The organism is Vibrio sp. St2 (assembly GCF_947311885.1).
GTDB lineage: Bacteria > Pseudomonadota > Gammaproteobacteria > Enterobacterales > Vibrionaceae > Vibrio > Vibrio coralliilyticus.
In genome coordinates, this window is the sequence record NZ_CAMZNA010000002.1 from 979,420 (window position 1) to 1,035,345 (window position 55,926).

Annotated in this window: 57 protein-coding genes (2 of these 57 cut by a window edge); 25 read left to right on the forward strand and 32 right to left on the reverse strand. The window is 46.3% G+C overall.

All coding sequences use genetic code 11. The annotated features are described in order from the left end of the window. Window positions 1-390, forward strand: partial view of a hypothetical protein gene (locus tag QMA41_RS10920; RefSeq protein ID WP_281629641.1) — the final stretch only. 861 nt of this gene lie to the left of the window's left edge; the window shows 390 of its 1,251 coding nt (coding positions 862-1,251); its start codon lies beyond the left edge, outside the window; the stop codon is at window positions 388-390. Between the two features lie 52 nt (window positions 391-442). Here QMA41_RS10920 and QMA41_RS10925 read toward each other — a convergent pair whose 3' ends face one another. The 8 genes from QMA41_RS10925 to QMA41_RS10960 form a co-directional block, all read right to left on the reverse strand. Then, complete coding sequence (locus QMA41_RS10925; RefSeq protein WP_281629642.1) at window positions 443-1,777, reverse strand: glycosyltransferase family 4 protein; 1,335 nt, start codon at window positions 1,775-1,777, stop codon at window positions 443-445. A gap of 3 nt (window positions 1,778-1,780) precedes the next feature. Continuing rightward, window positions 1,781-3,382 carry a hypothetical protein gene (locus QMA41_RS10930; RefSeq protein WP_281629643.1) on the reverse strand — a complete coding sequence of 534 codons (1,602 nt, stop codon included), beginning with the start codon at window positions 3,380-3,382 and terminating at the stop codon, window positions 1,781-1,783. A gap of 66 nt (window positions 3,383-3,448) precedes the next feature. Beyond that, on the reverse strand, window positions 3,449-4,558 hold the full coding sequence (locus tag QMA41_RS10935; protein ID WP_281629644.1) for an ROK family transcriptional regulator: 1,110 nt from the start codon (window positions 4,556-4,558) through the stop codon (window positions 3,449-3,451). A 159-nt stretch (window positions 4,559-4,717) separates the two neighbouring features. Beyond that, window positions 4,718-5,833 (reverse strand): extracellular solute-binding protein, encoded by a 1,116-nt coding sequence (locus QMA41_RS10940; RefSeq protein ID WP_006960025.1) that lies wholly within the window; start codon window positions 5,831-5,833, stop codon window positions 4,718-4,720. Window positions 5,834-5,882: 49 nt separating this feature from the next. After that, the gene (locus tag QMA41_RS10945) at window positions 5,883-6,764 is read right to left on the reverse strand and encodes an ABC transporter permease (protein WP_006960026.1); all 882 of its coding nucleotides are present in this window, start codon (window positions 6,762-6,764) and stop codon (window positions 5,883-5,885) included. Further along, on the reverse strand, window positions 6,764-7,630 hold the full coding sequence (locus QMA41_RS10950) for an ABC transporter permease subunit (RefSeq protein ID WP_006960027.1): 867 nt from the start codon (window positions 7,628-7,630) through the stop codon (window positions 6,764-6,766). Before QMA41_RS10950 ends, QMA41_RS10945 begins: the two co-directional genes overlap by 1 nt. Further along, window positions 7,627-8,694 carry an ABC transporter ATP-binding protein gene (locus tag QMA41_RS10955; protein ID WP_040122219.1) on the reverse strand — a complete coding sequence of 356 codons (1,068 nt, stop codon included), beginning with the start codon at window positions 8,692-8,694 and terminating at the stop codon, window positions 7,627-7,629. Before QMA41_RS10955 ends, QMA41_RS10950 begins: the two co-directional genes overlap by 4 nt. Window positions 8,695-8,949: 255 nt before the next feature. Beyond that, a complete protein-coding gene (locus QMA41_RS10960; RefSeq protein ID WP_281629645.1) occupies window positions 8,950-10,317 on the reverse strand; it encodes a phosphomannomutase CpsG in 1,368 nt (455 codons plus the stop codon). 205 nt (window positions 10,318-10,522) lie between these two features. Between QMA41_RS10960 and QMA41_RS10965 the strand changes: the two genes are divergently transcribed. Both QMA41_RS10965 and QMA41_RS10970 read left to right on the forward strand, forming a co-directional pair. Beyond that, window positions 10,523-11,197 carry a DUF1868 domain-containing protein gene (locus QMA41_RS10965; protein WP_171747401.1) on the forward strand — a complete coding sequence of 225 codons (675 nt, stop codon included), beginning with the start codon at window positions 10,523-10,525 and terminating at the stop codon, window positions 11,195-11,197. A 156-nt stretch (window positions 11,198-11,353) separates the two neighbouring features. After that, window positions 11,354-12,313, forward strand: coding sequence for a sensor domain-containing diguanylate cyclase (locus tag QMA41_RS10970; protein WP_165579806.1), 960 nt, complete (start codon window positions 11,354-11,356; stop codon window positions 12,311-12,313). 22 nt (window positions 12,314-12,335) lie between these two features. On the opposite strand, the gene QMA41_RS10975 is transcribed toward QMA41_RS10970, so the two are convergent. Together QMA41_RS10975 and QMA41_RS10980 are read right to left on the reverse strand one after the other, a co-directional pair. Further along, complete coding sequence (locus QMA41_RS10975) at window positions 12,336-12,626, reverse strand: hypothetical protein (protein WP_045986287.1); 291 nt, start codon at window positions 12,624-12,626, stop codon at window positions 12,336-12,338. Window positions 12,627-12,731: 105 nt separating this feature from the next. Further along, window positions 12,732-13,598, reverse strand: a complete 867-nt coding sequence (locus QMA41_RS10980; protein WP_281629646.1) for a LysR family transcriptional regulator — start codon at window positions 13,596-13,598, stop codon at window positions 12,732-12,734. A gap of 100 nt (window positions 13,599-13,698) precedes the next feature. On the opposite strand from QMA41_RS10980, the gene QMA41_RS10985 reads away from it, so the two are divergent. Next, entirely contained in the window at window positions 13,699-14,070 is a 372-nt protein-coding gene (locus QMA41_RS10985; RefSeq protein ID WP_006960034.1) for a nuclear transport factor 2 family protein, read from the forward strand. A gap of 52 nt (window positions 14,071-14,122) precedes the next feature. On the opposite strand, the gene QMA41_RS10990 is transcribed toward QMA41_RS10985, so the two are convergent. Both QMA41_RS10990 and QMA41_RS10995 read right to left on the reverse strand, forming a co-directional pair. After that, window positions 14,123-15,202, reverse strand: coding sequence for a permease (locus QMA41_RS10990; RefSeq protein ID WP_281629647.1), 1,080 nt, complete (start codon window positions 15,200-15,202; stop codon window positions 14,123-14,125). Between the two features lie 168 nt (window positions 15,203-15,370). Next, entirely contained in the window at window positions 15,371-16,294 is a 924-nt protein-coding gene (locus QMA41_RS10995) for a LysR family transcriptional regulator (protein ID WP_281629648.1), read from the reverse strand. Between the two features lie 107 nt (window positions 16,295-16,401). Here QMA41_RS10995 and QMA41_RS11000 point away from each other — a divergent pair, with 107 nt between their 5' ends. The 4 genes from QMA41_RS11000 to QMA41_RS11015 all read left to right on the forward strand — a co-directional run bounded on the left by QMA41_RS11000 (window position 16,402) and on the right by QMA41_RS11015 (window position 20,317). Beyond that, window positions 16,402-17,346 (forward strand): NADP-dependent oxidoreductase, encoded by a 945-nt coding sequence (locus QMA41_RS11000; protein ID WP_281629649.1) that lies wholly within the window; start codon window positions 16,402-16,404, stop codon window positions 17,344-17,346. A gap of 185 nt (window positions 17,347-17,531) precedes the next feature. Further along, window positions 17,532-18,986: an FAD/NAD(P)-binding protein gene (locus QMA41_RS11005; protein ID WP_281629650.1), complete on the forward strand. Its 1,455-nt coding sequence runs from the start codon at window positions 17,532-17,534 to the stop codon at window positions 18,984-18,986. Between the two features lie 2 nt (window positions 18,987-18,988). Continuing rightward, window positions 18,989-19,852, forward strand: coding sequence for a permease (locus QMA41_RS11010; RefSeq protein WP_171346725.1), 864 nt, complete (start codon window positions 18,989-18,991; stop codon window positions 19,850-19,852). A gap of 111 nt (window positions 19,853-19,963) precedes the next feature. Next, window positions 19,964-20,317: a tRNA-binding protein gene (locus QMA41_RS11015; RefSeq protein ID WP_082314889.1), complete on the forward strand. Its 354-nt coding sequence runs from the start codon at window positions 19,964-19,966 to the stop codon at window positions 20,315-20,317. A gap of 96 nt (window positions 20,318-20,413) precedes the next feature. Here the strand turns inward: QMA41_RS11015 and QMA41_RS11020 are convergent, their stop codons facing one another. The 4 genes from QMA41_RS11020 to QMA41_RS11035 form a co-directional block, all read right to left on the reverse strand. Continuing rightward, window positions 20,414-20,914, reverse strand: coding sequence for an SRPBCC family protein (locus QMA41_RS11020; protein WP_065742336.1), 501 nt, complete (start codon window positions 20,912-20,914; stop codon window positions 20,414-20,416). A 197-nt stretch (window positions 20,915-21,111) separates the two neighbouring features. Further along, complete coding sequence (locus QMA41_RS11025; RefSeq protein WP_281629651.1) at window positions 21,112-22,377, reverse strand: RidA family protein; 1,266 nt, start codon at window positions 22,375-22,377, stop codon at window positions 21,112-21,114. 447 nt (window positions 22,378-22,824) lie between these two features. Then, window positions 22,825-23,580, reverse strand: a complete 756-nt coding sequence (locus tag QMA41_RS11030) for a hypothetical protein (RefSeq protein ID WP_281629652.1) — start codon at window positions 23,578-23,580, stop codon at window positions 22,825-22,827. A gap of 248 nt (window positions 23,581-23,828) precedes the next feature. Beyond that, window positions 23,829-23,969, reverse strand: a complete 141-nt coding sequence (locus tag QMA41_RS11035) for a hypothetical protein (RefSeq protein ID WP_006960052.1) — start codon at window positions 23,967-23,969, stop codon at window positions 23,829-23,831. A 236-nt stretch (window positions 23,970-24,205) separates the two neighbouring features. On the opposite strand from QMA41_RS11035, the gene QMA41_RS11040 reads away from it, so the two are divergent. The 3 genes from QMA41_RS11040 to QMA41_RS11050 all read left to right on the forward strand — a co-directional run bounded on the left by QMA41_RS11040 (window position 24,206) and on the right by QMA41_RS11050 (window position 25,871). Continuing rightward, window positions 24,206-24,499 carry a metalloregulator ArsR/SmtB family transcription factor gene (locus tag QMA41_RS11040; protein ID WP_019277332.1) on the forward strand — a complete coding sequence of 98 codons (294 nt, stop codon included), beginning with the start codon at window positions 24,206-24,208 and terminating at the stop codon, window positions 24,497-24,499. Beyond that, window positions 24,486-25,058, forward strand: coding sequence for an RNA polymerase sigma factor SigZ (gene sigZ, locus QMA41_RS11045; protein ID WP_281629743.1), 573 nt, complete (start codon window positions 24,486-24,488; stop codon window positions 25,056-25,058). The genes QMA41_RS11040 and sigZ overlap by 14 nt, the downstream gene beginning before the upstream one ends. A 123-nt stretch (window positions 25,059-25,181) precedes the next feature. Then, complete coding sequence (locus QMA41_RS11050; protein WP_171351723.1) at window positions 25,182-25,871, forward strand: glutathione S-transferase family protein; 690 nt, start codon at window positions 25,182-25,184, stop codon at window positions 25,869-25,871. Between the two features lie 65 nt (window positions 25,872-25,936). Here QMA41_RS11050 and QMA41_RS11055 read toward each other — a convergent pair whose 3' ends face one another. Next, the gene (locus QMA41_RS11055; RefSeq protein WP_281629653.1) at window positions 25,937-27,244 is read right to left on the reverse strand and encodes a YjiH family protein; all 1,308 of its coding nucleotides are present in this window, start codon (window positions 27,242-27,244) and stop codon (window positions 25,937-25,939) included. A 266-nt stretch (window positions 27,245-27,510) separates the two neighbouring features. Here QMA41_RS11055 and QMA41_RS11060 point away from each other — a divergent pair, with 266 nt between their 5' ends. Continuing rightward, window positions 27,511-27,897, forward strand: a complete 387-nt coding sequence (locus QMA41_RS11060) for an MAPEG family protein (protein ID WP_045986276.1) — start codon at window positions 27,511-27,513, stop codon at window positions 27,895-27,897. After that, window positions 27,897-28,421, forward strand: a complete 525-nt coding sequence (locus QMA41_RS11065; protein WP_019277329.1) for a hypothetical protein — start codon at window positions 27,897-27,899, stop codon at window positions 28,419-28,421. Before QMA41_RS11060 ends, QMA41_RS11065 begins: the two co-directional genes overlap by 1 nt. Before the next feature lie 36 nt (window positions 28,422-28,457). On the opposite strand, the gene QMA41_RS11070 is transcribed toward QMA41_RS11065, so the two are convergent. Continuing rightward, complete coding sequence (locus tag QMA41_RS11070; RefSeq protein WP_281629654.1) at window positions 28,458-29,480, reverse strand: acyltransferase family protein; 1,023 nt, start codon at window positions 29,478-29,480, stop codon at window positions 28,458-28,460. A 235-nt stretch (window positions 29,481-29,715) separates the two neighbouring features. Between QMA41_RS11070 and QMA41_RS11075 the strand changes: the two genes are divergently transcribed. From QMA41_RS11075 to QMA41_RS11085, 3 genes are all read left to right on the forward strand, one after another. Continuing rightward, complete coding sequence (locus QMA41_RS11075; protein WP_021458559.1) at window positions 29,716-30,306, forward strand: TetR/AcrR family transcriptional regulator; 591 nt, start codon at window positions 29,716-29,718, stop codon at window positions 30,304-30,306. A 115-nt stretch (window positions 30,307-30,421) separates the two neighbouring features. Beyond that, window positions 30,422-31,270 carry an alpha/beta hydrolase gene (locus QMA41_RS11080; protein ID WP_281629655.1) on the forward strand — a complete coding sequence of 283 codons (849 nt, stop codon included), beginning with the start codon at window positions 30,422-30,424 and terminating at the stop codon, window positions 31,268-31,270. 161 nt (window positions 31,271-31,431) lie between these two features. After that, window positions 31,432-32,820 carry a DASS family sodium-coupled anion symporter gene (locus QMA41_RS11085; RefSeq protein WP_006960071.1) on the forward strand — a complete coding sequence of 463 codons (1,389 nt, stop codon included), beginning with the start codon at window positions 31,432-31,434 and terminating at the stop codon, window positions 32,818-32,820. Window positions 32,821-32,861: 41 nt separating this feature from the next. On the opposite strand, the gene QMA41_RS11090 is transcribed toward QMA41_RS11085, so the two are convergent. The 3 genes from QMA41_RS11090 to QMA41_RS11100 form a co-directional block, all read right to left on the reverse strand. Beyond that, the gene (locus QMA41_RS11090; RefSeq protein WP_281629656.1) at window positions 32,862-34,361 is read right to left on the reverse strand and encodes a HAMP domain-containing sensor histidine kinase; all 1,500 of its coding nucleotides are present in this window, start codon (window positions 34,359-34,361) and stop codon (window positions 32,862-32,864) included. After that, window positions 34,348-35,046, reverse strand: coding sequence for a response regulator transcription factor (locus QMA41_RS11095; RefSeq protein ID WP_281629657.1), 699 nt, complete (start codon window positions 35,044-35,046; stop codon window positions 34,348-34,350). Before QMA41_RS11095 ends, QMA41_RS11090 begins: the two co-directional genes overlap by 14 nt. 90 nt (window positions 35,047-35,136) lie before the next feature. Continuing rightward, entirely contained in the window at window positions 35,137-35,667 is a 531-nt protein-coding gene (locus tag QMA41_RS11100) for a hypothetical protein (RefSeq protein ID WP_281629658.1), read from the reverse strand. 243 nt (window positions 35,668-35,910) lie between these two features. Here QMA41_RS11100 and QMA41_RS11105 point away from each other — a divergent pair, with 243 nt between their 5' ends. Then, window positions 35,911-36,162, forward strand: a complete 252-nt coding sequence (locus QMA41_RS11105; protein ID WP_019277322.1) for a DUF3081 domain-containing protein — start codon at window positions 35,911-35,913, stop codon at window positions 36,160-36,162. A gap of 48 nt (window positions 36,163-36,210) precedes the next feature. Here the strand turns inward: QMA41_RS11105 and QMA41_RS11110 are convergent, their stop codons facing one another. Beyond that, on the reverse strand, window positions 36,211-36,567 hold the full coding sequence (locus tag QMA41_RS11110; RefSeq protein ID WP_019277321.1) for a DUF413 domain-containing protein: 357 nt from the start codon (window positions 36,565-36,567) through the stop codon (window positions 36,211-36,213). Between the two features lie 192 nt (window positions 36,568-36,759). Between QMA41_RS11110 and QMA41_RS11115 the strand changes: the two genes are divergently transcribed. Continuing rightward, window positions 36,760-37,653, forward strand: coding sequence for a LysR family transcriptional regulator (locus QMA41_RS11115; protein ID WP_038157118.1), 894 nt, complete (start codon window positions 36,760-36,762; stop codon window positions 37,651-37,653). 41 nt (window positions 37,654-37,694) lie between these two features. On the opposite strand, the gene QMA41_RS11120 is transcribed toward QMA41_RS11115, so the two are convergent. From QMA41_RS11120 to QMA41_RS11130, 3 genes are all read right to left on the reverse strand, one after another. Beyond that, a complete protein-coding gene (locus tag QMA41_RS11120) occupies window positions 37,695-38,276 on the reverse strand; it encodes an FMN-dependent NADH-azoreductase (RefSeq protein ID WP_281629659.1) in 582 nt (193 codons plus the stop codon). A 250-nt stretch (window positions 38,277-38,526) separates the two neighbouring features. Continuing rightward, window positions 38,527-41,547: an efflux RND transporter permease subunit gene (locus QMA41_RS11125; RefSeq protein ID WP_281629660.1), complete on the reverse strand. Its 3,021-nt coding sequence runs from the start codon at window positions 41,545-41,547 to the stop codon at window positions 38,527-38,529. A 14-nt stretch (window positions 41,548-41,561) separates the two neighbouring features. After that, the gene (locus QMA41_RS11130) at window positions 41,562-42,356 is read right to left on the reverse strand and encodes an efflux RND transporter periplasmic adaptor subunit (protein ID WP_043010914.1); all 795 of its coding nucleotides are present in this window, start codon (window positions 42,354-42,356) and stop codon (window positions 41,562-41,564) included. A 132-nt stretch (window positions 42,357-42,488) separates the two neighbouring features. Between QMA41_RS11130 and QMA41_RS11135 the strand changes: the two genes are divergently transcribed. Then, window positions 42,489-43,202 carry a response regulator transcription factor gene (locus tag QMA41_RS11135; protein ID WP_281629661.1) on the forward strand — a complete coding sequence of 238 codons (714 nt, stop codon included), beginning with the start codon at window positions 42,489-42,491 and terminating at the stop codon, window positions 43,200-43,202. Further along, window positions 43,199-44,536: a HAMP domain-containing sensor histidine kinase gene (locus QMA41_RS11140; RefSeq protein ID WP_281629662.1), complete on the forward strand. Its 1,338-nt coding sequence runs from the start codon at window positions 43,199-43,201 to the stop codon at window positions 44,534-44,536. The genes QMA41_RS11135 and QMA41_RS11140 overlap by 4 nt, the downstream gene beginning before the upstream one ends. Here the strand turns inward: QMA41_RS11140 and QMA41_RS11145 are convergent. The 5 genes from QMA41_RS11145 to QMA41_RS11165 form a co-directional block, all read right to left on the reverse strand. Then, window positions 44,526-45,896 carry a DUF1501 domain-containing protein gene (locus QMA41_RS11145; protein WP_281629663.1) on the reverse strand — a complete coding sequence of 457 codons (1,371 nt, stop codon included), beginning with the start codon at window positions 45,894-45,896 and terminating at the stop codon, window positions 44,526-44,528. The two genes, QMA41_RS11140 and QMA41_RS11145, sit on opposite strands and share 11 nt — an antisense overlap. A 13-nt stretch (window positions 45,897-45,909) precedes the next feature. Further along, complete coding sequence (locus QMA41_RS11150) at window positions 45,910-47,703, reverse strand: DUF1800 family protein (protein WP_281629664.1); 1,794 nt, start codon at window positions 47,701-47,703, stop codon at window positions 45,910-45,912. 83 nt (window positions 47,704-47,786) lie between these two features. Continuing rightward, complete coding sequence (locus QMA41_RS11155; protein ID WP_281629665.1) at window positions 47,787-49,211, reverse strand: HAMP domain-containing sensor histidine kinase; 1,425 nt, start codon at window positions 49,209-49,211, stop codon at window positions 47,787-47,789. Beyond that, complete coding sequence (locus tag QMA41_RS11160; RefSeq protein ID WP_006960092.1) at window positions 49,195-49,866, reverse strand: response regulator transcription factor; 672 nt, start codon at window positions 49,864-49,866, stop codon at window positions 49,195-49,197. Before QMA41_RS11160 ends, QMA41_RS11155 begins: the two co-directional genes overlap by 17 nt. Window positions 49,867-49,975: 109 nt before the next feature. Then, entirely contained in the window at window positions 49,976-50,179 is a 204-nt protein-coding gene (locus tag QMA41_RS11165; protein WP_006960093.1) for a hypothetical protein, read from the reverse strand. 153 nt (window positions 50,180-50,332) lie between these two features. On the opposite strand from QMA41_RS11165, the gene QMA41_RS11170 reads away from it, so the two are divergent. The 3 genes from QMA41_RS11170 to QMA41_RS11180 are packed head-to-tail and all read left to right on the forward strand — an operon-like array spanning window position 50,333 to window position 52,541. Further along, window positions 50,333-51,697, forward strand: coding sequence for an AlkA N-terminal domain-containing protein (locus QMA41_RS11170; protein WP_281629666.1), 1,365 nt, complete (start codon window positions 50,333-50,335; stop codon window positions 51,695-51,697). Continuing rightward, window positions 51,694-52,176, forward strand: coding sequence for a methylated-DNA--[protein]-cysteine S-methyltransferase (locus QMA41_RS11175; RefSeq protein WP_006960095.1), 483 nt, complete (start codon window positions 51,694-51,696; stop codon window positions 52,174-52,176). The genes QMA41_RS11170 and QMA41_RS11175 overlap by 4 nt, the downstream gene beginning before the upstream one ends. A gap of 35 nt (window positions 52,177-52,211) precedes the next feature. After that, window positions 52,212-52,541 (forward strand): hypothetical protein, encoded by a 330-nt coding sequence (locus QMA41_RS11180; RefSeq protein WP_231115580.1) that lies wholly within the window; start codon window positions 52,212-52,214, stop codon window positions 52,539-52,541. Window positions 52,542-52,616: 75 nt separating this feature from the next. Here QMA41_RS11180 and nhaD read toward each other — a convergent pair whose 3' ends face one another. Continuing rightward, a complete protein-coding gene (nhaD, locus tag QMA41_RS11185) occupies window positions 52,617-54,050 on the reverse strand; it encodes a sodium:proton antiporter NhaD (protein ID WP_019277310.1) in 1,434 nt (477 codons plus the stop codon). A gap of 322 nt (window positions 54,051-54,372) precedes the next feature. Here nhaD and QMA41_RS11190 point away from each other — a divergent pair, with 322 nt between their 5' ends. After that, window positions 54,373-55,101 carry a nucleoside recognition domain-containing protein gene (locus tag QMA41_RS11190; RefSeq protein WP_006960098.1) on the forward strand — a complete coding sequence of 243 codons (729 nt, stop codon included), beginning with the start codon at window positions 54,373-54,375 and terminating at the stop codon, window positions 55,099-55,101. After that, window positions 55,098-55,565, forward strand: coding sequence for a YjiG family protein (locus QMA41_RS11195; protein ID WP_006960099.1), 468 nt, complete (start codon window positions 55,098-55,100; stop codon window positions 55,563-55,565). Before QMA41_RS11190 ends, QMA41_RS11195 begins: the two co-directional genes overlap by 4 nt. Window positions 55,566-55,644: 79 nt before the next feature. Here the strand turns inward: QMA41_RS11195 and QMA41_RS11200 are convergent, their stop codons facing one another. Next, window positions 55,645-55,926: the 3' end of a TfoX/Sxy family DNA transformation protein gene (locus tag QMA41_RS11200; RefSeq protein ID WP_281629667.1), read on the reverse strand. 294 nt of this gene lie beyond the right edge of the window; only the last 282 of its 576 coding nucleotides appear in the window; its start codon lies beyond the right edge, outside the window; the stop codon is at window positions 55,645-55,647.

The window sequence follows — 55,926 nt, forward strand, 5'->3', positions numbered from 1 at the left end:
CGTACTGCGCCAAGCAGCTTAGTGAATGATCATAAAATGTTCTCGGAATGGTTCCAGAGTGCGGTGATTACCACGCCTGTTGTCGCGGCTCTGGTGATGGGCAGCGGCTTTGTTGGCCACCCCTATAAGTTTGCTCAGTTGCTGACACCTAAGCTTGAAGTCGTGTCGCAAGGTGACTTTGATAAAGCGGTCGTCTATATCGACAAGCTTAAATCTCTATCGAGTAAATATGTCCAGGAGTATGTCGATAGCTATAAGATTGATTTCACCAGTAAAGATGGTGTGGTCAATGCGCGCCTGAATGAATTGAAGAAAGGCAAAGGGCTATTGGATGGTCATGAATTTGCGGTGAAATCCGCGACACCAGCACCCGTTCCCGTTTCAGTTTAATGTGGGAAGAGTAACAAACGGGCCAAAAGGCCCGTTTTTTGTGTCTATAGCTTTAGAATACCGTCGCCAGAATGTCGCTCAATGCCTTGTACGATAGGTGTTTCTGACCAATGGAGTAGTTCTCCTGCATGTGCTGCTGACGTAGGGCTGTGTCGAATAGGTATGCTTCGGTTTGTTCTGCGGCTGCACCGATGCGCTGCAAAGACACTTGCGCGAGGTTGTTGTCATCCCAGCTTAGCTCATCACCGAGGTCGATAATGTGGAAGCCAAAATATTCGATATCTGTTTTGTACACCGGGTAGCGATAGACCACCTGAGGAACGTTGGCTACCAGACCTTCTAGGAATTGGTTACCCCAGCCTTCGAGCCAGCTAGGGTAGGTGACGATATCGGCGTGAACGTAGGCGTCCCAAAGGGAGTATTGTTTGATGCCGTTTTTATCACCACGTGAATGCTCGATACGGTGGTTGATGTCCAGTAGCTCAACGTTCATCTGCTGAGCTTTCGCTTTGAGTTTGTCGTAGTATTCGTCTTCTTCGTTCATTCCCGCTAACACGAGAATTATGCGACTATCAGATTCAATTTTTTGTCCACGATACAGCGACTTACCTACCCATTGTGGTAGCTTTTTCTGAAGATTAGCTATCAGGTCGACGGCCAGCTCAATCCCCTTACGAGCCACGATGCGTGTTGCTTGTAAGACAACGATGTCTTGTTCGCGAATACCGAATTCGCTTCTCAGATCTTGGTTGTAGTCGTCGATTTTCCAATCACAACCATCGAAGTCGAAGACATTCGGTACCACTGTTGAGTCGTAATCTGTGGCATTCTTCAGTGAATCATTTGCTAACTGGTTGATCACACAGTGCTTGTCCTGCGGGCGTTGCGGAGGAAAGTGCTTGTCGAGAATACGTTGGATACTCGGGTAGCACGGCTGGCTGAACTTCTCGCGTTCCCAGTGGAAGTCATGGTGATGATTGACTACTTTGACGCCTGTGTTTTCTACCGCTTTTTCTAGTCCTATCGCAGCGGCCAAACTGTGGCCTACAGCGAAGATGTTATTGGGAACTATCACGTCGATGTCGAGCTTTTCGATAATCGCTGTCGCTTGTGTCGCGATCTCTTCCGCTTGGCCGTGAATCGCGGCCAGCAACGCCTCTTCGCTCTCAAAGTAGGTCGGCTCGATGAATGCATCCTGAGTGATTTTTGCGTTCAGCTCGTCTTCATAACGTAGCGCATCAATGCACTCTGCTTCCACACTGCCAGAGCTACCCGCCATGTAAAAGACGTCGTGACCCTGCTGCTCCAGTGCCCATTTCCATTTATCCATTTCTAGTGACACACCATCGGTTTCACCGACACGATAGTGGGTTAACAAAATTCGCATGACTTATAGCTCCATTACAACTGTTGAATAAAGGTTTAACCCTTGTGTGTCGTTGCCGGGAGCATTTCGACTGCCCGCAGCAACGCGGTTTAAAATATCCATTGAGACAGTGCCGTTACCGACGTTGACTGCGTAGGCTTTCATTGCTGAACCACCGTCAATCGATATGGCATTTCGTATCGTCTCACCGTCAAACAGGTCAATATCAGACTGAGACAAACGGCTGACTAAATTCGCTACATCGACAATGTTCACGCCAACACTCATTTCATGGCGACCATCAAAGAGTAGATAGCCCACATGGTTTTCAGTTTCGATAAACAAGCCGCCCGGTTCACGGATGATGGCGTCAAAGTTATTGGTTTCTTTACCTGTACGTGACAGAGGCGCGTCTGTGTTTGCCACTTCATCGAGGGCTTGCTCTGCTTGCTGAGCCGTAAATGCTGCACCAGTCGGGACAATACTTTCGCCGTCGATTACGGATGGCACCAGTCCGGCAAGAATTTGTGCATATTCGGCGAAATCACAATGGTGAGAGTATGGCGTGACCGAGACTGGTGTATTTGTCTCCAACCCATGTGGGTAAAGCGAGTCAAACAAGCAAGACTTGATTGATAGCACGACGCCAAAGGATGGCAGTGGACACTCTCCGCGCCACACCTTAACGACATGCTCGTGCGGATGCTGGCCATCCCCTTGGTTACTAATGAAAACATTGACGCGATCTTCAAGCGGAAGCATAGGAGAAAATTCGACTAATGGCCCTTTGTGGCTCAGCGGAAAGTTGACATTGAAGAGTGCAATATCGTGTTGATCGACCTCGTCTAATTCTGGGTTGATGTTCTCAACTTTCAGGGTTTGCCCTGCGATGGTGAGATCATACGCATGGCATTGGATCACGGGTAGAATCTTGACTTTGCCGCTGTGTTTGACGCCAATACCAGCACTATGCGCGCTCTGAAAACCAGCACTCTCGACTTGTCCCTTAGCATCGCCAAAGTAGTAAAAACCGAGGTAAGCCAACCTTTCTGGTAACTGATGTTCCGAGGAAGGGTAGCGTCTGCTGTGTGACCAGATATGGTCGCCGACGTTGAGCTCTTTTGTCATGAAGTAACCAAGGTTGCCCACTAAGCCGCGAAAGGCGTTGCCCTCAGCCAAGCGGTCTCTCAGGTTAGCGAGCTGGTTGCCCTCAAAGTGATAACCGATGCTAGTCTGCTTGAGCTTCTCTTGTTTCACCCATGCGAGAGTTACTGAGGTAGTGGAAAGCGGTTGTGGCTCTTCTACTTGCGTATAATCTTGCGGCCCAGGCAGTGATTCTGGATTGATCGCTGGCATCTGAAAATGCACGCGTTTGAGTTCAATTTCTGGTTGTGACTGCTGAGTTGACTCGAACAGCTCACTCAGATCGGCTTCAAATGTTGGCTCTGTATTAGGGTGGAGCGGATTACCAAGCGGGCCCTGTGCCATTTTGAATCCTGTCAGTGCGTTGGGATTGAAGTAGGCACCGGGTGCGATCGTCTGCGTTTTCCAGTGCTCTGCCGAGAGCTTTTGGCACGCATCGGTTGAAATTTGGTTGGTTTTCGGGCTATGTGTCTGATTTTTCATGGGTGTTTTACACGCTTAGGAACAGAATTTAGGCAGGGCGTGATCAATCACGCCCTATAGGGTCGGTTAGGCCGCGGAGTAAGCCAGTTGGTAGAGCGGAATCATGGCTGCCCCCGTCGCCGCCATCTTGTCACCTGACAAGGTAGCGGGAGTGATGTTGGGCATGGTTTCTTCGTCTTCCAGATAGTGTTGCAGTGATTCCATGCTGGCGGTGTGTAGCTCCTGAACCAGTTTTGGTGGCAACAGACCGCCGACGATGATCTCTTCTGGGTCACAGATGGCACGAATGGCTTGCAGCGCAGACACCAATTGTTGCTGCGCGTTTTTTTTCCATTCGGTAACTTTTTCTGGATTCTTCGATAACAAGGTCGACAGAATCTCTTCACGATGCGGGCTCGGCTGTGACATGCCTAAGTAGTCATACAAGCAAGAGAGAGAAGGACGGTTGTTGCGATCTGGGAACAATTTACCGATACGGCCCGCGTTGCCGCCTGCACCGCGATAAGTCTGGCCATTGAAGAAGTGGCCGCCACCAATCCCGTAGCCAAGATAAAGGTAGAAAAAGTTCGCATGGCGAGCACGTTTAGAGCGCACAGATTCCCCCAGTGCGGCGGCGTTACCATCGTTATCTATCCAACACGGGCAGTTGAAATGTTGGCCGATACGTTTAGGAATATCGATGTCTTCCCACTTTTTCAGATGCGGTGGCATGGTGATGCTGTTGCTGCCTTGAACAAAGTTACAGCTGGTGGTCATGCCGATGCCGATCAGTTTATCGAATTCTTCGGCAAATGCTTTAGACGTCACCTGAAGTAGGTCAGAGAGTTCATCAATGGCCGATTCAGGATCAGAGAAAATGCCGCGAATTGCACGGGAAAAAACGCTTTCCCCGGTAAAGTCGACCAATTCAATACTGATTTTTTCAAGTTCAATATTGATGCCGAGACTGTACGCGGCACTTGGATTAATACCCAGTTCAATGCCCGGCTGACCGCGCGAACCTTTTTGTTTACCCGTTACCTGAATTAGCTCATCATCGAGCATCTTCTTGGTGATTTTCGTGATCGCAGCTGGCGTCAGGCCGCTCTTCTCTGCGATCGCGGCGCGTGTTGTTGGCGCATTGCGATGGATTATCGATAGTATTTGACGCTGTGTATCGGAGCCAAAATCAATCACATTCAATCCTTAACCCGTTAGGTTTAATTTTATTGTTCGTCTGGTGGAGAGCGTGACAAAGTGCCAGCAAACCACCTAATCGTTCTATTTGATTAATCACCAAGCAATGTCATTCAAGTGACTAATCGAATAGGCCCGGCCGAAACCGGGCGTGAATTATTACATTAATACGTTCTCTACAAACGCTTTTTTCGCTTCAGTTGCGTAGTCTGAAGTAAAGAATTCAGAGCTGTAGCCTCGTTGGGTTTTATCGACCAATGCGTTTGAGTCATCAGCATCTGGGTGTTGAGGGGCTGCGCCGAAAGCCGTATTTAACCCCGTTTGTGCTTGCGCTGAGGTGATCCAATGGATGAAGACGGCAGCGGCAGCTTTATTTTTGGCGTTCTGTGGCATCATGATGATGTTACCGCCACCCGGCATACCAAATTCAGGAATGTAGAACTTGATGCGCTTAGTGATCGCCCCTTTCTTCTGTAGACCCGCAAGATGATCTTCCCACGCTGGTGCCATCGCGATTTCACCATCGTTGATTCGAGTCAGGCTGTCTGCGTTCGATGCGGTGATGACAATGTTGTCTTTGTGGTCATCAAACCACTGCCAAGTCTTAGACCACTGCGTCATCGAAGACTTATCCATTTTGCTCTGGAAGTAAGCGTCGTTGTTGCCCGATACGTGGTAGATGGCACGCTGGATGAACGCGTTACCAGCACCACCTTTGTTCGGATCGTTAACACCAAACTGCTCTGGGTGGGTTTCGATCCAGTTTGTAAGGTCGTCAAATGACTGAGGTAGTGTTTTCTCATCGACACGCATTGGGTCGTAAGCAAATCCTGTCTGGTTGCCCCAGAAGGCATAAGCGTAGCCTTGGGTGTCAACACCCACCAAGTTAGTACGTAGCTTGTCACTGCCTGGAATAATATCCGTCAATGGGCCGTAGACCAGGTTGCTTTGCATCATCATTGGCAGCTTGACGGTATCCAGCGCCATCACATCAATAGAACCTTGCTCTCTTTTACCTTCTGCAAGTAGCTTGTTACTGTTACCAGCTTCGTTGCCTTCCGGTACACGCACTTTGATACCGTACTCTTTCTCGAAAGAGCGGAAGAACTGGCGGAATTCTGGTTGGAGGTACCAGATGTACGCGCTCACCATCTTCTCTTTTTTGGCTTGCTCTACGATCTGATCCCAAGTCATCTCGTTTAGGTCATACGCGAGTGCATTGGTCGATAGACCGGCAGTGGCTGCAATGGCAGCAGTAAGAAGCAATTTTTTCATTGTTGTGTCTCTTATAGATTTCTATGTTTAGGGGTACATTCGTTATGAATTAGGCTTTGCCTGTCGACTCTGCCAGATAGTTACCTTTCAGCAGACGTTCAATAATCAGCATCAGAATCACGTTAGGAATCACCAATATCAGAGAGACCACCGCCGCGTTCGGACGAATAAAGGAGTAACCTAAGTAGGAGTACAAAATGGTCGGAACGGTAACGTAATCCGGTGAACCCAGTACAAAGGCAATGTTGAATTCTTCAATACTGATCACCAGACAGAAGATCAGTGACGCTAGCAGACCAGGCTTCAGCATTGGCAGGTAAGCGTTTTTGAATGTTGTCCAAGAGTTACCACCCAAGTCGCGGCTCGCATCGATCAAGTCTTGCGGTACGCTTTTAAAACTCGCCGAAAGAATACGGATCGCGTAAGGCAACGCCAGAACAGTGTGGCCAATAACGATACCGACGTAGGCGTTTGAAAAATCAAGGGCAATTAACATCGAACTGAAGAAGACACCGATGATCATGCCAGGCATAACCAGTGGCAGTAGCGTGATGACTTCCGCTACGCGTTTGCCTCTGAAATCGATACGGCCTAACGCGTAAGCGGTCGGTAGGGCCAGTAGTACGGTCAGAATCGCAACCGCTGGAGCAATGGTGTAGCTGTTTTGCAGCGCTTCAACCAGGCCTGAGTTCTCCCACATGTCTGTCCAGCGGCCAAATGAAAGAACCTGTGGAAGCACATCTGGGTAGCTCCAAGGGTGCTCAGGGTCAACCAGAGACCACAATAGTGCCATGATGAAAGGAACACCCAACCAGAAGAAGTTGACCGCAATAAACAGACCGATGGCAATCTTATTGATCAGCTTGCCATTGGCGGTTTTTACTTTCGGTTTGCTGCTGTTTGGCAAAGCTTTCGATACCAGAGAAGTCATTATTTTAATCTCCCTTTCTTATGAGCGAGTGGAGCAGTTAATAGAGAGATAGCCAGAGCAGCGACAACTGCGGTGACCATGATGATCACAGCGATAACCGCACCTTTGTTCCATTCCATAAATTCTGTCGATGTGATGTGCATCAGCATCGATAGTGAATAGGTGTTCTTCGGACCCGCGATGGAGTAGAACGAGTAATCACCCAGTGCGCCGATAAAGATCAGAATCAGTGACACCTGAAGCGATGGAATAGAGATCGGGAATATAATGCCTTTAAAGCGGCTCCAAGCTGAAGCACCTAGATCAGAGGCAGCATCAAGCACGTCATTTCGAATGGAGTTCACTGCACCTGCCAACAAGATCATGGCAAATGGCAACTGTTTCCAGATTTGCAGCATGATTACGCCCCAGCCGAAATCGTCGTTCTGCATACGAATCGGTTTATCGGTAATGCCGACAGCCATGAGCATCTGGTTAACAATACCGTGGTAAGAGATCACGTTCACCAGAAGGAAAGCCGCTACCAAGCCTGGGATGAACATAGGTGCTCTTAACACACCCGTGATGGTGGTTGAGCCTGGGAACGGTTTACGTAGCCACAGTACCAGTGGATAAGCCATCGCTACGGCGCCAAGTGCACCAATCACTGAGACTTTGACTGAGTAAATCAGAGATTTGTGCAGTTTGGCATCGGCCAATGCTTCTTGCCAGAAAGTGAGGGAGAAACCACTTTCGCCCATCATATTGTGGAAGCCCAGACTTTGTGCGACCACCATGTAGAAGGTGGAACCCATCAAAAGCATGATGGTGCCAACGCCGGGAAGCAGCATCAGCCACACTTTCCAGCTTGCGATGTTTTTGTTCATGCGCTGACCTCTTCTAGGAAGCGAATGCCTTTTCTTGGAATGGAGAAGTTCAGTGATTGATCATCAAATACCGGCTTCTTCGGTAATTGAACTCGCACTTCCATAGTTGAACCTTCCGCTGGCTGTAGCACCAAGTCAGTGACATTGCCCATAAAGGCCATTTTCTGTACGTTAGCGGCAAAGCTATTCTCACATTCGCTGGTGGCGATCTCGGCATCTTCCGGACGCCAGCTCACATAGATGTATTCGCTTTTAGGTCTCTCATCCGATTCAACAACGAATTGCCCCAGTTCTGTGTCAATTTGGTAGGTATTGTCCTGATCTAGGGACTTCACCTGTGCAGGCATAATGTTAGCGGCGCCAATGAAATCGGCGACAAATCGATTAGCTGGGCGATAGTAGATGTCTTCTGGCGTACCAATCTGCTCGATACGGCCTTTGTTCAGAACCACGATCTTATCCGACATTGCCAATGCTTCTGCCTGATCGTGCGTCACGTAGATGGCAGTCAGGTTGTATCGCTTTTGCAGTTCACGGATCTCGAAACGAACCGATTCACGTAGTTTGGCATCTAGGTTAGACAGAGGCTCATCGAAAAGGATAACGGCTGGTCGAGTGACCATTGCACGCGCCAGTGCAACACGCTGTTGCTGACCACCGGAAAGCTCACTCGGCATCTTGTGTGCGTGTTCATCCAAATCAACCTGAGTGACGGCTTCTTCTACACGGGTGATTTGATCTTGCTTGCTGACTTTCTTCTGCTTTAGACCAAAAGCGATATTGTGATCAACACTCAAGTGAGGGAATAAGGCATAAGACTGGAAACACATTGAGGTGTTACGTTTTTCTGGAGAAACCGTATTGACCACCTCGTCGCCAATGATGATTTCGCCAGAGTCAGGCGTGTGGAATCCACCAATCATCTTGAGCAGTGTTGTCTTGCCACAACCGGATGGACCCAGAAGGGTAACCATTTCCCCTTCTTCTGCAATAAAGCTGATGTCTTTTGACGCTACAAAATCGCCAAAGTTCTTACAGATGTTTTTAAGTTCTAGTCGTGACATTCGATTGCCTTTTTCCTGTCGAAGTTGTTCTAGCATCAACGCGTAGAGTAGAGGACTAATATGATAATTATATTAACCAAGTTAATTTAATGTTTTTGTGAAAGTGTTCACGACTTGAGCTTTGTTAGGTTTTTGCTGAATAAAAGAACACAAAAGTGTGATCTTGTATGAGGAAAATGGCGATATTGATTAAAGGTGTTAATTTAAGTGTATGAAAAAATAGAGCCGTCTATTCGACAGCTCTATGACAAGAGATTATTTTGACTGCAATAAGCTTAAAATTTGTTCAGTTTTGATTTTCATCAGCTCAACGTTTGCTCGGGATTCAACGTTGAGACGCACAACTGGCTCCGTGTTAGAACTGCGTAGATTAAAGCGCCAGTCGTTAAACTCCATGCTGATACCATCGGTGTAATCAACGGTGAGTGCATCATGCTCAAATATGGCTTGAATACGTTGGATAGCTTGATTTGGGTTATCCAATGTTGAATTGATTTCACCAGAAGATGGGAAGGCTGCGATGCGCTCAGCTACCAAGCTCGACAGGGGTTGGCCCTTGCGACAGATAAGTTCGCTGACCAGTAGCCATGGAATCATACCGCTGTCACAGTAGCCGAAATCTCGAAAGTAGTGATGCGCGCTCATCTCTCCGCCATAGACTGCATCTTCACTGCGCATTCTTTCTTTGATAAAGGCGTGACCTGTCTTGGACATGACGGCTTCACCACCACTACGCTCGATAATATCAATGCTATTCCAAGTTAAACGAGGGTCATGGATCACCTTTGCACCAGGGTGCTTGGCAAGAAATGCGTCTGCCAATAGGCCAACAATATAGTAGCCTTCGATAAACTGGCCTTGTTCATCAAACAAGAAACAGCGGTCAAAATCACCATCCCAAGCGATGCCCATATCGGCTTTGTGCTCTAGCACTGCGGATGAGGTCGCGTGGCGGTTTTCAGGGAGCAGAGGGTTCGGAATACCATTGGGGAAATTGCTGTCCGGCTCGTGGTGAATTTTAATCAGTTCAATCGGTATCTGCAGTTGCTGAAAGCGCTCCTCCAAAGCATCGACCACGTGTCCAGCTGCGCCGTTGCCTGAGTTTACGACCAGCTTCAGTGGCTTGATATGGTCTTTGTCGATATAGCTGAGCAGGTGTTCGGTGTACTCGTTGAGGTGAGAGGCTTGCTGGTAGCGGCCTTTTTGTGCTGGTTCATTAAACTCAGCCTGTTCTGCCAACGCCTGAATGTCTTTTAGGCCAGTATCACCACTGATGGGTTTAGCATTTTCTCGAACTAGCTTTAAGCCGTTGTAATCTATAGGGTTATGGCTGGCAGTAATTTCAATACCACCGTCCACATCCATGACTTGTGCGGCGTAGTAGATCTCTTCGGTGCCCGTCAGGCCAAGGTCGATGACATCGACACCGGCATCGATCAAGCCATCGGCCAGTGCCAGTTTAAGAGGCTCGGAGGTGGCTCTCGCGTCACCGCCCACCACGACTTTCTTGGCATTCAGATATTGACCAAATGCTCGACCGATACGATACACCACGTCGTAATTGAGCTCTTGTTCGAGTTTGCCTCGAATATCATAGGCTTTAAAGCATGCTAGCTTTTTCATTCATTACCCTTATATATCAGCGCGTTATTGATTAGCTTTCCTGCCTGTCTGACAGGTTGGTGGGCTTATCTGGGTAATGGTTTGTCGCCAATAAAGGGAACCAATTCCCTGTAAAGCTCACAATTTCACTTTTTTGAATAAATTAACTTAACTAATTTAACTTATTGGGGGTAGTATATATCGAAAATTATGCGGAGAGCTACTCATGAACTATGCACCAGCGGTTGGGGTCAAATTTAATCAGGACGGCACAGTCCGACACTTCCCCGGCAACACCTTTATCTGCCATATCGATCAATCTATTGATTTAATTGCTGAACTTGAGTGGGCACAGAACCAGCTTAAGGCGATGCAATGTGCAGCTAAGTTCTCTTTTCTGCCAATTTCTTCAATGCATATGACGGTATTTGAGGGGGTATGTGATCAAGTCAGACAGCCAGAGAAGTGGACCAGCAAATTACCCCTTGATGCACCTTTAGCTCAAACTACGGATTTTTTTGCCAGTGCAGTCAGTCAGATCGGGGCCCACTCAGGTTTTGAAATGATGTTTGATTATGTCTACAACTGCCCGATTGGTGGCACGTCAATTCGAATCAAACCGGCGACGGACGAATCAAATCTGGCACTGAAAAATTGCCGTGAACAACTAAGAGCATCAACAGGCATCAATATGCCTGAGTTTGACGCTTATCATTTTCATATCACGCTCAGCTATCGCATCATTGAGCTTGAAGAGAGTGAAAAGGTAGAGCTGCAGCAAGTTGCGGAACGTATTTCAGAGCGTTTTTCTCAGTCATTCGGACGACTGAAACATGGCGCTGTAGAGTTTTGTCGCTTTGATGATATGTTTAAGTTTGAACCACTATTAACCTTATCCTAAACATGGACTTGGCGGCGTGACTCATTGCGCCGCTACCTTGATATTCAGCTAAATATCACAGTTTTTTACTCAAGTATTCATCAATAGCGTTCAAACTCAGCAAGCTGAGCGCTGAGTGCTAAGCTCATAGTTAATCATTTCCAAAGAGCAGTACTGATGAAAGAGCCTGACTTTCCTGATAACGAAGCACAACGAATCAAAGACCTTCATTCTCTTGATATTCTCGATACCGAACCTGAAGAACGTTTTGATCGTGTCACCCGTATCGCGAAGCATTTGTTTGATGTCCCGATTGCGGTAGTGAGCTTAGTAGATAACCATCGCCAGTGGTTTAAGTCATGTATTGGCCTCCCTGTTCGTGAAACCGCAAGGAATGTCTCGTTTTGCGGACATGTCATTAATGATGAAGGCCCTTTCATTATTAATGATGCCACCAAAGATCCGCGTTTTCTTGATAATCCGCTTGTTATGGGCGAGCCTTTTATTCGGTTTTATGCAGGCGTCCCTCTGGTCTATCACAACCAGAGTAAGCTCGGCACGTTATGTATCATTGATACGAAACCGCGTGAGTTGACCATGCAGCAAATGGCAGACTTAGTTGATTTGGCAAAGGTGGCCGAACAAGAGCTGGAAGCAACCATTCAAGCAACGCTCGATCCTCTGACGCAAATTTCCAACCGTCGTGGCTTCTTCGAACTCAGTGAGAAGTCAATGGACTATTGCCGAATGGGTGGTTTTTGTGTCGCGCTGGCATATTTTGACTTGAATGACTTTAAAGCAATTAATGATAAGTTAGGCCATAAAGCAGGCGATGAAGCACTGCAGAAGTTCGCTGATTTGATGGCGAGTTCATTCAGCGACTCGGATGTTTTTGCCAGAATTGGTGGCGACGAATTTGTGGTCTTTATGTCAGGGCTGACAGAAAAAGTGGCTGAAATCGCCGTGGAAAGGTTTAGAAAGTCGGTTGAGCGATTTAATGATGAGGAAAACAGAGGTTACGAGATTAAATTTAGTGTCGGTATTGTCGTCGCTAAGCCGTCTTCGGATATGTCGATTGATTCTTTACTTGAAGAAGCTGACAAACGGATGTATCAGGAAAAGTGCGCCAGCAAATAGCACTTTTCCTGACTAACAAGCTTTACAAATCACGCATTAAAATCTCATATTCTTCATTGGCTTCAGATATTAGATGGTGCAACTCAGTCGCATCTCTATCATCCAGATCCATCTGCCACTGGTGTTGTGCTTCTTTTCCTTTAATGCGTGTTTTACCATCCAACTTTTCGAAACTGATGTCACACAGCTCCGTTTGATGATGCTCATTTTTTTCAATAATATCAACATCTAACAACCCCGTCGGGTTGACCTCTATATGAGCATGGCAATGGTTTTTGTCTTGTAATTCGTAATCCCTAAATGTTGAAATCATGCAGTCCTCCTTATCTAGTTTGCTGACGCGTTTTACAATTGTAGGACACAGTTTTTGAACAATTGGTGAAATAATCGTGAAGCTTGATCCAGGTTAAACAGCTGTTCAAAATTCCGTCACGGATTTCAGTCTTTTCTCGATCGCATCTATGGCTCTGATCACCGAAGTTGGGGGAGATTTGGAGTAAGGATGAAGCGCATAGACATTATTGTGCATCAGCTGTTTTTGTTTAAAACAGGGTCGCAAGTCTGGATATTGGCTGAGCATAAAGTCTGGAAGTAAACCAATCCCCATATCTTGCCGAATAAGGCTAGCGACTTGGCTGACCGTGTTGACTTTATGATGGGTGAGGTAGCTAAGCTCAGTTGCATTGTCGCCGTTGATATCGTGAAAAAGGTGTGTGATGGTTTTTGGCTGCCAGTTGTTGGCGATGTACTTAGCGGTTTCAGGCGATTGGTGACTTTCAACTGACTGACATAACACATCGCGAAATTGACCAATGCGCTTTTGTTTTACATTGCTGTCTGGCGACTCGCCAACTCGAATGGCTAAATCAATGTCATGTTGCATTAAGTCCAACTGCTTGTCTTCTGCAACTAAGTTGAGTGATACATCGGGAAAAGGGGCAAAAGCATCACTCAGGGCTGGAACAACAATACTCTCCATTAACGCAATGGGCGCGGTGATAGACAGTTTGCCGCTGGGCTCTTTTTGTAATTGACGAATATCATCCCACGCTGTCGACATAACGTCGTTCATTGTGATGCAGTGTTGATAGAACCTTTCGCCTGCAGGAGTGAGTGACTGCTTACGAGTGGTGCGCTTTAACAGATCGGTGGCGAGCTCACTCTCCAGCTGTTTAAGGTGAGTACTCAGGACTGATTTCGACAACTCCAATTTGTCAGCTGCTTTTGAAATCGAGCCTGCCTCGACAATCGCTTTGAAGATCATCATTTGTTTGTGCTTATTCAATATTGTTCTCTTTATCCAAACAGTGATTTCTAATTTATCTGTTTTTCTTGGTTAATCCTAGACCTAAACTTCTCCCCATCAGAAAAGAAGGAGAAACACAATGAGTCAATCAGTATTAGAAGCGTGTCAGGCAGGTATCGAAGCGTGGAAAGCAGCATTTAATCGTCAGGATGCAAAAGGGTGTGCAGAGCAATACGCCGAAGGCACAACCATGATCGCCAAGCCATTTGGTACGTTTGAAGGTCGCGAGCAAATTCAGGCGTTTTGGCAAAACATCATTGACCAAGGCTTTAGCGATGTATCTTACACAGATACGACATGGGAAAAAGTCGATGACAATAACTATATCTTGTCGTCAAAGTGGACGATGAACAAAGCATTCGGTGTGGTACATAAAGAAGTGTGGACATTGCAGGAAGATGGTAAAGCTCGCTTAACTTACGATGAATTCGAAGTGCTGGGCGAACGATAATAAAAAAGGGGATACGCATGGCGTGTCCCCTTTTTGATTTCTGTTTGTCACATTAAGCAAACAGGTAGCTGTATAGGAAGCCAGCGCCGATCGCCATGCTCAGAATGACAGTCAGGAATGCGGCTATCATCTGATTCTTAAAGATAGATTTAAGCAAAATCACTTCTGTTAAGCTTGCGCCCGCGCTGCCGATGATCAGTGCCATCACAGAACCCAGCGCCATCCCTTTTTGTACTAGTGCCGCACTTAGAGGAATAACCGCTTCAGCACGAATGTACAGTGGGATGCCGATGATGGCGGCGACTGGAATCGCATACCACTTACCTGCGCCTGCGTATTCTGCAATCAAGTCTGTTGGAATAAATCCGTAAATAAATGAGCCGATCGCAATACCCAGCATTAGGTACGGGAATACTTGCTTAAAGTCTTTCCATGTTGAGTGCCAGATTCTCACCCAACGATTTGGCTTACGCTCTTCAACTAAAGTCGCGGTTGCACTGCCGTCTGCTGAGCAACTTGCAACACCGACTGATGGTTCTGCACTTGCGCCGCAGCTGGACTCTTTTGCCATTGCTGGCGCTGGTTCACCACAGCTCGATGTCCCACACGTGCTCTCTTTCTTCGGTGCAGGTTTGCTTTCACCACAGCTTGTTCCACAACTGCTGGCTTCTGCCGCCTGATACGCTTCTGGCTTTACATAACGTTCAAAACCGAGTTTCTCTAATGCGTAGCCCGCAACAACAGACACAACCATAGCGATCATGAAATAGAACAGGGCGATTTTCCAACCAAAGGTTACGACAAACAAGCCAATGATCACTGGATTAAGCAATGGGCTACCAAACAGGAAGACCATCATAGGGCCGAATCCTGCACGCGCTCGAAGCAGACCTTTAAGGAAAGGAATGGTTGAGCAAGAACAGAAAGGCGTGATGGCGCCCAGTAGTGCAGCTACGACATAGCCTTTGCCATTACGCGAGCTCAGGATCGACTGGATCTTTTCTGGTGTAAGGAACTCTTGCAACACGCCAACGATATAGCTGATGGCAAGAAACAGGATGATTAGTTCAGTCGCGAGAAAGGCAAACATATCGAGTGCTTCACTGGCCATGGACATAAATTCATTGTTCATAAGGTGACTCCAAATTCGAGTTTTATGAATCTGAACACTTTCAAATTCATTTCTATTTTTCTCGAATTATAGAAATAAAAAACAAATGATCAAGAAAAATATTTCGATAAAAATCGAAATAAAGGGCGTGTCTAATAATATCAATCAGTTAAAAGGGGGATTTTTTCGCTAACCAGTTACTTTGCTGGCAAACACATGTGCCTCTGTTGAAATGATCGCTTCGACTTCGTTAATCAGCCATTTCAGAGCTCGGTTATGCTGATTTCTTCGGTGCCAAGCGACGGAAATGGTGGGAGATGGGACGGAAATTGGCATTGGCTTTTGAATCAGTCTCCCTTTTTCTATCGCTTTGCTGGCGACGGTGAAAGGCAGAACACTGATCAGATTGGACTCTTCCAATAAGTCCATGGCACCTGAAAAACTATTGACGGTCATGGCGACGCGTCGCTGGAGTCCTTTGATAGCCAGTGTAGAGTCCACAGCGCCACTTGGATCACCAGAAAGTGAGACCAACAAATGGTCTGCCCCACAAAAATCTTCCAGCGAAAGCGTACGCTCTGCGAGTAGATGATCTGGTCTCATGACACAGGTAAAGTGGTTATCGTAAAGGTGCTGAACTGAAATTTGCTCGTGAGTCGTAGGGTAGTAATCCAAGACAAGATCCACCTCAGCTTCCAGCAGTAATTTTTGTCCATTTCCTTGAAAAGGGACGGCATATAAATCTATAGCTCGGGCGCTGTCCTCGATGATCGCTCGCAATCGTGGCCAGAAAAGACTGCTGATGCCATCGGTTAACGCTACCCTAAGCTGGGTTGACGAAGTCATCGGATCGAACTTAGGTGGAGAAACGGTATGGCTGATCTTATTGAGAGGTTCCGCGACTTCTTGCCAGAGCTGCCTTGCGTAAGGAGTGGGCGTGACTCCTCTCCCATGTTTGATAAACAGAGGATCCTTCCACGCGTAGCGCATTCGAGATACAGCTTTCGATACGGAAGGTTGGGTCATTGCTAACTGCTCTGCTGCAATGGTGATCGACTGCTCACGCATGATTGCATCAAAGATAACTATCAGATTTAAATCAGTTTTAGCCATATAATTCATTCCTTTGTGGAATAACGTTTATATCAACTATTAATTAGAAGAAATAGGTTATTAGTTGAATACTGAAGCTGTTCTCATCACAGATAAGGAAAAAAGTTATGAAAGCAGCATTCATCAAACAATATGGAGATGTCACTCAACTCAATGTTGGTCAGTTGGATAAGCCAGAACCATCAGCCAATCAGGTATTGATAAAAATCGTGGCATCGGGTGTTAACCCGGTCGATTTCCATATTCGCAATGGCATGATGGTCGACAGTGGTACCCATGCGTTGCCACTGGTATTGGGCTGGGATTGCTCCGGTGTTATTGAGCAAATTGGTGATGACGTGAGTGGGTTTAAGCCAGGTGACAAGGTGCTCTCTTTCACTCCTATCTCGGAACAGGGTACCAACGCCGAATATATCGCGGTGAGCGCGGATCTCGTTGTGACAAAACCAGAGCAAATGAGTTTTATTGATGCGGCCGCTTTGCCACTGGCTTCTGTCACTGCTTGGCAAGGATTACATACGCATGGTCACATCAAGCAGGGGCAAACCGTTCTTATCCATAATGCTTCTGGTGGTGTTGGGTCACTTGCGGTGCAAATAGCTAAGGCTGCTGGGGCTTATGTCGTCGCCACGGCCTCTCAAGCTAAGTTGGACTACATAAAAACATTAGGGGCAGACGAAGTGCACGATGAAAGCCAGACCGATTGGCACTCGACGATGAGGTTCGATTTGGCTTTTGTCGCAAAAGCAGGTGCTTATCTTCTTCATCGCACGGTTTCCTGCGTTAAATCAGGTGGCCGAATTGTCTCCACCTTTGATGAGCTCTCTGAAGGTGAAGTTGGCATTTATGGTATTTCGTTCACAAGAATGTGGGTCGAAAACAACACTGATGATCTAGATAAAGTACTCGGCCTATTCAATGAGAAGCAGTTAACCATCCCGATAGATACGGTTTATCCACTTGAGGACATCCAGCGTGCCCATAAACGTTCTGAGCAATACAAAGCGGTTGGAAAAATTGTGCTAACCGTTGATCCGAAATTGAAATATTAGATTTGGCTTGCAGCTCTTTTGAGCTGCTTTTTGTTATGGAAGTTTACTCTTTCGGTTTGTTACACATATCCAAAGTTATGTTTTCAAAAATAAAACTAATTTTATACAAACCTGTTGCATATTGATGTTAATTTTATAAAATCCTCAATTCATTCGACTAGCTGATAGTTCTATTTGAGGTATAAATGGAAGTTTTTGATATCGCAATCATTGGTTTTGGTGCTAGTGGTGTTGGTTTATTAAATGAAATACAGAATGAAGTTTTTACGAAACGTCACCTAAAACCAAACATCGCCATATTCAATAATCAAAAAAGTTTTGCTAAAGGCAAAGCCTTTGGGGATGCATCGCCAATACATATAGTAAACACACCACCAGAGTTAATGTCGCCGTCAGTTGTAGAGCCCAACGGGTTTTGGCATTGGTTGCGTGAGCAAAATTCAATGGATTCAAGGTGGCCGACTAGAATCACGTTCGCTAAATATCTGGAGTATGTTTACAGCGATATCCATGCTACTGGCCTACTCAACCTGCACGAGGTTCAACGAGATGTGCTTTCGTTACAGTATGTTGAAGGTGCGTTTGAGTTAGCTCTTCAAGATGGAGAATTGATTAAAGCTAGTGAAGTAGTTTTATGCTTGGGATCTCTCAATTCTTCCAATTTCTCCGATCTAGAAGAGCTACCAGGGTTTATTAATCATCACACCCAATATAATCAAACAGTTAATGAACCAGTTCTAATAGCGGGCTCTGGTCTGACAGCGGTAGATGCATTCAGGCATCTAGATAAATCTAAGAATGCGAGAGCAAATATCTTTTCAAGAAATGGATTGGCGCCAACCTGTTTGAGTGAAAAACATCTATATGCACCAAAATACTTAACTTGGAACTCCTTAATTAGAGAAAGCCATTTATCTCCTCTAAAAGCTTTTATGAAATTGCTTTTGAAAGAACATCGCTCACTTCAAAATGAAAGCGAATTCAAGACGGCGATCCGTTTCTTACGCACAGGAAAACAAGCAGAATACTTTAGGTATTTGGAGGACCGTGCTGCTAATGCCGACTTACCTTGGCAAGATGTATTAGTCTCCACAAGGTATTGGTTTCATAAGTTTTGGAAGGCGATGCCAATACAAGAGAAATATCAGTTTGTCTCCCATTTTGGCTCTCTGTGGGCTGCGTGGCGCCATCCTATTCCGATGAATTCATTTAGTCAGTTGGGTAATGCTGTTGACGAAGAAAGGCTTGAGTTCTTTAAGGCAACATCTAAACCAACTTATGAGAATGGTGTATTTCGGGTTCCTACTGTAAGAGGTACCATGGAGTCACGAATGTTGTGGGATGGTACTGGCGGTAGTCCAGTAATACGTAATTCAGTCAGTCCTTTGTTAGACCAATTGATTAGTGAAGGATATGTCGAGCCGCACCCATGTGGTGGTATTTATATAAACCCTAAAACTTTTGAAGTATCTTCCAGTCGTAATGAGGTCAGTGGCTTATATAACATTGGGCCACTAAACAAGGGCGTTTTGTTTTCCACTAATGCCTTTTGGTTTAACGCTCAATGTTCAGAAAAATGGGCTCATCAGTGGGCGAAGCGAGCTGAAGCATGGGCAACTGAACATAAGGTGGTGGTTTAGTAATGGCAACTTTACTCCCTTTTATCTATTTGCTTGTTGGAATTCTGATTGGCAAAAGGCAGTTAAACGTCAAAACGTTTTCATCTCTCGTACTCACTAAGATAGTGATACCTTTAATTATCATCTGGAACATCTCCCTTCATTTAGAGGAAATGGCATGGGTTATCGCATTGACGATGGTGTCTATGCTAGCGATATTCGCTTGCCGACACTGGATGGGAAAAGATGCAATTCGAAGTTTATGTTTTTGCTATCTGAATATAGGTTGGTTGGGTTTGCCAATTGCCCACACATTGCTGGGAGATGAAGCTGCTAGATTCGTGTTAGCTGCGTATATTGGAAGTTCTATTGTGGGTAACTCAATTGGCGCGAACTATCTAAAAAAAGAAGCATTCTCGATTTTAAAGATTCTGAGTTCACCACCGGTGATTGCTTTACTTATTGGTTGTTTGTTGATTCCAGTTGGGAGCGATATCGAAGTGTACGGATACAATGTATATGTCGTGTCCAAGTTCCTGATGAGCTTTTTAGGCATGATGATACTTGGTATCTGGCTTTCTGAAACAAGTTTAAAGAAAAGCGATGTGTTGGCTTACACCAAGTCTTATGCATTTAGAATTGTGATATTGAGTACAGTGGTTCTTGTCGTTTTTGGCATCAGCCAAATATCAAACTCAGAGATTGTGCATCAACAACTGCCGTGGCTGTTTTTAATCTGTCTGCTTCCACCTGCTGCTAACATTATTGTGCTGGAAACCTCCTATCTGGGCACAGGAACCAGTGCAGCAAGAATTTCGGTAGAAACCATGGTAAGTATCGTGGTGATTGCGGCTTACGGCATAGTGGTGCATTCGTTGAGCTTATAAAGAGACATCAGGGATATAACGATTTGCGGTGTTTGTTACGAATATCAATTTGTTGAAGGCTAAATTCGAGTACTAGTAGTGATGTTGAGACGAATGCAAAGGAACCAATAGATGATACCTGCTCCAATCAAAGATTTGATTACATATGACGACTTTTCCAAGCTGGATATTCGAGTCGGTACAATTACAGAAGTTAGCGAAGTCGAAAAATCAGATAAGCTGATGAAACTGACAGTCGACTTTGGTGATCATACTCGCTCAATTTTGGCGGGGATCAAACAGGAACGAGCAAATCCACGTGAGATTGAAGGCAAACAAGCTTTGTTTGTTGTTAACCTTCCTGAAAGGAAAATGGCCGGTGAACTTTCGCAAGGTATGCTATTTGATATTGGCTACGAGGATAAGATCACGCCGTGTCTAGCCATGCCAGAGTCTGAAGTGCCAAATGGCTGTCGAGCGGGATAGATTCTGCGGGGTAGGTGAAAAAGCAGCGTGTATAGCGCTGCTTTTTTATTGGCTGAATTAGTTGAACAGTTGAGTGTCAGATAAACGAACTAAGCGTTATATCGCATGTACGGATTTATAGCTTGGGTTCTGGTTTTCCATGTGGTATCGAAGGTCATCTAACACTTGCCCAAAGTTCTTTGATAGCCCTAATTTTAGAAATGGGTAAGCTAGGTAGCCAAACGCGGACAGTTCAATATTAGACTCCCAAGTAACCAAACATTTTTCTGCGGACACTTCTTTAACAGAGAGCGTGACAATGTTTTTCTTTACCGGAAATACTTTCGGAGCATTGAATGGCACTACATCAAACTGAAAGCGCATATCCTGCTCTGAAAAGTACAAGATGTTTTCTTTTGCTTTGAGCCCATTTGGCTTGTCTGTGAACTCGCAGACACGACCCGCAACAGGTGCGCCATCTAAGACATTGCCTTCTTTCAGCGCATAGGAGTCGACAACAAACCCCATCCACGTGTGCGCATGTTCGAACTGATCTGCAACAATTTTCCACACATCAGATGATTTACGATTGATTTCAACTACTTTTAAGATATTCATAATCACATTCCTCTAGGTCTGACATATCAGATTGTTCAATCAGTATATGTGGACTAAAAATGTGACGATATAGATAAAAATGCGTCTTTATGGTGCATTTTTGAACCAATTTCAGTATGGACGCTAAGTACCGTCTTCGCATTAAAATAATAAGCCGACTGGTTTAGTCGGCTTTTCAAACGCGTCGTTATTATTGGCTACCCTCTAGGAGGTGTCCCTTCTCCGTTTGAAGCAACGACGTCGATTTGCATCAGTGCATTCATGGCAATATCAGAGACTCCAACGACGGTTCTTGCTGGTAGATCTCCTTCAAAGTACGCTGCGTAGATTTCGTCTACGATGTGCAGGTCTTCAATATTACGCAATTGAACATTCACTTTTACAATGTCATCCATTCCATGCTCAATGCTTTCAATAATGGCTTTAATGTTGTTCAAGCATTGCTGTGCCTGTTCTTTCACGCCACCAGTTACCAGTTGATTAGTCATGGGGTTCAGGGGTAACTGAGCCGCGATGTGATTATAGTGAGAAAACGCAACGGTGTGAGTGTGTAATGCATTGAAAGGAGCGCCGTCAGTATTGTGGGCCCGAATGACAATGCCGTGTCTGTCTTCGACTTCTTGTGGTGGTGTGCCGTCACCATGCGAAACGACAACATCCATCTGAACCAAGGCATTCATTGGTAATGCTTTTGCAGAAACGATGGTTCGAGCTGGCACATAAGCGACGCTGCGGGCAATGGCTGAGTCAGGGAAGAAGGTTGTATAAACCTCATTGACGGCGTCCAGATTTGCCAAATCAGTCAGGTAGACTCGTACGTTAACGATATCATCGTACGGGACATCAATGCTTTCCATCACGGCTTTGATGTTCGTTAAACATTGTTTCGCCTGCTCTTTCACTCCGCCTTGAATAAGGCTGCCAGTGGCTGGGTCTATCGGCAGTTGCGCCGACAAATTGTTGTAGTGAGAAAAGGCCACTGTTTGTGTCGATATCGTACTCGTTGGGGCTTTGTCAGTATTTCTGGACAATTTAATCAAGTCGCAAGGAGCTTGTGGTGCCGTACCTTCACCATTTGAGATCAGGGCATCCATTTGAACTAACGCATCACTTAGTGGCAAGGCTTCAACCGCGAGCGCTGTGCGTGTAGGTAGATGTTGCTGGAAGTAGTTAGCATAAACCTCATCAACCGCGTCTAAGTCATTTATATTTCTAAGGAAAACGTTAATCTTTACGACGTCCTCAAGCGTGTGATCGATGCTTTCAACAATCGCTTTGATGTTCTCTAGGCATTGTTTCGCCTGTTGCTTGATATCTCCAACAATTATCTCTCCTGTTTCTGGGCTGACTGGCAATTGGGCCGAAATATTGTTGTAGTGAGAAAACGCCACAGTTTGCGAAGATAGCTCGCAGATCGGCGCACGTTCGGTGTTTCTGGAGACTTTAATGATACCGCCACTCATGTCGATGTTTATCCTTCTCTGTTGTCCGTAGATATCTTTGTATCTTTGGTAGGGTTTATGTGTTGGATGAGAGTGACGAGATAGTAGGCGAATAGTTAGCTGGCAATTGTGATAAAAATCAAAATACAATTTGGCCGGGAGAGTTTAGAAAATCAGGATTTTTATTCACTTAAAGAGAAAATATCCAGAAATAATTATTCCTACTGGTGATCTTGGTTATTTCTTTTGGAATATTCCACTTGGGGTGCATAGCTAACCAGCGTGACATTTAATGGATAGCTGATGTTTCTTCTTGTTCTGGTGACGAGTTCACAAGAATCCGGCAGATACGATCATTTCTACACTTTATCGGTGTTGTTTATTCCTAAATAGGTACATAAATACTATTCACGGGTATTGAATAAACTCCGTCACGCCGGGAGCCTGTCTCCGGCGCTGGTCGCCCCCTTATATTTTCATGCTTCTGGGCACCTCGTCCATCCATCTTTTACATGTTTTCCACCAGTCTTCAATCTGCGGCTTGTGCGCAGGTTGAAAAGGTCTTTGCGGCGGTAAGAATAGATTTGGAAACTGAGCAGGCCAACTAGTGAATGAAGGGCCACCATTTTTCATCCAAGTGATGGAGTCCATGTTGTACTGACCGCTCATCAGCGGGCCACGCACTAATATTTCGCCACTGTTTAGCCAGCATATACGCTGACCTTGAGATTTCCCGACTGGAATTCTGACCGTGAAGCCAATTGGAATAGCGACATCCTCCTGCATGGAAAGACCTAGTGTGAACTGATCACAACATTGAATAGAGACACCTTGGGCAATATTTTTCTCAGCGGCAGGTAGCCAGCAAGTCGTGCCTTTACCAGTGTCACTCATAGTGAACTCTGGGTAGTCGTTAGTGCCTTCTGATTTTAGTTCCCCCATGAGTAAGTCTGGCCAACAAAAGTGACAACCGGGGAAGCCTCGGTAGAGGGCTAATGTATTGCGTCGCCATTCTTTAATCATATTGTGTAGGTAACCTTCATCATCTTTAGCTGAAAGCTCGTAGCACTTACTTAAGCGGAAAGTGATGGGGATATTAGTAGTTTTGCGTTGAAGGCAATTGAAATCCATATAGAAATCACCTTCCGCCAGCTTGATACGGTGGGGGTATTCGCAAAAGTGAAATTGCAATCGCAAGTCACCTACAAACAGAAAGTTTGACACGTTCATTTCTCCTCAAAGCACTTGTTTGGATAAATATCGCAAAGCGTTAGTTCAATATATGAGCCGAGCAAACTCATCATATAGACAGAGGGGAGGAGAATGAACTGGCTAAAATATGGTCAAACCAGATAGTTAAATTGGAGGTTTCTAAGCCTAACAATGGGGTTATCGGTTTGTAGTCCAAGTATTGGGGGAGATAAGGAAAAGCCAGATACGCAGAGCCTCTGGCTTTGAGAAAGGACGCTGTTTTACTCTTCGGCTGTGGCTTCGTGAATGGCTTGCTTTGTGTCGCCCCACACTTTTGATGAATCATCTTTAACCCCTTGCCATGTGTTGGAACAGCCGCCAATCAGCAGAGCAATGGCCGTTACAATCAATGATACTCTCATGTTTTATCCCTTAGTTAGCACGTTATCTTGTGACTATATCAAAAACGGGTTGGCTAAATGTGAATTTCACTTCAGGATTTGTTTTCGAAAAAAACAGTAATCGAGGATTAGGTGGCTACTCTTAATGAGTCACTGCTGAAAAATAGTATGCCCGTATTGGGATGTTCTGTTGAGCACATTGCAAAATTCATATATTTCGATTATCTTGGAAATAATGTTTTATGTAGGAGTGACTCATGGAACTTGAAGTTGTAGCAAAAGCGTTGAAAGAGCTAGGCCACCCAACGCGTCTTTCCATCTATAAAAGTGTTGTTAAAGCTGGGTTTCAGGGTATCGCCGTTGGTGCGATTCAGGAACAGCTGAATATTCCCGGCTCGACGTTGTCTCACCATATCTCGAGTTTGGCATCGGCAAATTTAATCAGTCAGCGTCGTGAAGGCCGCACACTTTATTGTGTCGCAGAGTATGAGTGCCTAGAAGGAGTGATTGGTTTCTTGCAAGATGAGTGTTGTGCTGATGAACGTTGCTGACCCGACCTTAAAACTTGAAGATGTCTGGACTCAGTATCAGCAAGCGGTTAAATCCTTTCTTCATTCCAAAGTCAGTAACCCAGATGATGTCGATGATCTTCAGCAGGAGATACTGATCAAAACCTATCAGAACCTGAACACAGTAAAAGACGCTGAGAGTGTCAAATCCTGGCTGTTTCAGCTCGCTAACCGAACCATCATTGATTTTTACCGCAAGCGAGCCCGCCAGCAGCGTGACGGTGAATTGGAAGCCAATGATTTGTGGTTTGAAGAGCAAGAAAAGTCCATCGAGCAGGACATGATGAAATGCATCAAGCCTTTCATTCAGGCGTTACCTGCCGATCAATCGGAACTATTGGATGCGGTGGAACTGCAAGGTGCAAGTCAGAAAGAGCTGGCTGAGAAGGCCGGTATGAGCTACTCCACGCTGAAATCTCGCGTACAGAAAGGCCGTTCAGAACTGCGTAAATTGTTCGAAGGCTGCTGTTCTCTCTCTTTAGACAAGCACGGCAATGTGATCGATTGTGAAGAGAAATCAGATAGTTGTGGTCGTTGCTAAACCTATTGGCTGGATTTGTCTAAATTAATTTCGCCTTTTTATCGTCTTCCTTTTCTTAGCCTCGTCTTAAGGGTGTATGTGATGCAAAAGCATCGATTCTTAAGATACAAGAGAGTGTACAAGATGATTAAAGTAGTTAGCTTCAAAATTTGTCCGTTTGTTCAACGTGTGACTGCCGCGCTGGAAGCGAAAAAGATCCCGTACGAGATTGAGTACATTGATCTGAAAAACAAGCCGCAATGGTTCCTTGATATCTCACCTAATGGTCAGGTTCCGGTTATGGTAGCGGAAAACGGTACGGCGCTGTTTGAATCGGATGCGATTATTGAGTACATCGAAGATGAATTCGGCCCGCTTGAACAAGGGGTAACAAACGAGCAGCGTGCATTGGATCGTGCATGGAGCTATTTAGCGTCAAAACACTATTTGGTTCAGTGCAGTACAATGCGCAGCGCGGATGAAGCGACCTTGGCGGAACGTGTCGAGAAGCTGGCAAAAGCGTTTGCCAAGGCGGAGAAGCAGTTAGCGGGGCCATTCTTTAAAGGCGAGCAGATGAGTAATGTGGATATGGCTTGGCTGCCGCTGTTGCACCGAGCGCACATTATCAAGTCACGTACCTGCTTTGATATGTTAGAAGGTTTACCAAAAGTTCAAGCATGGCAGAACAAGATTCTGGAGTCTGGCTTGGTAGAAAAAACCGTCGCAGAAGACTTTGAAGAAGCATTTACCGGCTTTTACCTGTCTGAGCAGACTTTCCTAGGTAAAGGTGAAGATTGCACTGCCAACTCAGGTTGCGGCACTGATTGTTGTTAATTGGTTTGTCGCTATGCCCCGGATCATTAACCGGGGCATTTTTCATGCTAAGTCTGCCCAACGCATTATCCAAACAAGATCAATGCTGTTGGGATAGCCATTGTGAGGCTCAAAGCGGTTCTTAAGAACCAAGTTACAATCAGGTGACTAATTTTTAGAGGGAGTTTTGTCGATAGGATACATGGGATAGATGCGGACATAAAAAGGATAGAAGAAACACTTACGACTCCCGTAACAAACCGAGAAACTAGGTCTGTGTCTTGCATTATCAACGCAGGCAAAAACATTTCTGCCAGTCCCGCTGCAATTGCGCTGGCGAGCTCCTGACTATTGTCGATACCCCATACCCAAATAAACGGATAAAGAGTGAAACCTATCCAGTCAAAGATCGGTGTATATTTTGCTCCAAGTAATCCAATAAAACCCACTGACATAATGGAAGGTAGAATGTTAAGCGTCATCATTAGGCCATCTTTAAGGTTGGTCATAATGCTTACGCGAATACTGGGTGCTTCATCGGCTGCTTTCAAACCAACCTCTAAAGCAGATCTAAGTGTTACTTGGGTTCGATTAGTTGGAATCTCGGTGCTTTTTTCGTTATTTAGCGTTGATAGGGGAGGGAGCCTGGCTGTTATGGCTGTGACTAAGAATGTGATGATTAGAGTTACTGCAAAGTAAGTAGCCCACATATCCATCAAACTTAAGGCTTTTGCGACAATAAGCATGAAAGTGGCTGAAACAGTAGAAAAACCTGTAGCAATAATGGCTGCTTCGCGAAGTGAATAATGTCCAGAAACGTACATTCGATTGGTTATAAGCAGTCCAATTGAGTAGCTACCAACAAATGAGGCAAGTGCATCAATTGCAGAGCGACCAGGGGTTCTCCAAATTGGTTGCATGACTTTTTGCATTAGTGCGCCTATCGATTCCATCATTCCGTAATTGACCAGAAAAGCGAGAAATATAGACCCAATTGGGACGATGAGACTGACAGGAATAACTAACTTCTCAAATAAAAAGGGAAGCATGTCTGGAGATTGAAATTGTGTAGGCCCAATTTTTGTGACTGCTAAAAATCCAGCGATCACTCCAATCCACTTTAATATTAGAAAAATTTGCTCGGTGCGATTGTTTCTCCAGCCCGAGTTAAATAGTGGGTACAAGGCACCTAGAGTTATCATCAACAACGCATACCATGAGGTATTGGCTCCTAGTTGGTTTTGCGCAATCTTCACGATGTGGTCGATCGGAATGCTCTGTAAGCCACCTATGGTGATGGGTGCAAAAAAGACAAATATACCTATACCACTAAGGCCGAAAAGTCGGCACCAAGAGGATAGATGTGGTTTTTGATGTTCTAATAGCTGGTTCATACATTTCCCAAGTACACTGACGCAATGATTTTTATCGTTTTCTATACGATATATATGCAATTGGGAGAGTTAAAGAGCGTCAACTCACTGAAGAGAAACATAGTTAGAGTTTTTGCATGCTTTGGAAGCGGACTCACTGACGGAAGCAATAAAAGAGTATCTTATTTCTTGGAGTTTCTTTTGAGGAGTCGTTGTACGTCAAAGATTTTCTCCATAACTTCTGAAATTATTCTCTACAATAATCAGAGTAACAAGGAGAAATACTTATGATTACAGCGCTTTACGCGTCGATATTAGCCGCACTGATGATATGGCTGTCGATACAGGTAATCAAACAGCGTCGTAGTGCTAAAGTTGCCTATGCAGATGGTGGAGTGAATGCCCTTCAGGTCGCTCGCAGTGCTCAGGGCAATGCGATGGACTATATCCCAATCACTTTGTTCTTAATGGCGATGGTTGAATTTAACGGTGCCAGTCCTTGGATGATCCATCTGGCTGGGGTTGTATTTATCATTGGCCGACTCATGCACGCTAAGTCGGTATTAGCTGAGAAGCTCAAAGGTCGAATTACCGGTATGAAGTTGACCTTTCTGGTTATGGCGGTGCTTATTGTCCTTAACCTTGTTTATCTGCCTTTTGGAAAATTATGGTAATGCCTTTCAAAGTTCCGCCCGCTTGGTCTCTGGTACTGGTTGGCCTAGTCCTCAATATTCTCGCGATTGTCATGTCGAGTGTTGTGTTGGATAGGTTGAGTGCTCAGATTGCGACTCTGGCAGAGCAGAAAGACGAAAATATCTATTCGATTCAGCTCGCCTGGAGCAGTGTCGAAACCTTGGAGCGCAAACGCGAGGCTATTTTGCTGCACTTGAATCAGGTCGGTGACGATAAGATCGATGATGCGTTACAAACCGCGCTTCAAGGCCAACTGAGTGCTTGGCTAGGTGGAACTGTTCCGCTGATCAGTCGTGAAAATCTGAGTCCATTAATGATGCAGATTAATCAGGCTCAGCAGGGTTATCGCAATCAGATTGATGATTATTATCTGAAGAATCTTACCATTACCGAAGTGATGGCGGCTTTGAATGAGAAAATCGCTTGGTACAAAAATATCGGTTTGTTTTTGCAAGTCTTTGGCCTTACTTTGATTCTGGCTCGAGACTTGGCCAGAAAACCCTGATTAAACAAAAACGCCTCCATTATGGAGGCGATTTTGTTAGCGGAATAGCCAGCGCCTGAGAGGTGTTTTGCTCATTGTGGTGACGAAAGTTAAGGTTAAGAAAACAGTCCCGATCAACACTGCCGCATCTTTGCTTGCCCCAGTCATGCCTGTCATCCCGGTGATATTCATCATCAAAATAATCATTGGAAGATGCGATACGTAAATTGCCAGCACATATTTTGACAGCGATGTTATCGCCCAACCTTTGCCTAGTTCTGGTTTGGCGAGTAACCAGAGAAAGCAGCCGAGGCTCCAGAGTAGAGTGCCGAACAGGTAGTCGTTCTCGTTAAACGTATGGCCTAATCCTGATAGCCAATAAGCTTCACCGAAATGAATCACCATACCCGAAAGTGCGATGAGCAAGGCTTGTCTGGCAGTGACAGAAAGGTTTTGCTGGCGAATGAGTAAACCTATAGTAAACAACAATGTACTGAAAAACGGGCCGTTGCGAGTAAAAAAGGGCGCCCACATCTCAGTGACCAGTTGGTAGCTGCCTGCAAGCGTGCCATATAAGTAGAGCAAAGCGGCGACAGGAAGCATCCAGCCAAGCATGTCTTTATGAATGAAGAACGCACACAGGGTTGCCGCCAGCATTAAGGCAGGTAAGAACCACAAGTGCACCAAGCCTCCTTCCATCAGCGAGTTTATCGGGTTTTGTGCCAGAAAGTGCCAATAGCCTTGTCTTTCAGCTAGGTAGCCATGCTCGAATAAAACACCGAAGTTGAATGGCATCAGCAGGCATATCAGACTCCAGACTACAAAAATTCTAAATAATGGTGTTATGTAGCGCTTGAGCGTTTCTATTGGTGCGGCACTGAGCTTAGGTTGAATCAGGTAACCGGCTATGAGGAAAAACAGTGGCACAGCGAAGCGCGTCGTCTGGTTAAAAATGTAGCCAAACCAAGGCGTGCCTTGATATTGCCAATAGGTGAGGAACATCTGACAGTGCATCGCGAGAATCGCAAAAATAGCAATAACACGACCCAGCTCAATACTGTGAATTTTATCTTTTTTCATCGCAATATGGATAAGGAATAATTTGCGCTTACGCTAACAGTTTTGGGATGCCGATAAGCGGTGTCAGGTCAAACTACTCGGGCGTTTCCTTGGATATTGAGCCAATTCTGCGAGTCGGGTCGAGGCCTTACAATTGTTACACTTATCGGCTGGATTCCTGACTATCGAGACATTTATAGATTGAAAAAAAGTACGAACGTGCTAAAAATAAAAAGAGTGAATAAGTGAGAGTATGATGAGCAAAGGTAAAGTAACCCGAGACAATATCCTGAGTAAGGCATTTGAATTGGCGAGCGAGAACGGGCTGGAAAGCCTTACGATCGGTGAGTTGGCCAAGCAATGCGGTATGTCGAAAAGTGGTTTGTTTGCTCATTTTAACTCCAAAGATAACTTACAGATCGCGGTTTTGGAGTATGCAAACCTGATTTTTACCCAACGGGTGATTGCACCAGCGAGAGAGCAAAGCAGCGCCCTTCGTCAGGAGCAGAAGATTCGTACTCTGCTGGATAATTGGCTTGGTTGGAATCATTCATTTCAGGGCAGTTGCATGTTTTTGGATGCATGGAAAGAGACCAATCCAGAAGCGAACCCAACGCAACAAGCTTTGAAAAAAACCATCGCGACTTGGGTCGAGTACTTGAGAATTCAGGTCGCAAAAGGGGTAGAAAATGGTGAGTTTCGCCAAGATCTTGACCCGAAACAGGCCACCTTTGAGTTGTATGGCTTGTATTTAAGTGCTCACTTGTTCTATTCGATTCACGGAGAGCACGAGAGTTACCAACATTTCTGGCAAGGCGTTGAACGCATGATGACAAGCTGGAAGTAAGCATTAGCAGGCTGAGCCACTAGTCTGAACATGAACTGGGCTCGGCCAATAAATTAACTAAAAATAGCACGGTCGTTCGCTTTTTAGTGAGGCGAACCCGAAAAGGATAACGACCATGAGTGAGAAGATTTATTTTAATACCTCGAACAAGTTCAGTGTTAAGAAGAGGTTAGTTAACCTGACGACACGCTTGCATCACACGCTGGCACCGAGTCACGCAAAGCAGACGGCTCGCAAATTGCTGTTGACGCCAGCGAGAACGAAACCAAAGAATGCTCAACCGGAAGGCTTAGTCATGGGCGAAGTTCAATCTCAAGAAGGGCCACTTAAGACTTATCAACTCGGTCAAGGCCCGGTTTGGGTGCTCACTCATGGTTGGTCTGGTACAGCGAGCCAGTTCTTCCCTTTGATGGAGCATATCGCTTCACAGGGCTATACTGCACTGGCGTACGATCATCCCGGACATGGTGAAAGTGGCGGTTTATACGGACATATTCCGGCGTTTGTGCATGGTTTGGAGGCAATTCTTGATAGCGTTGATGAAGTGGCAGGTTTAGTGGGCCACAGTATGGGAACTGCTTCAGCGATTGAGTGCCACCATCAGAAACTGGTCGACAAGCCATTACTGCTTATCGCTCCGGTATTGGATTACCTTGATAACCTGTTTGGCAGCGTCGCTCGCTCAGGCTACTCAATGCGTTTGTTTAGTGCGGTAGTCTCTGAAGTGGAGGAGCAATACCGCTACCCGATTCAGTCGATTGACCCATACAACAAACTGAAATTACGCCAGTCGAAAACCATCATAGTGCATGACGAAGGGGATAAATTTACTAAGTTCTCTGTATCGCAGAAAGCGGCACAGGACATGGAAAATGTCACCTTGGTCGCGACTCAGGGACAAGGCCATGGGCGGGTAATGAAATGCCCTCAAGTCATGCAAAGTTTTGATGAGTTGATTGCGTAATAGACAAATTGGTTATAAATAAAACTCCAGTTATTTCATTGTTTTAACAGGGTTAACCTCGTTTTTGATATGGTTAACAATTTCGAAATGAAAAATATTTCCTCATGAGCTTATGTGGGACCATTTGCATTGCCATCTGGCCCTCATGAGGAAATATAATAATGAATAGAAATGATAGTGTTCCATTGCCCACAAACACTCGGGAGTGGCTGTTAAACCGCAATAGCCTGATTGTTCTTGCCAATGTCGCCTTATTCGCGACCCTCTACTTTACACTGCCCTTCGAACCTCAGGTCGTTCTTGGTCTGAGCATGTTAACGTTTATCGCCATTCTCTGGCTCACTGAAGCACTACACGTAACCGTTACCGCTATTTTGGTGCCTGTTATGGCCGTTTTGTTTGGTGTGTTTGATACTCAAACGGCCCTAAATAATTTTGCCAATTCCATCATCTTTCTGTTTCTTGGTGGCTTTGCATTGGCTGCAGCGATGCACCGTCAGGGGCTAGATAAAGTCATAGCCGATAAAGTGTTGCTCATCGCTAAAGGAAAGATGAGTGTCGCGGTGTTTATGCTGTTCGGCGTGACTGCTGCGCTGTCAATGTGGATCAGTAATACCGCGACCACTGCGATGATGTTGCCGTTAGTGCTAGGTGTCTTGAGCAAAGTGAATTCCGAAAGTGGCCACAAAACTTATGTGTTTGTCCTGCTCGGGATCGCTTACAGCGCCAGTATCGGCGGAATTGCGACCATCGTTGGCAGCCCACCAAACGCCATTGCAGCAGCAGAAGTGGGGCTGAGCTTTACAGACTGGATGAGTTTTGGCCTGCCGACTGCCATCATCTTGCTGCCTATCGCTGTGGCTGTGTTGTTTATGGTGCTTAAGCCAGACCTGAAAGGTCAGTTTGAACTTAACAATGAACCAGTAAACTGGGACAAAGGCAAAATTGTCACCTTGGGTATTTTTGCTGTAACGGTTTGCCTGTGGATTTTCAGTAAGCCAATCAATGCGTTGATTGGCGGGTATGCTAAGTTCGATACGGTTGTCGCTTTGGGTGCGATTGTCGCGGTTAACTTTGCCCGCGTCGTGCACTGGAAAGACATCGAGAAGACGGCTGACTGGGGCGTATTACTGTTGTTTGGTGGTGGTATTTGTCTGAGCAACGTACTGAAGGCAACTGGTACCAGCGTTTTCTTAGCCAACGGCTTGAGTGAGTTGATTTCACACCTAGGCATCTTCTTCATCGTTGCGGTGATCGCTGTATTTGTAGTCTTCCTGACCGAGTTTGCCAGTAACACCGCCAGTGCGGCGCTGCTTATCCCTGTATTTGCCAGCGTAGCGGAAGCATTTGGATTATCGCCAGTGGTGTTGTCTGTATTGATCGCCGTGGCGGCATCTTGTGCCTTTATGTTGCCCGTTGCCACCCCGCCTAATGCCATTGTGTTTGGCTCCGGGCATGTTCAGCAAAGTGAAATGATGCGCGTCGGCCTGATCCTCAATATCGCGTGTATTGTCGCACTTACCTTCATCGCCATGACGTTCTGGGCGTAATAGAAAAGGGAGCTGTTTAAAGCTCCCTTTTTTATCTCTGACTAAGATTTCTTCAACTTAACCTCCACCCTCAGCCCACGCTGGTGGTTGAGAGTCGCGTTACTGAACTTAACGTCGCCAGACATCTTTTCTATGGCACTGGTGACGAAACTTAGCCCTAATCCATTGCCCTCTGTTGAGCGGCTCGCTTCCTGCCTGAAGAACTTCTGACCGAGCTTAGTTAAGCTTTGCGCTTCCACACCGCCACCCTGATCGGCAATGGTCAGTAAGATGTGATCATTGTCGGCATAAGTGTTGATTTCAATCGCTCCTCCTATTGGGGAGAATTTTGCTGCGTTATCGATCAGGTTACACAACACCTGAAACAGCAGCTCATCGTTGGCCATGACTTGTAAATCATGCACTAGGTTTAGCGTCAGGTTGAGTTGTTTTTCTTCCATAACCGGTTCATACAGCTCGTGAACACTGTTGATGACGGTACTGAGATGATTGGTCTGAAGGTCTAGTGTTTCACTACCTCGCTCAAGACGGTTTATTCGCAGCAGCGTATTAAAGGTGTGGACCAGTTTTCCTAGTGTGACTTCCAAATCAACCAACTGAGGGTTTTCAGCCGCTAACCTTTGCACTTTATTGTACACCGCTGTAATCGGAGTGCGTAAATCATGGGCAATGTTATTTGCTTGCTCGCGAGTGGTGTTGACCTGCTCCTCAATGCTATCCAGCATCAAGTTAATCTGTTGGCTGGTTTCTGCTAATGGCCCACTGAGTTGATTGATTTCAATCCGCTGACTCAGACTGTTGGTCTGCTGAATTTTGTGGCTGGTGGCATTGATGTCGGTAAGGCGCGCTTTGATGTTACGCAGCATCAGCATGGTGATCAGATAACCCACAATCAGGACAGCCCCTATGCTCATCAACAGCAAATTGATCGTGTTGGTAAAGGAGTCAAAGTAGTCCAAATTCAGCGAGATATACATGACTTGCCACTGCGACTGGTTAGGCAGCAGTAGCATGATGGTTGTATCATTGTTGATTGGGTGAGCGAGTTCTGGCTGCTCAATCTCAGGGTCGCTTTGAAGCAGTTCGATCATTTTCCTTTCGGCTTCAGCATCGTCTAAGCCACTGAAGGTGATACTAAAATGGACATCCGATAATGAGAGCGTGTCGGCGTCTTCATCATCTGGCAGCATACCGAGATCATCGAGCAGAGAGGCTTCACCTTTGGCAACATCCCAACCTTCTGGAATCAACTCTTCACCGAGCGTGCTGCTGAGTTGCTCATTACTGACTTTGGGACCAAGCTGATAATAAAACAGGGGGTTGCTCTCTTGCCGAACCAGCTCTTTGAGCACGATAGACTGCCCGTCGTCATACCATAGGTCTTCGACCATTCTGGCTTCTGATTCCAGTAAGGGGTAGGCACCCACATCCAATACCCAGTTGCTGAGCTCTTTTTTGGCAAACAGAATGATCAGAATTCCGGCCATCACAAGAACGCCATAAAGTGAGAGAAATTTCTTAAATGGATCATTCAGGAACATCGTTTTTTACCTGAAGAATGTAGCCCGCGCCGCGCACGGTGTGGAGAAGAGGAGTGTGGCCATCAAGGTCGATTTTCTTTCTCAGACGGCTGATATGAACATCTATGACATTGGTTTGCGGGTCAAAACTGAAGCTCCAGACTTTTTCCAGCAACATCGTTCTGGTGATGACTCTTCCTGCATTGTTCATCAGGTACTGGAGGATCTGAAATTCGCGATTGTTAAAGCTAATCACAGTGTCGCCGCGTTTTGCCTGACGGGACAACAGATCCAACTCCAAATCGTCAATCACTAAAACCTGGCTATCGGTTTTGTCAGAGTTGCTATTCGCTCTTAAGGCAAGTAGTTCAACCCTAGCCAGTAGTTCTGAAAAGGCGAACGGCTTGACCAAATAATCGTCGCAGCCGTTGCGCAGCCCGTTGACACGTTCTTCGACACTGTCTAAAGCGCTGAGGATTAGGATAGGTGTCTCTTTACCACTGGAACGAATCGCTTTCACCATTTGTAAGCCATCAACTTCCGGCATCATACGGTCGGTGATGATGACGTCGTAGTCAGACTGCATGACGCTGATCAGGCCCAGTTTGCCATTCTCGACGACGTCTATCTGATGACCGCTTTGGTTAAAGCTCTGACGCAAAAAGTCGGCCTGCTCCTGATTGTCTTCAACGAGTAATAGTTTCATCTATGGATACACTCACTGCCTTGCCCTGACGATTGCCAGGGCGTTAGATATCATCGACTTAATATACGCTGATGATGAGATAATCTTAAATTATAGTTCTGCCATGTTGTGCATTTCGACATCCTCGTCATACATTTCCATCTCTTCAAAGGACTCTTGGTAAATGGAGGTGACTTTGAGAGTGTTGCCGTCGATTTGCAGCATCGTTGCTTCCTCAGCGTAAGCTTTGTCCATCAGCATCACTTGATAAACGACACCGACCGGCTGATATTCTTTAAATGCTTCGCCAACCTGTCCACGAAAGTTGTTCTCAACAAATATCAGTACGTCCAAAAGGTTGTATTTGGCTGAGCTGGTGTCGACGACTTGGCTTGCACCACCTTGACCGTCGAGTTTGACCAATTGTGGTGGATTGGTTTCTTCGACCTGAGCAACATATTGATCTTTACCATTTTCATCGACCGCTAAAGCGATGTACTCATATTTGGCTGGGTGTTCACGTTTGATTTGTTGCAGTGCTTCGACCGCGCTGATGGCGGGGCCGCTTTGGCTCTCGCTTGCCATCGCTGGCGTGATCATAGTGAGTGAAAGGCAAATGAAAGCAATGGATGATTTAAGCATAATGTAATCCTCGATCTGTAAGGGATGTTGTGTTGACCCAAACAAGATTACGTGACGCACCTAAATCCCTTCTGACCTGAACATTACAAATAATTCATCTAACTGTTCATGCGGGCGATGAATGTTTTGTGGGGCATACAGTGAAAGAAAAGTTGCCTAACTTTTGACCTCGCTCAAAGTTGGTTATGGCGAAAAAGAGACGTGCTACTCATACTTAAGAGGTATAAACACGGAGAGTAAGTGATGAAAAATGAACTCGACCCGACCAAGATACTTCACGCGTATGAGACGGTGATGGCGAACGGAACGCCGACTGAATACGGCAAGATGTATGAAGGGGTAGAAGCCTTCTCGGACTACGACGGATACAGTGTGTATCTACGTGGTAACGGCGTTGAGCTTAAGATCGGTTTCCACAATACCTATCATCTGGAGTACGATCAGGAGCATCTGCGTGACACCTTCCTGAAGAAAGTCGCGACCCTAGCGAAGTAATGCATTAGCGATATGAAAGCCCCTTGGTTCGGGGCTATGTCGTTATGGCTAATCTTCTTCGGCTAGGCTGACATCTTCAGAGTAATCTTCAATGGTATCTGGCTTATTGCGACCATTAAGAGTGTGAAAACGCTTACGGCCACGCGCTAACTGCACATACTTCAGCCAGACTCGCTCCAGTTTTGATTTCGCTTTACCTGGGTTTTCTATCACCTTAATAAAGTGCTTTTCCTCGGCATTTTCTGGCTCGAGTATTCGCATTTCCAAACCCTGCATCGTATCCCCATAAAGCGTTAGGATTTCCTCTTCTGCAAGCGTAAAATCCCCGGACTTGGCAAAGCCACGTGGGAATTTGGTGTTGTCATAAAAACGTTTTTTGCCGTGACGAAATAGAGTGTCAGACATTTTGGTAGCCTCTATAAACCTACTTGGTTGAACTAAAACGAAAAGTAGGCGTAAATTTAACAAAAGAAAAACAAAACCTTTTTATCGTCCTAATTAAACACTTTTATGAAGGTTAGATAACAGTTTGTTTAACGGGAAAATAAGTGAAATCCATTATTGTTATCCTTTAATGCTCTTTACTGAGGTATATCGATGGACGTCAAAGTCTTCAAAACATTTTTAGAACTGGCCAATGTGCGTCACTTCGGGCGTGCGGCGGAGAACCTATACATCACTCAGGCAGCGGTGAGTGCGCGAATTAAGCAACTGGAGAGCTATTTTGATACCCAGTTGTTTATTCGTGACAGGAACAACATCAAACTGACGTCATCTGGTGAACGTTTAGTGAGTTACGCCGAAGTCATGGTGGCCACCCTTCAACAAGCAAAGTTGGAGCTGTCTTTGGAAAGTGGTAAAGCATTACAACTGACGATGGGTGGAACGCCAAATGTTTGGGATGCCTATTTACAAAACTGCCTGAGTATTGTGACGGATTCGTTTGGTGGTTACGGCTTTATGGCTGAAGTGATGGGGCGAGAAGCGCTTAATCGCAGCTTGCAGGAGAGAACGCTGGATATGGCGTTCGCGTTTGATCAGATTAAAGCGGACGAACTGCACTGTAAAAAGGTTGCCGATATCGTTTTGGTTCTGGTTTCAACAGAAGAGCATACGCTAGAGAGCGTATTTGAAGATAAGTATGCTTATGTTGATTGGGGAACCAAGTTTGCGTCTGAACATGCTGAGCGACATCCGAAAATTCCAGCACCTTATTTGAGAACCTCGACTGCACGCATTGCAATGGACTTCATTCTTGAAAAGGGAGGAAGTGCTTACTTACCTGCATCACTAGTGGAACCGTTTATTGCCAGTGGGCAGCTGTTTAAAGTGGTGGGTGTTGAGGACTGGCACCGACCCATCTACTTAAGTTACCGCAAGGCGAGCTCTTCGGTTGAAGCGATTGAGCAGGTGGAGGAGTTGGTGAAAGACATTGACCCAATTACCGCGTACTCATTACAACAAATGGCGGATTTGCCATTAGATGAATAAACAAAAAGCCCTCGGTGTACCGAGGGCTTTACTAAATCGGGTTAAACCAATTCAGCCAACTGCTTTAGTGCATCTTCACGCGCTACTGCTGCGGCATCTTCACCCATGTTCAGGGCTTCTGCGTAGACAAACTCAACATCAGTAATACCAATGAAACCTAGCATTGTCGTCAAGTAGCTTTCGATTGAGTTACGCGGCGAGTCTTTGTGCAAGCCACCACGAGTAGTCACGACGATTACTTTCTTGTTTTCGATTAAACCAACTGGGCCTGTCTCAGTGTAAGAGAAGGTCACGCCAGCACGAGCAATTAGGTCGAACCAGTTTTTAAGCTGAGTCGGTACCATGAAGTTGTACATAGGTGCACCGATGACAATGGTATCCGCTGCTTTGAGCTCATCAATCAGTTGGTTAGATAGTTCCAGTACCGCTTTAAGATCATCTGATAGGTCATTGCCGTCACTGCGCAGAGCGGTTGCGACATTCATATCAAGCACAGGTACCGGTGTTGCGGCTAGGTCGCGCTCAATAATGCCCGATTTGCCTTCAAGAGCGTGATCGATCAGCTGGTTTGATTGAGAGTGAGGGCCCAGAATGCTGGATTTAAGAACAAGTGTATTCGTCATAATCATGTTTCTCTGTCTAGTCAGGCTGGATTCAATCGAGCCTTTGTGTCTGTTGCAACTGAGTTTAGGTTTAACGGAGGCGAGAAAAAATCCACTCTCTTCGAGGGAGACATTCGAAATTTTTGAATGACTTTGTTTGATGTGTAAAGCGGCTCACTTTGAGATTAGCTCAGCTAAAAATATTCAGTCTGAGCCCCATGGCAGTGGTCAAAGTGAGCCTTATTCTTAGCTATTTTTCTTGGTTATCTCATTATTCTGCGAGGGTTTGCTTTCGAGCGAAACATAACGCGTAGAGCACTGGAACAACAATCAATACCACGGGCAACGAGAACAACAAGCCATAGCCGAGCGTGAGTGACATTGGTCCCATATAAACATCGGTTCCGCCCAGCCCATATGCTAATGGTAATAGGCCAGCTACCGTGGTGATGGAGGTGAGCAAAATCGGGCGAAGTCGACTCACTGATGCTTCAACCACTGCACTGAGGGCCGCAAGCCCTTCTGCTCTGAGTTCGTTGATGCGGTTAACCAGAACCAACGAGTTGTTAACCACGACGCCTGTCATGCCCAGTACTCCGATCAAAGCAAACATAGACAGGGGTTGCAGGTGAACCACCAACGCCATTAATGCTGCAACGACGGCAAAGGGGATCACCGACATCACCAACAATGGCTGTAGCAGTGAATTGAACATGATCGCTAAGACGAAATAGATCGCGACAATCGCCGCAGGGAAGGCGACAACAAAGCCACTCATGGTTTCGTTGGTGCTTTCCGCTTCACCACCGACATCAATTGTGATGCTCGACGCGTATTTGCCACTGAGGTCACTCAAAAGCTGATTCGAGAGCGCGACTGGGCTGACGTCGTCACTGGTGATTTGCGCAGTGACCGTGACTTCACGTTCACCATTGTAGTGCTTGATCAATCGCGGTGCCTCAATCTGCTCAACCGTCGCCAATCGGCTGAGTGGAACTCGGTCACCATCCGAGGTGTAGATTTTGGTCGTACTCAACTTTTCGATATCTCGATATGGAGCATCAAGTAAAAGTCGGATGTCGACTTCCTGATCGCCAAGCCAGGTTGATGTCACGCTATCACCATCAAACGCTAGACGCAGTGTGTTGGCTAAGTCAGACACGGTCAGATTGTAGGTCGCGAGCCAGTCGTATTGCGGCACAATGTTTAGCTGCGGATCTTTGAGTGCTTCATTATTGGTGATGTCTGCAACGCCGTTTTGCTGTTCTAACCATTGGCTGACCAGTTCGACGGCCTGATCACGTTCACTGGTGGTTCCGCCAAGAACACGGATTTCGACCGGCTCTCCCGGAGGTGGTCCGCCTGCATCAATAGAGAACTTAACGAACAAGCCCTTTTTCTTCATTTCCAACTGATGATTGAGATCTTCAATGATCTGAGCTGCACTGCGCTCGCGCTGATCATAGCTGGTCAGTGTGACAACGCCTTCACTGACTGGTGTTTCGTAGGTCATATCCCAGGAAACCAGTTCGCTGTCAGGCAGAGAAGTGATGGCTTGCTCAACGGCGCTGTGGGCTTCACGCACTTTGTCGAGAGGAGTACCTGGTTCGATTTCTGTATAAATCTCGATGTATTTCGCTGATTCCGAAGGGAAAATATCGAGCTTCAAGGTGCTGATTAACCCCAGTGAGCCAACACAGCATACAATGGCCACAAGCAAGACCGTTTTCTTGAATTTCAGACAACGTGTGAGAAGTACGGTGTAAAATACGCTAATTGCGGCGAAGCGGTCAGGTTTGTCGTTGCCTTCTTTACTTTCTAATGAGCCAGATAAATGCGCGGGCAGCGTAAAGGTACATTCCGCCATGGAAAACAGCAGCGCTGCAATCACGGTGATTGGAATCACCAAGACCGCTTTACCCATCACGCCGGGGATAAAGGCCATCGGGATAAAGACCAGAGCGGTTGTGGTTAAGCTGGCAATGATGGGCTTCATTACCTTTTTGGTGCCTGAGATTGCGGCCTCGACGCCTTTTTTCCCTTTTTCTCTTTCCTGGTAAATACTTTCTGCCACCACGACGGAGTCATCGACAATAATGCCGACAACCAACAGCAGTGCAGCCAATGTGATGCTGTCTAAGTTAAGACCGATGACAGGCAACACCATCATCACGCCAAACACACAGAATGGAATCGACACCGACACCCAGAACGCAATTTGACGCTTAAGAATCAGGCTTAAGACGAGTAAAACCAGCACCAGCCCGATCCCGCCATTGGTGGCGACAATCGAAAATTTATCGTTCATGTCATCGGCAATGTTCTCACTGATCTCGAACTGGAACTGACCGTTAAGACGCGTTTGCTCTTTCTTGAGCAGTGCCTTGACGTTTTCAACCGTGGCAATGATGTCGGCATTGCTGCTGTTGGTGACGGAGAAAATAATCGCATCTGAGCCGTTGACTGCACCTTTCTGCGTGGCTTTGGCAAAGGTATCGACCACAGTAGCGACATCCCCAACTTTGACTATGGTGCCGTTGCTGAGGCTTTTGACTACGATATCGCTGATGTCTTGCGCGGTTTGTACTTGCGTCATGGTGACGATTTTTTGCTCTCGACTCCAAGACTCCACCACACCACCGGATTGGGACAGGTTGTGCAGCTCTACTGCCTGACTGAGATCGTCAAACGTCACCTGATAGCGACTGGCTTTTTCAGGATCAATCTGAACCCAGAACTCACGCTCGTTATAGCCAAACATCGTCACTTTACCAACGCCGGACACATTGTTGAGGCTTTTTTCTAGCTGGTAAGCGTAATTCTGTAGCTGCGCCTCATCGTCTTCTGGGTTCGATAATCCTACACCAAAGCGCAATATGTCGAGTGAGGATGTTTGCATCTGAGTGACGACCGGAGGATTGGTGATGTCTTCCGGTAACCCTTCAACTCGGTCGACTGCCTGCTGAATGTCGCGCAGAATGCGAGCAGCGTCTTCGCCGGGTAAGAATTCTACTTCTATCGCCGACACACCATCCGTCGACTGGGAGGAAAAATACTTGATACCTTCAACACTACGCAGTTCTTTTTCTATCGGGTTGGTAATGTTGAGCTCAACATCCTGAGCGGTGGAGCCTGGGTAAAAGGTTTCTATGTCCGCTGAGTCAAAAGCGATATCAGGGTACTCTTGAAGTTTAAGAGTATAGAGAGAAGCGGCTCCGGCCAGCATCACCATGATGGTAATGATGCGGGCTAAAAAATGGCGCGTGGCAAAGTAAGCAATCAGTGATTCCATTGTTCCTCCCGATCTTAATCTTGCGCGTTAGCGCTGATTGAGTTTGATGGAAGTGAAGTCGTTGCGTAGACAGACATGCCTGGCTTGAGGTGGAAACCCGGATTGTCGACTTCAATTTCAATCGGATAGGCGCGGGTTTCGGTATCCATTTCCACCCCGATGCGTTTAATGGTGGATTGAATACGGTTGTCTGGCGCTGTTTCGGTCCAGAGTTCAATGGGTTGTCCGACATTGAGCTCCTTCATATCGTGCTCACTGGCAAGCAGGCGTATGGTCAGGGTATCAATATTGACCAGTTGATAGAGTAGGTCGCCCTGACTGACCCAATCACCAGATTCCGCGCTACGGCTGACGACAAAACCTTCAATGTTTGACGTTATTTTGGTGTCACTCAGGTCTTGTTCCGCTTCTTCTAGCTCGATCTTAGCCAGATCGACATTAGCTCTGGCATTGAGGTATTCCGCTTTGGCGATATCCAACTCGTTGGCAGATAGGCTCTTTTTGCTGACCAGCTCCTGATAACGTTCAAACGTGGCTTTGGTCAGTTGCAGATTGGCTTGGGCTAACTCTAGGCTGGCTTTCTTTTTGGCTACTTCAAAGCGAAAATCCTGCACTTTGATTCTGGCTAGAACCTGATTTTTGCCAATTAAGTCACCCGGTTCGAGCAGTGCAGACTCCACCACACCGTCGACTTCAGCAACGATGCTTTGTCTGTGTTTGCTTTGCACCTGACCAATCAACTCAATGGCGAGAGCGGGTCCGGTAATGAGAATGCCTGCGATGGCGAGAATCGAAAGTTTTATGTTCATGGTGGTCTCCCCGTGTTCTATGACAGAAAGTCTGAATTTGGGGATGTCGACTTTTTGTCGAAATGTATTCGACAGCACTAAGATTCTCTTTCACACTCAATTTGACATTTTTTCGACAAGAGCGATTTCACCATGAATGAAACACCATCATCGGAGCTGGATATGTTAGTAGGTAGTCGAATTCTGGTCGTCGAAGATAACGAGGAGTTGCAGGGGATTCTGGCTGATTTTCTTGAAGTGAAAGGAGCTGAAGTCGATTTTGCCAGTAACGGCTTGTTAGGGCTTAATCTTGCGTTAAAGCATGAATTTGACGCGATTATTCTTGATGTGATGATGCCGAAAAAAGACGGGATGCAAGTTGCTAAAGAGTTGAGAGAGAATGGAATCACTACGCCAATTTTGATGCTGACCGCACTCAATGGGCAGCAAGACTTGCTGGCTGGATTTGAATCTGGAGTCGATGACTTCGTCAGTAAACCATTTCAGTTTCCAGAGTTGGAAGTCCGGTTGATATCGTTGATCAAACGTTATAAAGGCAATGTTACCCGTACACGCCTAAATTACGGCGATTTGTCGATTGAAGAAAAGACCCATCGAGTGACCCGTCTTGGCACCGAGCTTGACCTGACTCCCGCAACCTATCAAATCTTGCTGATGCTGGTGAAAGCCAAAGGAGAAGTGGTATCTCGTGATTCGCTGATTCAGCAATTGTGGGGAGAAGACGCGCCAGACAAAGATATTCTGCGCAGTCATATCTATCTACTGAGAAATGTACTGGATAAACCGTTTGACTACCCGATGTTGGTCACCGTACCTAAGTTTGGGTTTAAGTTGGTGGCACAATGACTTGGAGAAATAAATGGCGCCAAAAGCGTCACGGAAATTCGATTGAGAGTGTGAAATTCCGCTTGATGATTCACTTTTCAGCGATTGCGCTGACCACATCGTTTTTGGTCTTTTTTGCTTTCTCGATTGGTTTGGTACTGCAAGAAGAAGAACAGCTTGAAGATCACCTCCGCTCTTTTCAGCAAGTGGCGATAAAGCACTATCAGCTGGAACAGGTGCCTATGTCCTACCTCAGCAAACATGTGATTGCCTATTATGGAGAAAGCTATCTGAGTGACGCGGTGAAAAGAATGAAGCCTTTCGCGCAGAATCAGGTTAAACGCGATTATCATATCAATGAAATCAAGCGTGATATCAAGCCGAATATTCCCGACTATCTATTAGATTCCTATGACCTTCACGGTTACGTCGCTTTTTACTTTGAGTTTGAATATCAAGGGGCGGTAATTCCGACCTATCTTGCTATTGATTCTTTTGCCCTCGACTTTGGCGATGATAACTGGGATACGCTGATGGGTATCTCAATGCTGCTGATGGTTTTTTTACTTTTAGTGCTGAAAGCATCTCTGAAACGAGTATTTGCTGGGTTGATGTCGCCCATCTCGATGTTGTCTGAGCAATTAGCAGAGAAAAAGGATCAAGATTTTGATGTACCAGATCAGGCGATTGATGAAATCAAGCAACTGACTCGCCATCTTAACGGTTACAAACAAAAGAAAGAGCGCTTAGCAAAGCAGGAACTGATGTTCGCCAAATACGCCAGTCATGAATTAAAAACACCCATTTCAGTGGTGCTTGGCGCAGCAAACCTGCAAAACATGAAATCCGATACCGATTTTCAAGCGAAGCAGCGAGAGCGTATTCTGAAAGCGGCAACTGGAATGCAGGAAACGGTGGAAGTGCTGCTTAACATCGTTAAGCAGGAAAACGCCAATCGCAACGATCAATATTTCGATGTGGTTGAGAAAGATATTGTGATGGAGCGTTATCGCCAAAAACTGCAACCGGGCGTCGAGCTGACTCTGGAGGTTGCAACCGGATGCCAGATAAACCTTCCGATGAGTGTCTTGAATATGGTCTTAAAAAACCTGATTGAAAACGCGCTGAGGTTTACCGAGCAGGGTGAGATTAGCGTTGCCGTTGATTCACACTCGATAAAAGTGACCGATACTGGGTCGGGCTTGAGTGATAAGCCTGAAACAGATCACGGTTTAGGGTTGTTGATTGTTAACCGTATCTGCCAGAGTTATGGCTGGAAGTTTGAATTGCAAGACAGCCCAAAACAGCAGGGCTGTCTTGCTCAAATGACCTTTATTGGGCACTTTAACTCTTAAATAAGCCGTTAATCTTAGTAAAGTTTTTCAGGTTAGGGAAAATCTCTGATAGCGCACTGTCCGATGCTCCCAACCAACTTCCGAGCGCCGCAGCGTACTGGTCAACGGAAGTCGTTGGAATTAGCCTGCCGTTGCCCGCATCTTGGTTATGTCCGAACGTTGGGGGTGGCATAGCCCCGATGATTTGACGACCTTGCACCGCGCCACCAATCACAAAGTGATGGCCGCCCCAGCCGTGGTCCGTGCCATCGTCATTGACGGCCAAGGTTCGACCAAAATCTGAGGCCGTAAATAGGGTGACTTGATTCTCTAGCCCGAGCTCTCGCAGTGCGGAATAAAATGAGGTGATCGCTGCACTCATTTGCTGTTGTAACTGTGGCAGGGTTGTCGCTTGATTGGAGTGAGTATCAAAGCCCCCCAAATCTATCGAAAATATCTGGCGCGCCACACCCAGTTGACGCCGCGCAGCCATCGTATTGGCAACGCTCCAAAGCTGACTGCCCAGCTCTGTATCAGGGAATTTAGTCGCAATGCGGACACCGCCAGTGGCACGGTTGTAGCTTTGGTTAGCATCAAAGGACTGCGTCATTTTACGAGCTAGATCCTGTTGAATGGGGTTTGATGAAACATAATGGGAGGAACGAAAATGTCGCAGAAGGTGACTTCTCAGTTCGCCATCGGCTTCTTCCAGTATGTAAGGTTGCCTTGCTTGCCCACCCTCTACTCGGTAGGGGTAGCTGCGGGCCCCGGTTAACAACAGCTCACCAGACCCAGTTGAAATGTTATTGAATGGCGTGTCTGGCGAGTGACCACTTCGGGCCAGAGCATCACTAAGGCGGCCTCCCCATCCGTAGCGAGCACCTTCTGGAAGCCCCGACATCCATGTAGATTGCTGGTCATTGTGAGAAAACAGCCGAGCGGGTTGAATGTTTGGAACGCTGTCATAGTTGCTGGCATTGGTTGGCCGAATTAAAGGGCCTACGTTGGCAATCACTGCGGCGTGTCCTTGCTCGTATAGCGAGTGGATACCGGATAATTCTGGGGGGAGCGCATATTGCTGCTGGCCTTCAGTACCGCTGAGTCGCTTAAGATCTTCTCTGGCACGTTTCGTTTTGCTGTTCAGTAAAGGCCGGCGCACTTTGGCCCATCGCTCGTAGTTTGGTGCGTCGTAAGGAATCACCGTATCGTGGTTATCCATTCCCCCGTAGAGGAACAGACACACCAAGGCTTTGTACTCGCTGGGCGTGTCAGCTTTTGCCACTGAGCTGTTTAGTGACGACAGCAGCCCAGCAAATGAAGCCATACATGGGGTCATAGTCGCTGCTGCTATACCGCCTTTTAAGAATTTTCTACGGTTCATAATCCGTTACTCCTCAGTACTGAAATAGGTAGTCCGGTGACGTCATGACCATCAGGATGGCAAGCTGGACTCGCAGTAAGCGATCCTCGTTTGGGTCGAGTTCGTTGATGCTGGTGGTAATAGAGCGCTTAGTATCGGTCGACAGGCGGTTACCAGTCAGAAGCAGGTCTAAGTGTTGGACCAGTTTGTCGGGGTGGCGAGCAAGTTGATACTCGTATTGATAGCGAGCGTGAAAGCTCTGTTTTACTTGTGAGCGGCTGACTCTTTTGCCTTCTTCAGCCAGCTCAGCCTGTGCGTCGTCAATATCTTCCTCCACCATATTGTTGAAAATAAAATGAGTGAGAAAATTGCTGTAACCGGGAAGGCTAGAGGCATTAATTAGCTGCATTTCAGGAGCGGTTAAGCCCATATCGGCACTGTGACTGCCCGGAGGTACGTAGCCGGGGCGGAAATAGTTAAATACCGAAGGCGAACGATAGGGGTGTTGAGAGAGCGCGTCTGCGCTGTCGGTTGACCAGAGATCGAGCTTAAATTGAGGAGTGACTTTTCTTATCTCGAAAGCGCGTGCCCATTGCGTGAAAGTGAGTATGGGCTCCCTCAGTTTGCCATATTGAGAAGCAGGATCTTGGCGTGTTTCAGGGTCAAATAAGATAGCCGCCAACGTTGCTCCTAAGTCGCCACGTTGCCGAGTGCCGACAACTTGCCCATTGGGTAAGGTGTACCAACCCGCATCAAAGCTGTCGGCAACCCGCTTAACGTAAGCAGGGGACGGGTTACTGGAGGTCAATCTTTTGATCAGTTGAGTACTGAAAAATGGTGCGACATTTGGGTGAGCGAAGATATGATCGAGTGCTTGCTGAATCGTTTGTCTGGCGGGAGTATTGGCCGCGAGGGTCTTACCGAGAAAGTGTTTTTCTACCTGAGAGTGCTCCCTTTTGCGAATGATCATTGGTTTGAGCGCTGCGTCCATCCATGCATCGTGGCGTTCATCTTCATCCAGTGTCGCTGGCACGTCGAGGTCAAAGCCCGTAAACACTTTGGCTAGGCCGGTAATATCCTGATTGTTGTAGGCTTCAACAGGCTTTCCCTGACTGTCAGTTTTTTGCGTCCCATCCTGATTGAGTAAGGTGACGCCAATACTGAACAGTTGCAATAGCTCACGAGCGTAGTTTTCGTCTGGTACTCTCCCCGTTGCTGGGTCTGCTTTTTTGCTGCCTATATACGTTAAGTAGTAGCCCATGGTGGCGGAATAGGTTATGTCGTCCAATAGCGTTCGATAGTTGCCGAAAGCGTGTTTAATCAGCAAATCCTGATAGCGGGCAATTGCGGTTGGCGTTTCAGCCAGCACCTCGCCCCCTTTCGTCGAAATGACAAAAATCTCAGACAGCGCAAAGGCCATGCGCTGTCGAAGCTGATCATTGCCTGCAATCGCATTCGTCCAGAAACCAAACGTAGGCGATTCAAACACAAAAGCGCTCAACTCGTCTTCTGACTCTCGGTCGGCTTGTGCCAGTTCAGTCTGAACATAGGGCATCAGATAACTTGGGCGCTCATCGAGCTGATTTAGGAACCACTGCGACTGCCCAAGCTGGCATAAACGGGCCACTTCGGTGCGGTTTGCGCCAAACGTTGATTGATTCAGAAAACGCACTTGGTGCGAGGTATCGGAATTCTGGCAATGCCAGTTTTGATGGGTGTTCGTTGATAGCGCGCCCTCGTTTGCTTGTTCATCCTCTGAGCTCTGACAAGCAGCCGTCAGCAATACGTTCAGTAACAGTATTACCGATAACTTGTAATTCAATGGCATGGCCAATACTCCTTTCCATAAGGCTTGAAAGGAGTATATGTATCTGGCGTGCTAGCGCGGTTTACATATCAGGGCAGCTAACCTTACAAATTTGTATGGTTAGTGAAAAACTGAATATTAAACACTGTCCCTTGAGTGTCGGGTAACAAAGTAACTGAGGCGCCATGAAGATGAGCGATACTCTGAACTAAGCTCAACCCGAGACCATTGCTGGCGTTACTTCGGCTGGTGTCGGCGGTGTAGAAGCGTTCGAAAATTCTTGCTTGGTGCTGAGAGGCGATACCCGGGCCATCGTCTCCCAGTTGCAGAGTTAAACCCGATTCAGAAGGCTGTAAGTGCACCCATATCTGGCCATTTTCTTGGCTGTACTTGAGGTTGTTTTCAAACAGATTAATGATCATCTGGTTCAGCAGTTCGTTATCCCCAGAAAGCATTATTCCGGGCACGATAGCACTGGTGAGCTGTAAGTGATGATCTTCAAAGACAGGCTGATAACTCTCCACCAGATCCTCAACAAGCTCGGACAAATTGATGGGGGTGAAATGCGCTTTACGTTTGCCCGATTCAATTTCGCTCAGACGTAGCAAGCTGTTAAATGTTTTTAGCATTTCTGCGACTTGAGCTTGAGCCTTCTCGATGTGTTGCTCTGAGTGGTCATTATCCATTGCCATTAGTTGGAGCTGATTGGCCAATCGGGTAAGCGGTGTTTTTAAGTCATGGGCGATACCTACTGTCACGTCTTCGATATTGGTGTGGAGGTTTTCGATCCTTTCTAGCATCTGGTTGATGTTTTCTGAAAGACGATCAAACTCATCGGCATGGATGGATAAAGGAACACGTTGGCTAAGATTGGTGGCGCCGATGGACTCTAATTCGTCCGACAATAGATCAAGACGCTGATACACTTTGCGGCTCAACAGGTAGGCAATCAGGACAGACAGAGGCAGAGCGGTCAGGCAGACCCAGAGCAACCCACTCGACAGTGTGTTGAAGATGGATTGGTAATCGTAACTCTCGCTGGTGGCAACGATCAGTGTGACTTCTTGGTCGAGATCTTGGCGCAAAGTTCTGACCTGATACGTTTCTTCGTATGGCTGATCCTCTTCGTCATAGTGAGTGATCTCAAGAGGCTGCCAGTTCCAACCCGGAAGCGCTTGGTGGAGAGGTTCAAAACCGTAACTTTGGTCGCCGTATTTAAGGTACATCACGTAAAGATTACGTTCCATCCGGTTGTGCCAAAAGTCAGGTTCGTTGATTTCCTCGATTTCCAGCCCCAACTCTTCGATTAGCCCGTCTATGCCATTGTCACTGATTTCTTCCGCCAGCCAATGGAACGTGTCGCGTTGTTCTTGCTTGTCGATCTGATTGGTGTTGTACAGGAAGGTTCCGCCAACCACCCCTAACAAAATCAACGCCGACACAAAAAACAGCGCAGAGGAAATCAGCGTATATTTAAAAATGGACGAACGCCAAAGTGTGGTTGGGTTGGTATTAGAACGAGAGGACATAGCCAGCCCCGCGCACCGTTTTGATAAGTTCCGTATTGAAGGCTTTATCGACTTTGTTTCTCAGGCGACTTACGTGGGTCTGAACCAGACTGGTATTGGGGTCAAACTGAAAGCCCCAAACCTGCTCCAGCAGCATGGTTCGGGTTACCAACTCACCTTGATTAACCATCAGCAATTCCAGAATTTGGTATTCACGGGGCAACAGGTCTACTTCTGTGCCTGAATGAGTCACTTTGCGACTGAGCTTATCGAGCGTGAGTGGGCCGGCGGTTAACTGAGTGGAGGCTTGACTGACTGGTTGGCGCCTCGCTAAAGCTTTGACTCGCGCGTTTAATTCTTCGAAGGCAAAAGGCTTGACCATGTAGTCATCGGCACCGGCTTCAAGGCCCGCGACTCGGTCACCAATACTGTCTTTGGCGGTGAGGATGAGAATGGGGGAGTGAACTTGGCTTTGCCTGAGTACGCGTATCGCGTCGATACCATCCATGCTGGGAAGCATGCGGTCAAAAATGATAACGTCGAAAGACTCGCTCGCGGCGCGAACGAGTCCCGTTTTCGCATCAGGTTCGTGACAAAGAGAATGGCCTTGTTCTGTTAAGCCTTTATGTATGAACTCAGCAATCTCTGCGTCATCTTCAACCAGCAGCAATTTCATGCTTTATGTATCCTTCCAGTTCACTGTTTACATAAATTGAATCAATGAATGAAGGATACGTCCACTTCTTTGTCTGATTGAATGAATGTTCCTGAAGTGAAGTTGTGTATTACAAGTCCATCAGGCTTTCAATTGACTCCTCAATCGATAGATTATGGTAGGAGCGAATGGTCTGACCATCAGTCGCATCAATCAATATATTATTGATACCTGACTGACCATGTTGTTCAATGACGCTGAGGCTTTGTTCGACGTTGTCATACGTAAGGGTGAGATTATCTTTTAGCACTATCGTGCATGTGTGCAGGTTCATAGCCAACTTCCTTATTATTTGTATCATCTGCATTTTAACTCTAGAAGAGTTTAAACTGATAGCAAATTCGATTAACTTCCGAAAATGGCTAGTATTAAAAAGTGAGCCGATTAGACTCGTTTTAAGAGTTTGAAAGATGTCGGGATTAAGAGTGTGAACGGATTATCATCAATATCGCTGCAAGAGTGTCAAAGCGCCCGTCAGGCAAGAGATGCACGCTTCGATGGTCGCTTCTATGTGGCGGTTAAAACCACGGGCATTTTTTGTCGCCCCATATGCCCAGCCAACTTACCAAAAGAAGAAAATGTAGAATATTTTGTCGAGAAAGCGCAGGCGCTTCAGGCGGGCTATCGACCTTGCTTGCGCTGTCGCCCTGACAGTGCGCCAAGTTCTTGGGCATGGAAAGGAGTCGAAACTACGTTTCTTCGTGCTCTGAAAATGATTGAGCAAGGGGAGTTACAGACGTCTAGTCTGGCTGAATTGGCTGAACGTCTTGGGATTAGCGACCGCTATTTAAGACAGCTGTTTCAAGACCACCTTGGGATGGCGCCAAAACAATACGCCCTTTACCATCAACTGATGTTTGCCAAACAGCTGCTCCATTCCAGCTCTATGCCGGTGACGGATATCGCGTTCGCCAGTGGGTTCAACAGTGTGCGTCGCTTTAATGATGCCTTTAAGCAGGTTATTAAGCTGACTCCGACTCAGGTCAGAAAAGAGCAGGTCGCCTCTACGGTGGAAAGTAGTTATATCGATCTAGCGTTTAAAGGGCCTTTAGATTGGCAACATATGCTGGATTTTTACCGCCTGCGAGCCATTAAAGGATTAGAGCAAATCAGCGACGAAAGCTATCAGAGGAAGTTTGAGATTGAAGGGGCGAAAGGCTGGTTTGCGATTCGTTATCATAAACCCGGAATCATGCGGGTAGAGTTTGAGCTATCTGATACCCGCCGCTTGAAAGCGTTAGTAAATCAACTGCGCAGAATGTTTGACCTAGATACGGACATTCTGACCATTGAACAGAAACTGAATGCGCTGAATCCAAGCCTGATACAGCGTAGCGGGATTCGTATTCCTGGCGTCTGGAGCACCTGGGAAGGTGGCGTTAGAGCCATTTTAGGCCAGCAAGTGTCGATCAAAGCGGCCATTGGTCAACTCAATCTTTTGGTTCAAACCCTACAACCAGAGGGTGTTACGCATTTTCCCACACCACAAGAGGTGGCTACTGCGGACCTTTCTTTTCTACGTATGCCGCAAAGTCGCAAAGAAACATTGGCACGCTTTGCGCAGTTTATTGTAGAAAACCCTCAAGCGAGTCTGGAGCAATGGCTTGATGTGAAAGGTGTTGGCCCGTGGACGGTAAGTTACGCCAGATTGAGAGGCGCCTCTGAACCCAACTGTTTCCTAGAGGGTGATTTAGTGGTCAAGAAGGCCCTAAATCAATTCCCTGAACTGAATGCTGAAAGCGTATCTCCATGGGGGAGTTACGCCACATTCCATTGCTGGAGTCACGCATGAACAAGAGTTATACCACCTTTAAAACGCCGCTTGGACAGATGACAATTCAGGCTAATGAGCAAGGTTTGTTAGGTGCTTGGTTTGAGACTCAGACCACACAACCTGAAGAGTTAGGCAAAAACGATAAAGAACATCCTATACTTATTAAAGCAATCAAACAGTTAGACGAGTATTTTTCCGGTAGCCGAAAGGAATTTGATCTACCATTAGCAGCGGAAGGAACGGTGTTTCAGCAGCAGGTATGGAAGGCATTAACGACCATACCTTTTGGAGAAACGTGGAGCTACCAACAGCTTGCAGATGCCATTGGCAACCCAAAAGCAGTGAGAGCAGTTGGGCTAGCAAACGGTAAGAATCCTATCTCTGTGATTGTGCCTTGCCATAGGGTAATTGGTAAAAGCGGTAAGCTAACCGGTTATGCTGGTGGCCTGGAAAGGAAGGCGGCATTGTTAAAGATAGAGCATTGGGAACCTGAGTGATGCGGTTAGAAAAAGGAATTTTCTCCTTGCTAGTAATGCTTTTGCTGCAAGGGTGTTTTGAAGAAAAGCTTGATCGAATGATCAACAAGCAAACCTATGAGTTTGAAGGGGTATATGAAAATTTGTATACCCAAGATTTGCTGATGTTTAAAGATGCCATGGTCACGATCAGCCGAGTTGGTGCACCAGATGTTACGAAACCTTTTGCGGTAGATGACAATTTTCTTACCATAACAATGCGTAATAACTCTAAAGAGAAACGTGAGGACATTGTTATGCGCATTCATGGAGATAAGGAAGCATTGACATGCAGCGTTTGTGCGAGATACCAGCTTGCGAGTGTATGGCAGAAGCGGCTCGATTAGCCAAGTACTTGTTTAGATGCAATTGAAAAGGACAGCCATTTGGCTGTCCTTTTTGTTGTAGAGTGCCTAGGTGCTTCAGAATAATGCAGAGTTAAGCATCAGATGGAGAGCGATACTGACGGCGTAGCCGATACCTATCACAGGTGCCCATTTGAGATGGCCGAAGAAGGTGTATTTACCATGTGCTGCTCCCATCAGTGCAACCCCAGCAGCAGAACCTATTGATAATAAACTGCCACCGACACCAGCGGTCAGCGTGACCAGTAACCAGTTACCCATCGACATCGTTGGCTCCATGGTCAGGACGGCAAACATAACTGGGATGTTATCGACAATGGCAGACAATATACCCACCATGACATTCGCCCAGATCGGATCCCACTGGGTGTACATCACTTCAGATACCAAACCTAGGTAGCCGAGAAGACTCAAACCGCCGACACACATCACTACGCCATAGAAGAAAAGTAACGTATCCCACTCTGCATGAGAGACTCGCCTAAACACATCAAACGGCACAACGGAGCCTAGACGTTTCAATGCAATGTCATCACGATTGGCAATCGCGAGCGCTGCTTTCTTATGGAGTGATGCTTTAAGGGTTTTACGAAGGAAAAAGCCGAAAAATTGCAAATAAGCCAAACCCATCATCATGCCAATCACGGGTGGGAAGTGCAGTACGGCATGGAAGGCGACGGCAGTAGCAATAGTGAGGATAAACAAACCCACAATTCGGCGTGCACCACGTTTTAGCTCTACGTGCTGGTGGACAACATCCGGTGTGGTACTCGGCACAAACATCGACATAATGATCGCAGGCACGACATAGTTAGCGACTGAAGGTAAGAACAAGGGCATAAACTCAGAGAAAGAGACATAGCCTGCCTGCCACACCATCAATGTTGTGATATCACCAAATGGACTGAAGGCGCCGCCAGCGTTGGCAGCGACCACAATATTGATACACGCTAGGTTGATGAATTTGGGGTTATCTCCGGCGACTTTCATCACTACGGCACACATCAATAAAGCAGTAGTGAGGTTGTCGGCAATCGGAGAAATAAAGAAAGCCAGAACACCGGTTAACCAAAATAACGACTTGTAATTAAAGCCTTTCCCAACCATCCACGCTTGTAGTGCATCGAATAATCGCCGCTCTTCCATTGCGCTGATATAGGTCATAGCGACTAGTAAGAACAGCAATAATTCTGCGTATTCCAGCAGGTTGTGTTCTAGCGCTGACTTGGCAACTTCAATTTGACCATGTTGCGAATAGACGTAACCAATCATGGCCCAGATGAGGCCCGCCGCGAGCAGGACTGGTTTGGACTTTCTCAGTGACAGGTACTCTTCCAGCATCACCAACGCATACGCACACGTGAAAATCAGGATGGCTACATATCCGATGGTAGATTGAGTTAAAGGTAAAGTTTCTTGGGGGCTGCTGGCTGCAAAAGTCGAAAAGGGAAGTAATAAAAGGGCGACAAAAGCGGACCACTGCAATTTCATACTTTCACTCCTTGAAAGAAGATTGTTGTTATGGTGGAGCCATTCTAAAGAGGTTTTGGCGATGGGTATGTGAGATAGGTTTGATCTGATTGAATTGTCGCCAGTTTTTATCAATAAATGAACGATTTATGAATCATGTTGATATGCATTGTTGAATTTCATGTGCAGATAAAAGCGCTGATTATGAACATAATCACAAAATAAGATAATAGATCTCTGGTCAGAGTTGCCCCTTCTAAGTAATTGATACGGATCATCACTATAGCGTACGATTTAAAACAAGATCCTATGTGTCCTGTTCCACATAAAACATAGGTGATATATGTCCGATCCAAACATAAAGCAGCGCAAAGTAACCTGGGGATGCTACGTTGCTCTCGCATTTGCTGTCATATTCTTTTCTGGCTTGATGAAGTCTGGTGAATGGTATGGTGTGCTTGATTTTACAACTCTCAATGGCTCGTTCGGGCAGGTTGCGTATAACGTGACTGAAACGGCGGATGGCGTTGAAGCTGCAACGACGTCACTGCGTGGTAAAGGCGGTAGTGGTGCCCGTGATGGCTTTATCTTCGCATTAACTTTGATTCCAACCGTGATGTTCGCACTGGGTGTGATCAATGTCCTTGAGCATTACGGTGCACTAGATGCTGCTCGTAAATTGCTTACTCCTTTATTACGACCTTTGATGGGAATACCGGGTAGCTCCGGCCTTGCATTGATTGCGTCACTGCAAAGCACAGATGCCGGAGCTGCCATGACGCGCCAACTCAAGGATGAAGGTCGCCTGACCAAACGTGAAACCGATGTATTTACCATGTTTCAGTTCACTGCGGGGGCGACTATTGTTAATTTCTTCTCTTCTGGAGCTGTGTTGTTCACGCTGACTTTGGCTGATGGGTCGCTGGCCGTGACATCGTCAATTGGTCTCGCTGTAGCCATTATGTTTGTCTTTAAGTTTGTTGGCGCCAATCTGTTTCGCATCTACCTCAACATCACTGAAGGTAAACAAGATAAAGATACGCAACGTTTACAACAGGAGGCTGCACAATGAGTGAAGTGAAAACGAGAAAACCCATGGTGACGGATATTTTTGTCGAAGGGGCAAAGAAAGGTTGGGTGATTGCAACGACTTCAACGGTGCCAAATGTTCTGATGGCGTTTGTAATCATCAAAGCACTGCAAATCACAGGAGCGTTAGACATGATGGGGACGGTCTTCGCACCCGTTATGGCGATATTTGGTTTACCCGGTGAAGCTGCTGCCGTATTGATTGGAGCATGGATGTCGATGGGAGGTGCTGTTGGTGTAGTCATAACCTTGTTTGATCAGGGCATTCTTAACGGCGCACACATTGCGATTTTGGCCCCAGCGATCTACCTGATGGGCTCACAAGTCCAGTATATGGGACGTATTATGGGGCCAATTGGTACAGAAGGCCGCTATATTCCAGTCATGATCATTATTTCAGTGCTTAATGCATTTGGTGCGATGCTGGTAATGAATTTATTTGTTTGAGTTTTGCTGAACGAATTAAAGTATCTAAGCCAAAGTGTTACTACGCTTTGGCTTTTTCATTCCAGTAATATCATCCAAGTTAGTCAGATCGCGTAATCATTGAATTAAGAAAGTCACGTCGATCTTTAGGGATGACAGCCCAATGACAATTTTGAATTGCGCCTTCTAAATGTAAAACGAGCTCTTTGGATATTTTTGGAAATCGATCTTTGAGTTTTTTATAAGAGTTTACCGAGCCTCTATTTGCTAGCTGATGTACGCTTTCAATGTTGATGCTTAGCAGCATACGCTCAGTAGACACAGAGATATTGGGTAAATCTTTTAGCCTTTCTATAGGCGCTTTATCTGCGTATTCCCTTTG

What these genes read in the sequence shown, in the direction of transcription:
- QMA41_RS11155 (WP_281629665.1), bottom strand. Translation starts at nt 49,211, where the DNA reads ATGTCCTCTCGTTCTAATACCAACCCAACCACACTTTGGCGTTCGTCC.
- QMA41_RS10955 (WP_040122219.1), bottom strand. Translation starts at nt 8,694, where the DNA reads ATGTCACGACTAGAACTTAAAAACATCTGTAAGAACTTTGGCGATTTT.
- QMA41_RS11140 (WP_281629662.1), top strand. Translation starts at nt 43,199, where the DNA reads ATGACTTGGAGAAATAAATGGCGCCAAAAGCGTCACGGAAATTCGATT.
- QMA41_RS10990 (WP_281629647.1), bottom strand. Translation starts at nt 15,202, where the DNA reads ATGAACAATGAATTTATGTCCATGGCCAGTGAAGCACTCGATATGTTT.
- QMA41_RS11175 (WP_006960095.1), top strand. Translation starts at nt 51,694, where the DNA reads ATGAACAAGAGTTATACCACCTTTAAAACGCCGCTTGGACAGATGACA.
- QMA41_RS11075 (WP_021458559.1), top strand. Translation starts at nt 29,716, where the DNA reads ATGAGCAAAGGTAAAGTAACCCGAGACAATATCCTGAGTAAGGCATTT.
- QMA41_RS11110 (WP_019277321.1), bottom strand. Translation starts at nt 36,567, where the DNA reads ATGTCTGACACTCTATTTCGTCACGGCAAAAAACGTTTTTATGACAAC.
- QMA41_RS11150 (WP_281629664.1), bottom strand. Translation starts at nt 47,703, where the DNA reads ATGCCATTGAATTACAAGTTATCGGTAATACTGTTACTGAACGTATTG.
- QMA41_RS11090 (WP_281629656.1), bottom strand. Translation starts at nt 34,361, where the DNA reads ATGTTCCTGAATGATCCATTTAAGAAATTTCTCTCACTTTATGGCGTT.
- QMA41_RS10945 (WP_006960026.1), bottom strand. Translation starts at nt 6,764, where the DNA reads ATGACTTCTCTGGTATCGAAAGCTTTGCCAAACAGCAGCAAACCGAAA.
- QMA41_RS10940 (WP_006960025.1), bottom strand. Translation starts at nt 5,833, where the DNA reads ATGAAAAAATTGCTTCTTACTGCTGCCATTGCAGCCACTGCCGGTCTA.
- QMA41_RS11005 (WP_281629650.1), top strand. Translation starts at nt 17,532, where the DNA reads ATGGAAGTTTTTGATATCGCAATCATTGGTTTTGGTGCTAGTGGTGTT.
- QMA41_RS11025 (WP_281629651.1), bottom strand. Translation starts at nt 22,377, where the DNA reads ATGAGTGGCGGTATCATTAAAGTCTCCAGAAACACCGAACGTGCGCCG.
- QMA41_RS11115 (WP_038157118.1), top strand. Translation starts at nt 36,760, where the DNA reads ATGGACGTCAAAGTCTTCAAAACATTTTTAGAACTGGCCAATGTGCGT.
- QMA41_RS11180 (WP_231115580.1), top strand. Translation starts at nt 52,212, where the DNA reads ATGCTTTTGCTGCAAGGGTGTTTTGAAGAAAAGCTTGATCGAATGATC.
- QMA41_RS10975 (WP_045986287.1), bottom strand. Translation starts at nt 12,626, where the DNA reads ATGATTTCAACATTTAGGGATTACGAATTACAAGACAAAAACCATTGC.
- QMA41_RS11120 (WP_281629659.1), bottom strand. Translation starts at nt 38,276, where the DNA reads ATGACGAATACACTTGTTCTTAAATCCAGCATTCTGGGCCCTCACTCT.
- QMA41_RS11000 (WP_281629649.1), top strand. Translation starts at nt 16,402, where the DNA reads ATGAAAGCAGCATTCATCAAACAATATGGAGATGTCACTCAACTCAAT.
- QMA41_RS10985 (WP_006960034.1), top strand. Translation starts at nt 13,699, where the DNA reads ATGAGTCAATCAGTATTAGAAGCGTGTCAGGCAGGTATCGAAGCGTGG.
- QMA41_RS11165 (WP_006960093.1), bottom strand. Translation starts at nt 50,179, where the DNA reads ATGAACCTGCACACATGCACGATAGTGCTAAAAGATAATCTCACCCTT.
- QMA41_RS11050 (WP_171351723.1), top strand. Translation starts at nt 25,182, where the DNA reads ATGATTAAAGTAGTTAGCTTCAAAATTTGTCCGTTTGTTCAACGTGTG.
- QMA41_RS11040 (WP_019277332.1), top strand. Translation starts at nt 24,206, where the DNA reads ATGGAACTTGAAGTTGTAGCAAAAGCGTTGAAAGAGCTAGGCCACCCA.
- QMA41_RS11190 (WP_006960098.1), top strand. Translation starts at nt 54,373, where the DNA reads ATGTCCGATCCAAACATAAAGCAGCGCAAAGTAACCTGGGGATGCTAC.
- QMA41_RS11080 (WP_281629655.1), top strand. Translation starts at nt 30,422, where the DNA reads ATGAGTGAGAAGATTTATTTTAATACCTCGAACAAGTTCAGTGTTAAG.
- QMA41_RS11085 (WP_006960071.1), top strand. Translation starts at nt 31,432, where the DNA reads ATGAATAGAAATGATAGTGTTCCATTGCCCACAAACACTCGGGAGTGG.
- QMA41_RS11160 (WP_006960092.1), bottom strand. Translation starts at nt 49,866, where the DNA reads ATGAAATTGCTGCTGGTTGAAGATGACGCAGAGATTGCTGAGTTCATA.
- QMA41_RS10950 (WP_006960027.1), bottom strand. Translation starts at nt 7,630, where the DNA reads ATGAACAAAAACATCGCAAGCTGGAAAGTGTGGCTGATGCTGCTTCCC.
- QMA41_RS11195 (WP_006960099.1), top strand. Translation starts at nt 55,098, where the DNA reads ATGAGTGAAGTGAAAACGAGAAAACCCATGGTGACGGATATTTTTGTC.
- QMA41_RS11135 (WP_281629661.1), top strand. Translation starts at nt 42,489, where the DNA reads ATGAATGAAACACCATCATCGGAGCTGGATATGTTAGTAGGTAGTCGA.
- QMA41_RS11070 (WP_281629654.1), bottom strand. Translation starts at nt 29,480, where the DNA reads ATGAAAAAAGATAAAATTCACAGTATTGAGCTGGGTCGTGTTATTGCT.
- QMA41_RS11035 (WP_006960052.1), bottom strand. Translation starts at nt 23,969, where the DNA reads ATGAGAGTATCATTGATTGTAACGGCCATTGCTCTGCTGATTGGCGGC.
- sigZ (WP_281629743.1), top strand. Translation starts at nt 24,486, where the DNA reads ATGAACGTTGCTGACCCGACCTTAAAACTTGAAGATGTCTGGACTCAG.
- nhaD (WP_019277310.1), bottom strand. Translation starts at nt 54,050, where the DNA reads ATGAAATTGCAGTGGTCCGCTTTTGTCGCCCTTTTATTACTTCCCTTT.
- QMA41_RS11125 (WP_281629660.1), bottom strand. Translation starts at nt 41,547, where the DNA reads ATGGAATCACTGATTGCTTACTTTGCCACGCGCCATTTTTTAGCCCGC.
- QMA41_RS11015 (WP_082314889.1), top strand. Translation starts at nt 19,964, where the DNA reads ATGATACCTGCTCCAATCAAAGATTTGATTACATATGACGACTTTTCC.
- QMA41_RS10930 (WP_281629643.1), bottom strand. Translation starts at nt 3,382, where the DNA reads ATGAAAAATCAGACACATAGCCCGAAAACCAACCAAATTTCAACCGAT.
- QMA41_RS11105 (WP_019277322.1), top strand. Translation starts at nt 35,911, where the DNA reads ATGAAAAATGAACTCGACCCGACCAAGATACTTCACGCGTATGAGACG.
- QMA41_RS10995 (WP_281629648.1), bottom strand. Translation starts at nt 16,294, where the DNA reads ATGGCTAAAACTGATTTAAATCTGATAGTTATCTTTGATGCAATCATG.
- QMA41_RS10965 (WP_171747401.1), top strand. Translation starts at nt 10,523, where the DNA reads ATGAACTATGCACCAGCGGTTGGGGTCAAATTTAATCAGGACGGCACA.
- QMA41_RS11095 (WP_281629657.1), bottom strand. Translation starts at nt 35,046, where the DNA reads ATGAAACTATTACTCGTTGAAGACAATCAGGAGCAGGCCGACTTTTTG.
- QMA41_RS11060 (WP_045986276.1), top strand. Translation starts at nt 27,511, where the DNA reads ATGATTACAGCGCTTTACGCGTCGATATTAGCCGCACTGATGATATGG.
- QMA41_RS11020 (WP_065742336.1), bottom strand. Translation starts at nt 20,914, where the DNA reads ATGAATATCTTAAAAGTAGTTGAAATCAATCGTAAATCATCTGATGTG.
- QMA41_RS10960 (WP_281629645.1), bottom strand. Translation starts at nt 10,317, where the DNA reads ATGAAAAAGCTAGCATGCTTTAAAGCCTATGATATTCGAGGCAAACTC.
- QMA41_RS11065 (WP_019277329.1), top strand. Translation starts at nt 27,897, where the DNA reads ATGCCTTTCAAAGTTCCGCCCGCTTGGTCTCTGGTACTGGTTGGCCTA.
- QMA41_RS10925 (WP_281629642.1), bottom strand. Translation starts at nt 1,777, where the DNA reads ATGCGAATTTTGTTAACCCACTATCGTGTCGGTGAAACCGATGGTGTG.
- QMA41_RS11100 (WP_281629658.1), bottom strand. Translation starts at nt 35,667, where the DNA reads ATGCTTAAATCATCCATTGCTTTCATTTGCCTTTCACTCACTATGATC.
- QMA41_RS11010 (WP_171346725.1), top strand. Translation starts at nt 18,989, where the DNA reads ATGGCAACTTTACTCCCTTTTATCTATTTGCTTGTTGGAATTCTGATT.
- QMA41_RS10970 (WP_165579806.1), top strand. Translation starts at nt 11,354, where the DNA reads ATGAAAGAGCCTGACTTTCCTGATAACGAAGCACAACGAATCAAAGAC.
- QMA41_RS11130 (WP_043010914.1), bottom strand. Translation starts at nt 42,356, where the DNA reads ATGAACATAAAACTTTCGATTCTCGCCATCGCAGGCATTCTCATTACC.
- QMA41_RS11145 (WP_281629663.1), bottom strand. Translation starts at nt 45,896, where the DNA reads ATGAACCGTAGAAAATTCTTAAAAGGCGGTATAGCAGCAGCGACTATG.
- QMA41_RS11055 (WP_281629653.1), bottom strand. Translation starts at nt 27,244, where the DNA reads ATGAACCAGCTATTAGAACATCAAAAACCACATCTATCCTCTTGGTGC.